Here is a 57,671-nt window from a genome sequence, read left to right as displayed (position 1 = left end):
GAGATCACCAGCAGCTCTTTCACGCCGCCCTTCACCAGGCGCTCGGCTTCCAGCAGCACTTCATCCACCGGGCGCGACACCAGGTCGCCGCGCATCGACGGAATGATGCAGAAGCTGCAACGGTGATTGCAGCCCTCGGAAATCTTCAGATACGCATAGTGCTTCGGCGTGAGCTTGATGCCGGTGTCCGGGATGATGTCGAGCAGCGGATTGCGCTGCGGCGGCAAGGCCGAATGCACCGCCTGCATCACGCTCGCATAGTCCTGCGGGCCGGTGATGGCGAGTACGTCCGGATAGGCTTCGCGGATCAGCTCCGAGCGCTTGCCCAGGCAGCCGGTAACGATCACCTTGCCATTCTCATGCAGGGCTTCGCCAATCGCGTCGAGCGATTCCTGCACGGCCGCATCGATGAAGCCGCAGGTATTGACCACCACGGCATCCGCCGCGCCGTAGCTCGGCACGATTTCGTAACCCTCGACCTTCAACTGGGTGAGGATGCGCTCGGAATCGACCAGCGCCTTGGGACAACCCAGGCTGACGAAGCCCACCTTGGGCGCCTGGTCGGCCGCAGGTGCCGATGTTTGAATGCTTTTTTGAACGCCCACAAAGGCACCACTGGTCGAGAGACTGAAGGAAACAAACCGGAGATTGTACAGTCCCTCCCGCAAATAAGCGGAACGAGCCGCGCCGGTTCAGCCAGGTCTTGGAAGTCTCGCGAGATTCCGAGACTCGCAAGGACTCGATCCAGGCGCACCACGCCGACCACCCCACGCCGCTGGAGACGGGTCAAATCCCCTGCGCGCCCGCAAGGCCCGGCCCCACGCCTTGGGTCAACAGCGCCACCGCATGGCGTGCGATGACCTGCGCATCGATATGCGCCACCAGGGGATCCCCCTGCCATCGCCGTACCGCCACCATCGGCAGCGTGGTCAGGCCCAGCAGCGAGACGAACAGCAAGGCCGGCTCGATCTGCGGATTGAGCTTGCCCTCCCTCTGCCAGCGACGCACGGCATCGAACTTGGCTGCCTGCTGCTCGGCGCCGAAGCGCTTGCGCATGTGCTGCTTGAAGATGTCGTTGTCGCTGATCATCTCGCGGATCCACAGGGCGCCGAACCAGGGCAGCCGCACATGGGTGGCCACCAGCCGCTCCACGAACAAGGTGAGTGCGCGCATCGGATCGGCGGCATGTTCCTTGAAAATGGCCTCGATGTCCGTGCGCGCCGGCATGATGCGTTCGTCGATCAGCACGTCGAACAATTGCTCACGCGTCTTGAAGTAGTAGTGCGCCATCGCCGGCGTCATGCCCGCCTTGCGCGCAATCGCGCTCAGCGTGGTATCGGCCACGCCCTGCCGCGCAAACAATTCCAGCGCGATATCGAGCAGGCGCTCGCGCTGGTCCTTGCTGGCGGCCTGTTTGGCGGGTCGGCCGGGGCGGCGGGCCGACTGGATGGTTTCGCTAGGCACGAGGAACTCCGTCGATGAGGCCATGCTGGCAACGGCCACACGGGTTGACTGGCAGCCCGATCAGGCTCAATATTAATAAACTCATTAATTAATTCCAAGCACATTCGCCATGACTGTCCAACCTCCGTCCCAGGCAGCCATCCTGCAGGCGGCCATGCCGGCCGAGCCGGCCGCGCACGCGCACCCGCCGATCCATCTGCTGTTCGGGGCGCTGATGCTGGTCCTGCTGCTTGCCGCGCTGGACCAGACCATCGTCTCGACCGCCCTGCCCACCATCGTGAGCGAGCTGGGCGGCTTCGATTCGCTGTCCTGGGTGGTGACGGCTTATCTGCTGTCCTCGACCGTGGTGGTGCCGCTATACGGCAAGTTCGGCGACCTGTTCGGACGCAAGATCGTGCTGCAGACGGCGATCGTGATCTTCCTGGCCGGCTCGGTGCTGTGCGGGCTGGCCCAGAGCATGACCCAGCTGATCCTCACCCGCGCCCTGCAGGGGCTGGGCGGGGGCGGGCTGATGGTGGTCACCATGGCTGCGATCGGCGACGTGATCCCGCCCTCGGAACGCGGGCGCTACCAGGGCTTGCTGGGTGGCGTCTATGGCCTGGCCACGGTGATCGGGCCCCTGCTCGGCGGCGCCATCGTCGAGCACCTGAGCTGGCGCTGGATCTTCTACATCAACCTGCCGCTCGGCGTGCTGGCGCTGTCGGTGATCGCTGCGGTGTTCCGCCCGCACACCAGGCATATCAAGCACGAGATCGACTACTTCGGCGCGATCTTCCTGGCCGTCGCCCTGACCTCGGCGATCCTGTTCACTACCCAGGGCGGCACCGTGCTGCCATGGTCGTCGAGCCAGCTGTGGTTCACCCTGCTGATTGCCGTGACAGCGCTGATCGGCTTCGTGATGGAAGAACGCCAGGCCAAGGAGCCGATCATCCCGCTGCAGCTGTTCAAGGAGCGCACGTTCCTGTTGTGCAGCCTGATCGCCTTCCTGGTCGGCGCGGCGCTGTTCGGTTCCATCACCTATCTGCCGCTCTACCTGCAAGTGGTCAAGGGCGCCTCGCCGACGGGCGCGGGCACGCAGCTGATTCCGCTGATGGGCGGCCTGTTGACCACCTCGATCATCAGCGGCCGCATCATCAGCAAGATCGGCCGCTATCGATGGTTTCCCATCGTCGGCATGGCGATCGCCACGCTTGGCCTGGGCCTGCTGAGCACGCTCGAAGACAACACACCGGTGGCCCGGCTCTACCTGTATGCAGGCGTGCTGGGCGCCGGCCTGGGCATGGTGATGCAAGTGCTGATCCTGGCCGCGCAGAACAGCGTGGACTTCAAGCACCTGGGCGTGGCGACCTCGGGCGTGACGCTGTTTCGATCGATCGGCGGCTCCATCGGCGTGGCGGCTTTCGGCGCCATGTTCACGCTAAGGCTCAACCATCGCCTGGCGGACTTCATGCCCGAAGCATCCTCGGGCACGCATGCCTTGCGGCCGGACATGATCAGGCAGCTGCCGCCGGAGCTGCACCAGAAGTTCCTGAGCGCGTTCGACCAGTCGCTGCACGGAGTGTTCGTGGTCGCCGCGTGTGTGGCGGCACTCGGCTTTCTGATGGCGTGGCGCTTGCGCGACATCCCGTTGCGCTCGAGCTCGAAGCCTCACTAAGCACGACTGCCGGCAGACGCGACTAGAATCCTCGTTCCTGCTGATGGGAGTCGCGCAGACATGGGCCAGACCATTCATCTCAACACCTCGGGGATCCAGTGCATTGGCGCCTACCTGGCCCAGCCGGTTGGCAAGCCCAAGGGCGGCATCGTGGTGATCCAGGAGATCTTCGGCGTGAATGCCCACATGCGCAGCGTCGCCGACCGCTACGCCGAAGCTGGCTACACCGCCATCGCGCCCAGCTTCTTCGACCACCTCGAGACGGGTGTGGAGCTGGGCTACGACGAGGCCGGCTACACGCGTGGCAAGGCCCTGGTGGCGGAGTTGGGCCTGGAGAGGGCTGTGGAAGACGTGGCCAGCGCCGCGGAAGCCATTGCGTCCGCAGGCCGCATCGGCACCGTCGGCTATTGCTGGGGCGGTACGGTGGCCCTGCTCGCGGCGATCCGCCTGGGCCTGCCTTCGGTGAGCTACTACGGTGCGCGCAATGTGCCGTTCCTGGGCGAGAAGCCGCAGGCGCCGGTGATGTTCCATTTCGGCGAACTCGACCAGTCGATTCCTCCCGCCATGGTGCAGAAGCATCGCGAGTTGCTGCCGCAGATGGAACTGTTCACCTACCCGGCCGACCATGCCTTCAATCGCGACGTGGGCGATCACTACGACGAAGCCAGTGCGAAACTCGCCTATCAGCGCACGCTGGCGTTCTTCGACAGACAGCTGGCGCAGGGCGCATGAGCGAACCCGACTTCGTGCTCGACCCTCGGCTTGAGGCCGACACGCAGCATGTCGTATCGCTCGAACTCTGCGACGTGCGGCTGATGAATGACGCGCGCTTTCCATGGCTGGTGCTGGTGCCGCGTCGGGTTGGCCTGGTCGAGATCTGCGACCTGCCCGCCACGGGGCAGGCGTTGCTATGGCAGGAGGCGAGCCGCGCCGCGCAGGTTCTGCGAGAAATCGCTCCGTTCGACAAACTCAACCTGGGCGCACTCGGCAATATCGTGCGCCAGTTGCATGTGCATGTTGTCGGCCGCCGCGAAGGCGATGCAGCCTGGCCGGGACCGGTCTGGGGTAGTGGCCGTGCCCAGCCTTATGACGAAGATTCACTTGGACAGTTGAAGCTGCGATTGCGCGGCATGCTGCAGCGGTGAGGCGCCTATCGCGCACAGGGTGCGCTCCTACAAACACGGCGCGTCTTCTTGTGTAGGAGCGCACCCTGTGCGCGATCCAAACTCGCCAAAAACCAACCAAGAAAAAAGCCCGCGGATCGCTCCGCGGGCTTTTTGTTACACGCTAAGGCATCAATGGTGCTGCTGCGGCGGCGGTGCGTCGGCAGCCTTCGGCGGCGCCTTGTAGTCCTCGAGATCACGTGCCTTGGTATCGACAACGCTGATCTTCTTCAGCTCGCCACCGTCGTCGTAATACACGGTAAAACCATAGTCGAGCTGCAGGCGCGCCATGTACTGCAGGTGCTGCTTGCGGATCTTGGAGTCGTCGCTGGGCTCAAGCAGGATGGTCTTGGGCAGCTTGCCCTGGTCCTTGAGGTAGGCGAAATGGCTGCCCGTATCTAGTGCCGACAGCACGGCACCATCGACCACGAACTGGCCGCTCTTGTAGGCCTGGATCACCGTGTCGAACTGGCTCTTCATGTCAGCCGTGCGCACTTTGTCCTTGGTGCTGCCACTGTGGCAACCGGCCAGCACCAGCATGCTGCCCAGCAGGATGGCTGCAGCCGCACGGGACAGCAGCGTGGAAAAACGGATCATGCGGATCTCCTGCAAAGAATCGTGGTGAACGATGGAAGTGTAGCGCCGGGACCGATCATCGCAGCCGATCCGGACGGCATCCATTCAGCTGTGTGACGGATTGATGGGTAAAGCGGCCAGGCGCCATCAGGTACGCGGCAGGGTCACGCCCTGCTGGCCCTGGTACTTGCCGCCGCGGTCCTTGTAGCTGGTCTCGCATTCCTCATCGGACTCGAGGAACAACATCTGCGCCACGCCTTCGTTGGCGTAAATTTTTGCCGGCAGCGGCGTGGTGTTGGAAAACTCCAGCGTCACGTGGCCTTCCCACTCCGGCTCCAGCGGCGTCACGTTGACGATGATGCCGCAGCGCGCGTAGGTACTCTTGCCCAGGCAGATGGTCAGCACTTTGCGCGGGATGCGGAAGTATTCGACCGTGCGCGCCAGCGCAAACGAATTGGGCGGAATGATGCACACGTCCGCCTCGACGTCGACGAAGCTGGAAGGATCGAACGCTTTCGGGTCCACGATCGTCGAGTTGATATTGGTGAAGATCTTGAACTCGCGCGCGCAACGCACGTCATAGCCATAGCTGGACGTGCCGTACGACACCAACTTGGTGTTGTCGCGCACCTTGATCTGCCCGGGCTCGTACGGCTCGATCATGCCTTGTTGCTCCGCCATACGGCGGATCCACTTGTCGGATTTGATGCTCACTCGAACTCCCGGAGGGGGTGGCCGCCGTGGCGGCCGGCATAAAGACTCGGAAAATAGCGGAAATGGCGGTGGGACCGCCAGTCGTTCGATGTGAGACTGGGTCATTGGTCATGTCGGGCGTCGCCTCCTGCCCTCTCGCCTCACCGCCATCCCAGCGAAACGGTCTTCCTCTGCCCATCCCCGTGAACGCGGAACTGTCTCGCAGCGCGCCCGCCTCCCTCACCGTCATCCCCGCGAAAGCGGGAGGCGCTTTACAACAGCGAAGCTGGTCATCCAGTGCCTTTCGCTCTGTTGTGATGTGACCGCGACCTGGCTCGCCTGCGGCGGGCTTCCGAGCCGCTGCCGCGGCCCGGGTTACTTCTCTTTGCGTGGCCACGCGCGTGCAGGAGCACGCGTGAACGGCGAAGCCGGCCCGCAGGGCGGAGGGCAGGATGCCCGGAGTAAAGAGAAGTAACCAAGAGAAAGGCCGCCCCGATGGCGCGCCTTCCGGGCTACGCCCTCCAGGTGCGCGGGTGGGTTACGGAGGTTTGTCGACAGGGCCTCCTGCCCTGACGACAAACTGGCTCGCATCCCTGCGAGCCACCCTGCGGGCTTTTCCTCCACCCACCCGCCGCGCCATAGGGGACCGGGAGAGCGGCAGAGCAACCCCCCAAAGCCAAATCCTAAAGCGAAAACCAAAGCGACAGCCAAGCAACCGCGACGAGCTGCGCAACGCGCTGCTCGAGCTTGGTGCTTTTGACGTGTGGACCCCTGTGCGGCGGTGAGGGGCGGACGATCAGGCCCCGTCAGGGGGCATCGGCAGGGATGCCGATGCCTTTTCGTCAGGGCAGGAGCCCTGTCGAAAAGCCCGGCCGACCCTCACGGACTTGCCGAGCTGAAAGCTCGGCAAGCGCCAAGCGGGGTGCCTTTTCTCTTGGTTACTTCTCTTTGGGCAAGCAAAGAGAAGTGACCCGGCCTCCGGCAGGAGGTCGGAAGCCCGCCGCAGGCGAGCCCGGTCGCGGTAACGTCAATACTAGAGCGAAAGGCACTGGATGACTCGCTGCGCTCGCCCCTTCGGGGCCGCCCTACGGGCGTTCTGCGCGCTTCGCGCTTGTCCCGCTTTCGCGGGGATGACGGTGAGGGAGATTGGGGGCGTGCTGCACGCTGCACGCTGCACGCAACGCGATACGCGCTTGTCGCAAGTTCGCGGGGAGGACAGTGAGGGTACACGCGCTGCGCGACCAAAAGTCGCTGCAACGAGCGCCCCCTTACGGCGCCCCCTGCACCAGAATCTTGCCCAAGCCCAGCGACTTGTTACGCGGCAGCCGCGACAACCGCCCCGTCGCATTGCGGGCGATTTCGCGGTAGCGGGCGGCCAGATCCGAATCCGGCATGGCCGCCACGGTCGGGGTGCCGCCATCCGCCTGCTCGCGGATGCGGATATCCAGCGGCAAGGATCCCAGATAGGCCACCTGGTACTGCTCGGCCATGCGCGCACCGCCACCCTCGCCGAAGATGTGTTCCTCGTGGCCGCAGTTCGAGCACACGTGGGTGGCCATGTTCTCCACCACGCCGAGCACCGGGACCTCGACCTTTTCGAACATCTTCAGCGCCTTGCGTGCATCCAGCAGGGCGATGTCCTGCGGCGTGGTGACGATGACCGCGCCGGCGACCGGGACTTTCTGCGACAGGGTGAGCTGGATGTCGCCGGTGCCCGGAGGCAGATCGACGATGAGGTAATCCAGTTGCTCCCAGCGGCTGTCGTTGATCAGCTGCATCATGGCCTGGGTGACCATCGGGCCACGCCAGATCATCGGCGTTTCTTCGTCCACCAGGAAACCGATCGACATGGCCTGCAGGCCGTGCGCCTGCATCGGGATGATGGTCTTGCCGTCCGGTGATTGCGGCTTGCCGCTGATGCCGAGCATGCGTGGCTGGCTGGGGCCGTAGATGTCCGCGTCGAGCACGCCCACCTTGGCGCCCTCCGCGACCAGGGCCAGCGCCAGGTTGGCCGAGACGGTGGATTTGCCCACCCCGCCCTTGCCGGAGGCGACCACGATGATGTTCTTCACCCCCGGCAGCGGCGCCAGCGTGCCCTGCACCTTGTGGGCATGCACGCGCGTGCCGATCGACACCGACGCGGACGCGATGGCCGGGTCGGCCTCGAGCGCCTGCTTGACGCGCGTGGCCAGGGCGTCGATGGCCCCGGCGGCGGGATAACCCAGCTGGATATCCACCGAAACGCGCTCGCCATCCACGCCGATCGCGCGCACGGCATCGGCCAGCGGAGCGCCGGTGTGGGGATCGTCAAGAGCGCCGAGAATGTGGCGGACCAGGGCTTCGCTCGCCTGCGTCATAAAGAATATGGGTCGTCATGGGGGGGAACGCCATTATGCCAGTCCAGACCGCCAAGCCGTCTTCGCCAGCCTTGCGCAATGCAGCTTGACGGCTTCGCGCGGCGTCGGTCAGGCTCCCATCCATACTCTTTCGTACGGGAGATCGCTCATGAAGTCATTGCTCCGCCTTGCTGTAGCTACAGGTCTGTTGTTGGGCACCGGCGCCGTGTTTGCCGCAGAAAACACGCCGGTGGGTACCTGGAAGACGATTGACGACGTCACCGGCAAGCCCAAATCCATCGTGCAGATCACCAACGACAACGGTGAGTTGAAGGCCACGGTGCTGCAGGTGTTGCAGTCTGACGAAGGCCCGCACCCGATCTGCAAGGCCTGCGACGGCGAGCGCAAGGACAAGCCGGTCGAAGGCATGAACATCATGTGGGGCGTGCACCAGGACGGCGATATCTGGGACGGCGGCAAGATCCTCGACCCGAAGACCGGCAAGGTCTACAAGGTCAAGCTGCAGACCGAGGACAACGGTACCAAGCTCACCGTACGCGGCTATATCGGCTTCTCGCTGCTCGGCCGCAGCCAGGTGTGGGAACGCCAGCAGTAATCGTTACTGACTTGTCTGTTGGGCTTTCCCTGCTCGTTCGGGAGCAGGGAAAGCGTGCCGCAACGAAGCTCAGGCTTGCGTACTGACCATCGAACCAGCAGCGGAAGCGCCACCCAGGTCGCTCGACAACGTCTGCAGGAAGCTGCTCAGCGAGGCGCCGCTGCCAGAGCCGCCCAGGGAACTGACCAGATTCTGGAAATTCTGCTGCAGCGAAGCCAGCGTGTCGCTGGAGGCACCCGTCGTCGATGAACTCGAGTTGGAGCTGGAGCTCGTGGACGAGAGCTGACTGATCAGGCTCTGGACATCGCTCTGCATGTGGCCACCATGATGATGGCCACCGCCATGGCGGAGCCCCGCCGAGCTGCCGCCGGTGGCCCCACCGGTCGCAGGTGCGGCAGCAGTCGTCGCGCTCGTGCTGGCTACGGCGCTGCTGGCGGTGGCCGAGGACGAGCCATCCGTGGTCGCCGGGCTGACCGTCTGCGCATTCTGCGCCTGCAGCGCAGCCATCAGGCTCTGCATGAAGGCAGACATCGCTTGTGCGGGATCCTGCGTCGGGGAGCTGCTACCCGAAGATGTAGCCGTAGCCGCCGAGCCAGTGGCCGTGCTCGCGCCAGACGCCGTCGTGGCGTCCCCTACGCCGAGCTGGGTCAGTGCCTGAAAGATCGCGCCGAACAGGCCATTGCCCGACGACGGGCTGCCGCTCGCCTGACTGGCGCTGGCACCAGCGTTGGCCTGGCTGGTGCTGTTGGGCTGGGTCAATGCATTGGGCCAGTAGTTGTTGTTTGAAATGGCGCTGATCGTCATGGGTTTTCCGCAAGAGGTGGGATGGTCGTCATGTCACCGGGGCCCCATGAACCCGCATCGCTTTAAAGCTCGTGGCGACGCGAGTGACGGATGAAGGCCCGGATCGGGGTCACGCAAATCCATCACCAGCAAGATGTCGACCATCGGCTGGAAAACCTCAGGGCCTTCCTGTGTAAAGAAAAGTAATGCCTGCCAAGCCCATGTCCTACGGGCATATCTTCCGTCCATCGATCCTCGTGGAGGCCGTCGAAGACGATGGTGATAGCCGTCCAAACGACGCCGGGCGCCAATGAAAGCGCCATTTTTCCGGCATGGACGTCCATTTATCGACGCAAATAAATGGTGCCTGGCGCAAATAATCTCGCCCGCGCCACGCGAGCGACGCCCGACGGGCGTGGCCTCCCCGGATGGCGAGCCTCATCGAGCTCAGGAAGGCACCGAGTCCGCGCGATGCACGGCCATGCCGCGCGACGCGAAGGCGGAGCGCGTGGCGCGGTCCGCCGAGTGCTCCACGACCAGATGCTGCACACGCGACAATTCAGCCACCTGGTGCGTGGCGACGGCACCCAGCTTGTCGTCCGTGGCAACCACTACCGTCTCGTCGCTCGCCTCGATCATCGCGCGCTTGAACAAGGCCTCTTCGCTATCGAAACCCCACAGGCCGTGTGCCGCATCGATGGCGCATGCCCCGGGAAAGCACAGGTCGGCACGCGTCCGGCGTACCTGCTCCACCGCCTGCGCGCCTACCGTGCCGCCGATCGCAGCGTCGATACGCCCGCCGATCAGCAGCACCTCAAAGCCTTCGCGATCCAATAGCAGCTGGGCGATATGCGGAGCATTGGTAATCACGACGAGCCTGGCATCGGCAGGCAGCACCGTAGCAATAGCTGCATTGGTGCTGCCCGCATCGATCAACAGGGTCTGCCCTGCGCTTACCAGACTCGCGGCCTTGCGCGCGAGCATCAGCTTGCGCGCCGAATGCTCGCCTCGCCGCTGCTTCAAAGGTGTCGGCGTCGCCGCGGGAAGCAAGGCACCGCCATAGACGCGCTTGCACAGCCCCTGCGCCGCCAGCTCGCGAAGATCGCGACGAATCGAGTCCTCGGATACTTCGAATGCTGCCGCCAGCTCGGCGGCCACGACCCTGCCGTCATGCCGCAATTTCGCAAGAATGCGTTGCTGCCGCTCCTGTGGCAGCACGCCGCTGTCGGGCACGGGGATGGGCGGCTTAACCATGGCGACGCCCACCAGGGGCGCCTTCCAGCAGCCCGAGTTCCGCCAATCGCTGCCGCAAGCCACCCGCATCGCGGAACCACCAGCCCTGCATGCCAAGCGCTTCCGCGGCCGCCACATTGCGTGCCGAATCGTCAATGTACAGCGCGCGGACCGGATCCACCGCGTAGCGTTCCAGCAGGCGTTGATAGATGCGTGGATCGGGCTTGACCAGGCGTTCCTCTCCGGAAACCACGATGCCCTCGAACCACTGCAGGAAATCAAAGCGCTGCCGCGCGATCGGAAACGTCTCCTGCGACCAGTTGGTCAAGGCCAGCAAGCGCACGCCACGTGCATTGAGCGAGGCCAGGATAGCCACGCTCTCGTCCATCGCACCGACCAGCGTCTCTTCCCATCGCTCATGGTAGGCGTCGATCAAGGCAGCATGCTGCGGAAACTCCCCACGCAGCAAGGCGGTGGCTTCGCTCCACGGGCGACCGGCATCCTGCTGCTCGTTCCAGGCGCTATTGCACACTTCGCGCAGGAACCACTCCATCTGCGCCTCGTCGTCGAACAGCTGACGATAGAGTCGGCGCGGATCCCAGCCGATCAGGACATTGCCCAGGTCGAATATCACGGTGTCGACAGCTGCATGCATCGTTGCACGATCCTCGTAGTAACCCGACCAGTGCCAGCCAGCCCGCCACGGCGACGCTCGCCAACCGCGCGACCCTTCGCTGAGCATCGTCCTGATCTGATCGCATCGCCGTCTTGCGGGCGGATAGCGACGGGCATGACCGCTGGCGATGGCGCCTTCGGGGATGGCGCTCAGCTGTACCGGGGCATTAAGTAACGGGAAAGAATGTAATAAATCGTGCATAAACATGCAAACAGCCAACGACCGGGGCCATCCCAGGTCCCCTGCCGATTGCCGGATGCCGTTTTGCGTGCTGGAGCCGCGGGCGCCAGGGCGTGCCTGCGCTGTGCACATGCCATAATGTCCGGCCCCCTGCAGCCGTCGCCGCCCATGAGCCGTCGCCTACTCGTTACGAATGCCCTGCCCTATGCCAATGGCCCCCTGCACATGGGCCATCTGCTGGGCTACATCCAGGCCGACATCTGGGTGCGTGCGCAGCGGATGCAGGGCAACGAGGCCGTCTATGTCTGCGCCGACGATGCCCACGGCACACCGATCATGCTGGCCGCCGAAAAGGCCGGCCTCTCGCCGGAAACCTATATCGAAGGCATCCGCGTCGGTCACGAGGCTGACTTTGCCGCGTTTGGCGTGGCGTTCGACCACTACCACTCGACCCATTCGGACGAGAACCGCGAGCTGGCCTCGCTGATCTATACGCGCCTGCGCGATCGCGGCTTTATCGCCCGCCGCGACATCCAGCAGCTGTTCGATCCGGAAAAGCAGATGTTCCTGCCGGATCGCTATATCAAGGGCACCTGCCCGAACTGCGGTACCGCCGACCAATACGGCGACAACTGCGAGAACTGCGGCGCCACCTACGCCCCCACCGACCTGATCAACCCGTACTCGGTGATGTCGGGTGCCACGCCGGTGCTGCGCGCTTCGGAACATTACTTTTTCGAGCTGGGCAAGTTCGAACCCCTGTTGCGTGACTGGTTCGGCGGCAAGCTCACCGACGGCCAGCCGGTCGCCAACAGCGGCGTGGTGGCGAAGCTGCGCGAGTGGCTCGATGGCGGCCTGAAGGACTGGGACATCTCGCGCGATGCGCCCTACTTCGGCTTCCCGATACCTGACGCGCCCGGCAAGTATTTCTATGTGTGGCTGGATGCGCCGGTCGGCTATCTCGCCAGCTTCAAGGCGCTATGCGATCGCACCGACCTGAAGTTCGAGGATTTCCTGGCACCGGGCAGCCACGCCGAGCTGCACCACTTCATCGGCAAGGACATCATCAACTTCCACGGCCTGTTCTGGCCGGCGATGCTGCACGGCGCGAACTTCCGCACGCCGACGGCGCTGCACGTCAACGGCTACCTCACCGTCAACGGCGCGAAGATGTCCAAGTCGCGCGGCACCTTCATCAAGGCGCGCACCTATCTGGATGCCCAGCTGCATCCGGAATTCCTGCGCTATTACTTCGCCAGCATGCTGAGCGATACGCCGGTGGACGTGGACCTGGACTTGAAGACCTTCGAGGAGCGCGTGAACTCGCACCTGGTAGGCAAGTGGGTCAACATCGCCAGCCGTACGGCAGGCTTCATCCACAAGTATTTCGACGGTCGCCTCGCACCCGCCTTCAGTCATGAGGAGCAGGAGCTGTGGCAGGAGCTGCTGTCCTCGTATGGCGACGTACCGGCGCTCTATGGCAGCGGCGAATTCGCCGAAGTGACGCGCCGCTTCGTGACCATGGCCGACATGGTCAACGGCTATATCGCCGCCAAGGCGCCGTGGGCCATCGCCAAGGACGATTCGCGCCGCGACGAACTGCAGCAGGTGTGCTCGTTTGCCCTGGCGGCGTTCCGCCTGCTGTCAGGCCTGCTCAAGCCGGTACTGCCGGCAACGGTCGAAGCCGCCGAGCGTTTCCTCGCGGCGCCGATCAGCGGCTTCGACGACGCCCGCGCCGAACTACACAATCACACGGTCAACGCGTTCGAGCCCCTGCTCGGCCGCATCGATCCCAAGCACGTCGAGGCCATGGTGGAAGCGTCCAAGGAATCCCTTGGCGTCTCCGAAGCCAAGCCCGCCCCGGCCAAGAAATTCAAGGAAGCCAGCAAGACCATGAGCGACGCCAGCACCGCACCCGCAGCCCCTTCCGTCGACGGCGCCGCCATCATCGGCATCGACGATTTCGCCAAGCTAGACCTGCGCATCGGCAAGGTCACCGTATGCGAATTCGTCGATGGCTCGGACAAGCTGCTGCGCTTCGAACTGGATGCCGGCCCGCTCGGTACGCGCCAGATCTTCTCGGGCATCCGTGCCGCCTATGGCGAGCCGGAAAAGCTGGTCGGTCGCAACGTCGTGTTCATCGCCAACCTCGCGCCGCGCAAGATGCGTTTCGGCCTGTCCGAAGGCATGATCCTGTCGGCTGGCGAAGGCGGTGGCGACCTGTTCCTGCTCGACGCCGACCAGGGCGCCAAGCCGGGTGCCACCGTTCGCTGAGCCCGTCACCTACATGTCGCTAGCCGATCGCATCGACGCCCTGCTGCCGCAGACCCAGTGCGAGCAGTGCGGCTATCACGGCTGCCGCCCCTACGCGGAAGCGATCGCGCGCGGCGAAGCGGGGATCAATCAATGCCCGCCCGGCGGTGCCGCCGGCATCGCCCGGCTCGCGGCGCTGCTCGACGTGCCGGTGTTGCCGCTCGACCCCGCGCATGGGGTGGAAAAGCCACGCAGCCTGGCCCGCGTCGTCGAGGCCGATTGCATTGGCTGCACCAAATGCATCCAGGCCTGTCCGGTCGATGCCATCGTGGGCTCGGCCAAGCTGATCCACACGGTCATCGCCGACGACTGCACCGGCTGCGAGCTGTGCGTGCCGGCCTGCCCGGTCGACTGCATCGTGCTCGAACCCATGCCGCTCGCCCAGGTGAACGACCCGGTACACGCAGATGCCGCGCGCTTGCACTTTCAGCAACGCGAAGCACGCCTGGCGCGCGAACAGGCCCAGCGGGATTCGGAACTGGCGGCCCGCAAGGCGGCCGTGGATGCCGCAGCCACCCAGAGCAACCCCGTGCTGGCTGCCCTTGCGCGAGCACGCGCCAAACAGCAAGGAAAGCCTACGTGAAACGTGCGGATATCGTCGAATTGTTCACCCGTTTGCGCGAAATCGATCCACACCCGACGACCGAGCTGGCCTACACCACACCTTTCGAGCTGCTGATCGCCGTGGTGCTGTCCGCGCAGGCCACCGATGTCGGCGTGAACAAGGCGACAAAAAAGCTTTATCCCGTTGCTAATACGCCGCAGGCGATCCTCGATCTCGGCGAAGATGAGCTCAAGCGCTATATCAGCACGATCGGCCTGTTCAACAGCAAGGCCAAGAACGTGATCGCGCTCTGTCGCATTCTCGTCGAGCAGTACGACAGCGAAGTGCCCGATACGCGCGAAGCGCTGGAAGCTCTGCCCGGGGTCGGGCGCAAGACCGCCAACGTCGTGCTGAACACCGCCTTCGGCCATCCGACCATCGCCGTCGACACGCATATCTTCCGCGTATCCAATCGCACCGGGCTTGCGCCGGGCAAGGATGTGCGTGCCGTCGAAGACAAGCTCGAGAAGGTGATACCAGCCGAATTCAAGCAGGACGCACACCACTGGCTGATCCTGCACGGTCGTTACGTCTGCAAGGCACGAAAGCCCGATTGTCCTCAATGCGTCATTCGCGACTTGTGCCGTTACAAGGACAAGACAACTGCCGCTTGAAAATGCATGACTAGTGGCATAGATCACGCCTTACTAGCCACCAAACCTCACGAATCCCTCAAACTTTCACGCAGCTTCATCAAGCTTGAAAGGGCGCGGAAGCCTAAGGTTAAGCCTCCCCCGGAAGCTCCCCGTCAGAGAGGTGAACACCATGAAACGCTTGATCATCCCCACCGTCATTGCATTCGGTGTTGCCTGCGCCGCCCAGGCGCAGGCCTCTGCTGTTGAGACCTACACAGTCGACATGTCCGGTGGCTACGCCGTCGTCGGCTTCGTTGGAACCACCCCTGAGGACTTCGCGATCGCCAAGCGGGAGGCTGCCGCCTGGGAGGCGCAACGTCAACTCACGCTGAAACCGCAGTCGATGAAGGCCGTAGCCATCGATGAGTCGCAAGGCGTGGCCTTGAGCCCGACCGATCTTCGTAACGCCATCGTCGCTGCCGCGCAGTCGAAGCCGCACTGAGGACCACCCGCAGCAGCACAGCGTTTCCAGCGGCGCCCCGCTTAGGCGCCATCACAGGGCGAAAGGCGGCGAGTTGCAGCTCGCCGCCTTTCTTTTTGGGTCAGGCCCAGTCGCAGCCAAGATTGACGGAATGCATCTCAGGCGCCAACGTGACGGCACCCGGCGCCGGTAACGTCGGGAAAAGATCCACAAAAGGATGGATGCGGATCATGGCACCGGGCGGTGGCATGAGCCGCGCCCTCTCGAGGCCGCGATGGGCGTAATGGTATGCATATCCTGCTGGTCGAAGACGACGCCGAACTGGGTGCCGCCATCAAGCATGCGCTGGAGCACCAGTCCTATGCGGTGACCTGGCTGCGCGACGGGCGCGAGGCCACGGAAGCGCTGCGCGGCGAGCCGCTCGACCTCGTGCTGCTGGACCTGGGGCTTCCCGGCAAGGACGGCCTGGAAGTGCTCGCCGAGGCCCGTCGCTCCGGCGTGAAGACGCCGGTGCTGGTCATGACCGCGCGCGATGCGTTGGAAATGCGCATACGCGGATTGGACCTGGGCGCCGACGACTACCTGGTGAAGCCGTTCCATCTCGGTGAGCTGGCCGCGCGCATCCGCTCGCTCACGCGGCGCACCCAGGGACTGGCCGACAACCTCGTCGAAGTGGGCGGCTTGCGCCTCAACCTGGCCACCGCCGAAGTGGAATTTCGCGGCGAACGCGTGAGCCTGACCCGCCGTGAATTCGGCGTGCTGCGCGTGCTGATGGAGCGCGCGGGACGTATCGTGCGCCGGGAGACGCTGGAAAACTCGGTCTATGGCCTGGACACCGTGGTCGAGCGCAATGCCATCGAAGTCCAGGTGCATTGGCTGAGACGCAAACTGAGCACCGACGTGATCCATACCGTACGCGGTATCGGCTACATGATTCCGCGCGAACCGAAATGACGCCTCACACTGCCAGCCTGCGCACGCGCCTGACCCTGCTGATCATCGCGGTGATGGTGGCCGTGCTGATCCCGCTCGGCTGGATCAGCTATCGCCGCGAACTGCGCGAGATGAACGAGTTGCTGGACGGGCGCCTGGCCCAGGCTGGCCGCACTCTCGGCACCCTGATCGCGCATGGCCAGCTGCCGCTGCATGAGGCCGACCTGCCCGGCATTCCACAAAGCAGCGATGGCCACCGTCACGGCGTCGTGGTCTCGGTGCACCCTCACAATTACGAACCCGAAGTGGGTTTCCAGGCGTATGACCCGCAGGGCGAGCTGATCGCCGCCACCTCGAACCTGGCCGACCTGCCACCGCCCACCAGCGACGAACGCGGCTTCCGCGACATCCAGCACGATGGCGGCCTGTGGCGCATGTTTACCCTGCAGAACCGCGCCAACCTGGTCATCCGCATCGGCGAACGTGCCGACAACCGCATGGATATCGCGCGCGGCCTGGTGATCGAACACACCCTGCCCCTCTTGATCGGTCTGCCGCTGCTGGCCTTGCTGGTGAGCTTTGCGGTCAAGCGCGGTTTGCGCCCGGTGGCCTTGTTGACCCAGTTGCTGGACCGGCGCACCCCGGGCAGCCGCAAGCCGATGCCGCTCAACTACGCGCCGCAGGAGATCAAGCCCTTGATCGCGGCGCTGAACCAGCAGCTGGAACGCCTGGAAGACGCTCTGGAACGCGAGCATCGCTTCGCTACCGACGTGGCCCACGAACTTCGGACCCCCCTGGCCGCCACCATGATCCATCTGGAAAGCGCCATGATCAGCGACGATCAGGCCGAGATCGAATTCACGGTACGCCACGCGCAACAGAGCATGGCGCGCCTGGGGCGGCGCATTGAACAAATCCTGGCGATGGCGAGACTCGAGGCTGGCGCCGCTTCCCAGCAGCGGGTCCGGCTGGACCTGTCGCGCATTGCCATTGAGGTCATCGAGGAACTGGCGCCGCTGATCGCCGAGAAAGACATCGCTTTCGCTCTCAACCATGACGACACGCCGCTGATGGTGCTGGGCCATGAGGTGGCCTTGACTGCCATGTTCCGCAACCTGATCGAGAACGCGCTGCGCTATACCGAGGATGGAGGCCAGGTCGAGGTGGCGATCCGTCGCGAGGGCCAGCAGGCGGTGATCGACATCTGCGACAACGGTCCCGGCATACCCGAGGGGCGTCGGCAGGCGGTGTTCCAGCGCTTCCATCGCGAAGTGGAAAGCGCCACCCGGGGGTTTGGCCTGGGCCTGAGCATCGTGCAGCGCGCGATCGAGCTGCATGAGGCCTCGATCGAGTTGCTGGAATCGCCGCTGGGGCGGGGGTTGCTGGTGCGCATTCGCATGGGGGCTGAGCCGGGTTGATGATCTCTTTGCTTTTTTGGCGGGTGCTGGCGATAGCGCGATAGCTCAGGGTTGTTGATTACGCAGCGGGCGTATCGATCGTTCGTTCGAGCGCCGAGCACCTAACTCCTTCTCCCCTCTGGGGAGAAGGTTGGGATGAGGGGCGGGTGCTCGCGAACACGCTACAACCGAGTGTTTTGGCCAGGTTGCCGCTTACGCAGCGGGCGTTTCGATCGCCTGCCGGCGCTCGAGTCACTTTTCTTTTGCTGGCCCAAAAGAAAAGTAACCCAAAGAAAATGGCCTGAAGAGCTCATAGCATTGCGTGGGATACGAGCCTGACGGGCGTGGCCAGCCGGACAGGTGGCGGCCCACGGCCGACACACAGCGGCTACACCGCAACGCGCCAAAGCGAAGAGGGCTTAAGGCGTGGGTGGTGTCGTGCTTATCTGAGCAGCGGGACGCTGCAAGCGGTTCGGTCGCCGGCTGGACCTGCTTTAAGTCCTCACCGCTATGGCGCGTTGCGGTGTAGCCGCTGTGTAGCGGCCTTGGGCCGCCACCGATCTGGCTGGCCACGCGCTCCAGGCTCGTATCCAACGAAATGCTACGAGCTCTTCAGGCCGTTTTCTTTGGGTTACTTTTCTTTTGGGCCAGCAAAAGAAAAGTGACTCGGCTGCCGGCAGGCAGTCGAAACGCCCGCTGCGTAAGCGGCAAGCTGGCGATATCGCACAGTCATCGCGTCATCGCGAGCACCCGCCCCTCATCCCAACCTTCTCCCCGGCGGGGAGAAGGAGCAGGAAGCTCGGCGCTCAAACGGGCATCGAAACACCCGCTGCGTAAGCGGCACCCTTGCAGCCACGCTAAGTTGTCGCGCTGCCGCAAGCACCCGCCCCTCATCCCAGCCTTCTCCCCGGGGGGAGAAGGAACCCATGCCTGAGCCACCCGGGTTCAGAAACCTTCAGCTCCCCAAAAGGTTTCCACAAGATTGGCTTGCGATCATGGCCATATCGGCCTCACGCCCAGCATCGAGCCATGACATGACGATTTGCCGCAGCGACTCAACACGTTACGGGCCACCCTGCTAGCGCCTGTTTTCCCGCTCAGCACTTTCGATGTGACGGCATGGCCGTCACGCCGCGGCGCCATGGTGCCGACGTATAGCCGGAACCGTCCCATGCTTGGTCTTGTTCGCATCGCCCTGTCTCGACCGCTCACCTTCATCGTGCTGGCGGTGCTGATTCTTATCGCCGGCCCGCTGGCCGCGTTTCGTACGCCCACCGATATCTTTCCCAATATCGGCATCCCGGTCATCAGCGTGGTGTGGTCGTACAACGGCCTGCCGCCCGATCAGATGTCGGGTCGCGTCGTGTACTACTACGAGCGCCAGCTGAGCACCTCGGTCAACAACATCGAGCACATCGAATCGCAGTCGCTGCCCGGCATGGGCATCGTCAAGATCTTCTTCCAGCCCGGCGTGGATATCCGCACCGCGACCGCCCAGGTCACCTCGATCTCGCAGACCGTGCTGAAGCAGATGCCGCCGGGCATCACGCCGCCGCTGATCCTGAACTACAACGCGTCCACCGTGCCCATCCTGCAGATGGCGCTGTCGAGCAAGGCGCTGTCGGAGTCGAAGATCCTCGACCTCGGCCTGAACCTGATGCGCCCGACGCTGACCTCGGTACCTGGCGTGGCGGTGCCCACCCCGTATGGCGGCGCCCAGCGCCAGGTCACCCTGGACCTGGATCCCCAGGCGCTCGCTGCGAAGGGCTTGTCGGCACAGGACGTGAGCAATGCGCTGGCCGCGCAAAACCAGATCATTCCGGTGGGCACGGCCAAGATCGGCACCTACGAGTATCACGTCCAGCTCAACAACAGTCCCGAGGCGATCAACGAGCTAAACCAGCTGCCGGTGAAGACGGTCCACGGCGCCACCATCAGCATGGGCGAGGTGGCCCACGTGCGCGACGGCGCCGCGCCGCAGACCAATGTGGTGCGCGTCGATGGCCACCGCGCGGTGCTGATGCCGGCATTGAAAGTCGGCGATGCATCCACGCTCGCCGTGGTGGCCGGCATCAAGCAACTGCTGCCGCTGCTGAAGGAATCCTTGCCGAATACGCTGAAGATCTCCCTGCTCGGCGACCAGTCCATCTTCGTCAAGGCCGCCATCAGCTCGGTGGCGCGCGAAGGCATCATTGCCGCCCTGCTCACCTCGGTGATGATCCTGGTCTTCCTGGGCAGCTGGCGCTCGACGGTGATCATTGCGGTTTCGATTCCGCTGTCGATCCTGTCGGCGCTCGCCCTGCTCTCGGCCACCGGTCAAACGTTGAACGTGATGACGCTGGGCGGCCTGGCCCTGGCCGTCGGCATCCTGGTCGACGATGCCACGGTGACCATCGAGAACATCAACTGGCATCTGGAACAGGGCAAGGATGTGCATACCGCCATCATGGATGGCGCCAAACAGATCGTGACGCCTGCCTTCGTCTCGCTGCTGTGCATCTGCATCGTGTTCGTGCCGATGTTCATGCTCGACGGCATCGCCGGCTTCCTGTTCCGGCCAATGGCGCTGGCGGTGATCTTCGCCATGGTGTCGTCCTTCATCCTGTCGCGCACCCTGGTGCCGACCCTGGCGATGTATCTGCTGAAGCCGCATCACCTCGAAACAGGCGCCGGCGACCATCCGGAAGACGCCTACATCAACCACCACGAGGGCGATCAACACCCGCCGCGCCGCCGCAATGCGCTGGTCGCCGCCATGGTGTCGTTCCAGCAGCGCTTCGAACACCGCTTCGCCCAGGTCCGTGACCTCTACCACGCCACGCTGACCATCGCGCTCGTCCATCGCCGTCGCTTCATCCTCGGCTTCCTGGGCTTCGTGCTGGCCTCGTTCGCCCTGGTACCGCTGCTGGGACGCGACTTCTTTCCCGACGTGGATGCCGGCTCGATTGCCCTGCATGTGCGTGCGCCCATGGGTACGCGGGTGGAAGAAACCGCGGCCGAGTTCGATCACATCGAGGCGGCCATCCGCAAGGTCATCCCGCCGGATCAGCTGGCTACGGTGATCGACAACATCGGCTTGCCGCTCAGCGGCGTGAACATGGTCTACAACAGCAGCGGCACCATCGGCCCGCAGGATGGCGACATCCAGGTGGCGCTGAAGGAGGATCACGCGCCGACGGCCGACTTCGTCAAGCAATTGCGTGCACGCCTGCCGCGCGAATTCCCCGGCACCCAGTTCGCCTTCCTGCCGGCCGACATGAGCTCGCAGATCCTCAACTTCGGCGCACCGGCACCGCTGGACGTCTCCATCGCCGGTCGCGACCTCCCCGCCAACCAGGCCTATGCGATGGAGATCATGAAGCGCCTGCGTTCCGTGCCCGGCATCGCCGACGTGCGCCTGCAGCAGAGCACCAGCTATCCGCAGCTCAACGTGCAGGTCAATCGCACGCGTGCCGACGAACTGGGCATTACCGAGCGCGATGTCACCAACAGCATGGTCGCCTCGCTGGCCGGCAGCTCGCAGGTGGCGCCAGCCTTCTGGCTGAATCCCAAGAGCGGCGTGTCGTATCCGATCGTCGCCGCCACGCCGCAATACAAGATGGACAGCATGGCCGACGTGGCCAGCCTGCCGGTGACGCCGGACGGCAAGGGCGCCAGCCAGATCCTCGGCGGCATCGCCACGTTTACCCGCGTGCCCAGTGCTGCGGTGGTATCGCACTACAACATCATGCCGTCCTACGACATCTACGCCTCGGTGCAGGACCGCGACCTCGGCGCGGTCGCCAGCGATGTGCAAAAGGTACTCGCGCAGTTCGCGGCGAGTCGTCCGAAGGGTACGGTGGTGAGCCTGCACGGACAGGTCGGCACCATGAACGAAGCGTTCGGCGGCCTGATCTTCGGCCTGGTCGGCGCGATCGTGCTGATCTATCTGTTGATCGTGGTGAACTTCCAGTCCTGGCTCGATCCCTTCGTGATCATTACCGCCCTGCCCGCGGCGCTGGCCGGCATCGTGTGGATGCTGTTCCTTACGCACACGACGTTGTCAGTACCCGCACTGACCGGCGCGATCATGTGTATGGGCGTGGCCACCGCCAACTCGATCCTGGTGGTCAGTTTCTGCCGCGAACGCCTCGCCGAACATGGCGATGCGATGAAAGCCGCGCTCGAAGCGGGCTTCACGCGTTTCCGTCCGGTCTGCATGACCGCGCTGGCGATGATCATCGGCATGCTGCCGATGGCCCTGAGCCAGGAACAGAACTCGCCGCTGGGCCGCGCCGTGATCGGCGGCCTGCTGTTCGCCACCTTCGCCACCCTGCTGTTCGTGCCGGTGATCTTCAGCCTCGTGCACGGCCGCGAGCAGGCCCAGGCATCCACCGATTCCCTGCTTGGAGAACCCGTCCATGTCGCATGACGCCCCCGTTGCCACGCCGCAGCGACCGCCGAAACTGGGCCGTGCCGTGCGCTTCGGCCTGGGCGCAGCCTTGCTCGCCACCATCGCCGGCATTTCGGTACGCGCGTACGACTACCACCGCGTGGTCAAGTGGACCGACGAGCAGGTGATGCCCAGCGTGCAATTGATCGAACCCGATGTCGGCGCGGGCCAACAGGCCACCACCTTGCCTGGCCATCTGGATGCCTGGATCAGCGCTCCCATCCACGCGCGTGTCGGCGGCTATGTGAAGAGCTGGGCCCGCGACATCGGCAGCCAGGTCAACGCGGGCGAAACCCTGGCGGAGATCGACACGCCCGAACTCGACCAACAGTTCGAACAGGCCAAGGCCGGCCTCGCGCGCGCCAGGGCCAATGCGCGTCTCGCCGCCTTGACCGACAAGCGCTGGAAAAACCTGCTCACCTCCAACTCCGTCTCCAAGCAGGAGGCGGACGAAAAGGCCGGCGAAGCCGAAGCAGCCCAGGCCAACGTGCTGGCGGCGCAAGCCGATGTCGATCGCATTGCCGCCATGGAAGCGTTCAAACACATCACCGCGCCGTTTGCCGGCACCGTGACGGCGCGTAATACGGACATCGGCGATCTGATCAGCGCCACCAACGACAACAGCGCGCCCTTGTTCACCATCTCCGACACGCGTCGCATGCGCCTGTATGTGGAAGTGCCGCAGGGTTATGCCGATTCGATCAAGCCGGGCATGAGCGTGCAGCTGGACGTTCCCGATCATCCGGGCGAACACTTCAGCGGCCAGCTGATCGGCAACTCGGGCGCGGTCAACCAGGCCTCGGGTACGTTGCTGGCGCAATTCGAGGTGGACAACAGCAAGGGCGGCTTGCTGCCCGGCGCCTATGCCGAGGTGCATCTGCCTTTGGGCAACCACAGCCACACCATGACGGTGCCCGCCACGGTACTGATCTTCCGCGCGCAAGGACCGCAGGTCGCCGTGCTCGGGCAGGACGGCAGGGTGCAGCTGCGCGATGTGCATATCGCCATGGACCTGGGTGATCGCCTGCAGATCGACCAGGGGCTACACCCCGGCGACCGCATCATCAACCATCCGTCGGATTCGCTGATGCAGGGCGACCGTGTACAGGTGGCATCCAGCGCCGATGCGACTGGCGCCAAGGCCAAGGTGGAGTGAGTCCATGACACGCATGAACCCAACCTTGGCCCTGGCGCTGCGGCGCTTGCTGCCGCTTGCTGCCGTGGCTGCGCTACCCGCCTGCTCGCTGGCGCCCATCTATCAAAAGCCGGACCTTGGCCCCTTGCCCGCCGCGTATGCGGGCCAGACCCAGGATGGCCTGTGGTCGCCAGCGCAACCCGCCGACACCGCCTCGCGCGGCCCATGGTGGTCGGTCTACGACAATCCCGAACTGGATCGGCTGGAACGTCAGCTCGATGCAACCAACCCCAGTCTGTCGGTGGCGCTGGCCCGCTATGACGCCGCCCGCGCGGTAGTCGGCGAAGTGCGCTCGGACCTCTATCCCCACCTCGGCGTGGAGGCCAGCACGCTGCGCAACCGCCAGTCCGACAATCGTCCCCTGCGCGGCAGCAACCAGCCGAACGAGTACAGCGCGAATACGCTGGGTTTTGGCGCCAGCTACGAGTTGGACCTGTGGGGGCGCGTGCGCAACGAAGTTGCCGCCGGCAAGGCGGACGAGGCAGCGGCGGCCGGCGATCTTGCCTCGGTCAAGCTGAGCCTGGAGGCGCAACTGGCCGACCAGTACGTACGCCTGCGTGGCTACGACGTGCAGGCACGCATCCTCAAGGACACGCTGGACGCGTATCGCCAGGGTCTCGATCTCACCCAGCGCCGCTTCGAAGGCGGCGTCGCTTCCGGCCTCGACGTCAGCCGCGCCAAGACCCAGTTGTCCGACGCCATGGCGCAGGTGTCCGAGGTCGATGCGCAGCGCGCGCTCACCGAGCACGCCATCGCCAGCCTGGTCGGTGAACCCGCCTCAAAGTTCTCGCTGCCGCCGTCCACAACCCCCATGGCGGTGCCGGCGATACCGCTGGGCGTGCCTTCGCTGTTGCTGCAACGACGCCCTGACATCGCCGCCTCTGAGCGACGCGTGTTCGCCGCCAACGCGGAGATCGGCGTGGCGCGCGCGGCGTTCTTCCCAAGGTTGAGTCTGTCCGCCGTGTTTGGCTGGCAAAACACCGGCATGGGCAGCCTGCTCAGCGCGGGCAACCGCTACTGGGCGCTGGGCCCGGACCTGGCCATGAGTCTGTTCGACGGTGGCCTAAGGCACGCCAAGGTCCAGGCAGCACAAGCCAATCTCGACGCGGCGGCGGGGCAATATCGGGAAACCGTGCTGGGTGCATTTCAGCAGGTGGAAGACAACCTCACCCTGCTGCAAGAACTCGGCAAGGAAGCGCAGGAACAGGATGATGCGGCCAGCTCGGCCCATGACTCGCAGACGATAGCCACCAACCGCTATCGCGAAGGTGCAGTGAACTATCTCGATGTGGTGAGTGCGCAGACCGCCACGCTGCAGGCCGAACGCAGCGCCGAGCAGGTGCGCACGCGCCGCCTGCAGGCCAGTGTGGATCTGATCCGTGCGCTGGGCGGTGGCTGGGACCGCAGCGACTTGCCCAACGGCGACACGACCATGACGGCAAGCGCAGCCTCGGCCCGTTGACGGTCACGTCACGAGAGAGCCTGGCGGCAAAAACAGAAACGGCGGGCATCTTGCCCGCCGTTTCTCCATCCTTGGGTCGAACTCCCTTGCGATAGCCGTACCGCTTAGAACGGGTAGTAGCGGAAGCTGGTGAAGAACATGTTTTCCTTGGCAGAAGGCGTCGCGGCACCGTTGACCAGCACGCCGTTGACGTAGCCCTGACCAGCGAAGGCTTCGCGATCGGTATGCGAGTACTGCGCACCGAACTGCATCTTGCCGAACTTGCCCTGGTAGAACTTCCACCAGAAGCCCAGCGTGCCCTGCCAGATCTGCCGGCTGTTGCCTACGCAGGTACCGCCTTCGATTTCGCAACCGCTGTTGTTGTACAACGGGCTGCCCAGGCCGAGCGCGGTGCCCTTGTACAGGAAGTCCTTCTTGAACTGCGCTTCGCGGCCACCGAACAGATAGACGTCGACGTCGGAGTTGGCGTGCCAGGTCAGACCGGTCAGCAGCATGTTCTGCTTGATCGGAGCGAGGTTGCCATTCGGGCTGAAGGTCACGTCCGGCATCTGCGAGCTGCCGTAACGGCCAATGCCCTTGCCGGTCATGCCCGAGAACTGCCAGTCGAGCTGCTTGTCGATCAGCGGCAGGACCATGCCGATGCCGACGCCGCCGCCGTAGGTGTCCTGGTTCGAACCGTTGTAACGGTTATAGAACGCACGGCCGAGGCCGAACAGTTCGTAATGACCGAAGCCAGGATCCACGGCCAGCTTCACGACCACATCGGGGATGTGGTTGAGCGACAGCGTGTTGGCCGAGTTGAAGCCCGAGCCAGCTGCGATGTTGTAGATCGACTGCACCGGCGCCTTGGCCTGGTTCGGGCTGGTGTAGAACGTGGTCTGCGGGTTCTCGAGCGAGATACCCAGCCACCACTCCTTGTTCCAATCCTTGACCAGGCGGATCTGCGGCTGGCGCGTCCAGGTGAAGCCCGGGATGTACTGTGCGTCGATCTGCGGCGGGGTCAGCTCGGTGCGCGGGGTGATGCCCTTGCTGTTGAGCGTGACCAGCGACCAGTTCTGACCAGCCAGCAGGTGCCAGCCGCCATTGTCCCAATCCGAGGTCATGTAGACGTTGCGGATACGCGGGTTGTACGAGTTGCTCTCGTTCGAGTTCGCGGTCTGCGCAGCGCCCAGGAAGTCGAGTTCGATGTAGCCGGCCAGATGCGTCTGCGGATCCACGTCACCCTGCGCCAAGGCCGAGATACGGCTCTGGCGGGCGGTCAGGCGGAGTTCGTTGGTATGCGCCGTCGAGACGTTGTTGAACGGAATAGCGTTGAAGTTCGACGCGATATCCGCACCCTGGTTGGCCGAGCGGTAGACCGACTCAGCTGCCAGGAAGCCGCCCAGCGTGATGTTCACGCCCTTGTAGGCGATCTTGTCAGCCGACTTCTTGATCTGCTCGTTCGTGGCAGCCTGGGTCTTCTGCACCTGCTCCACGGCCTGGCCGGTGGAGACATTGATGTCGGACTGCGCGTCGGTGCGCTGCTCCAACTCGACCACCTTGGCCTGAAGGGCCTGCAACTGGGCCTTCAGCGCCTCGATTTCTGCGTTCTGCGCAGAAGCCGAGCTGGTCTTGGAAGACTGGCTAGCCGGTGCCGGATCGGCACTGGCGTAGAAACTGGTAACGCCCAAACCGGCAGCAATCGCTACCGCGAGCAACTTGGAACGCATGGAATGTCTCCGCATGTTGGTAAGAATCACCTCGACCGCCCCCCTCGATCACATGGCCGGTCAGTTAAGGTTCGGTTAGGGAGGATGAGGTCCGTGCTTTACCGTTCCATGCACGTTATGTGACAGAACGAAGACACTCGTCTTAGCGACGGCTAAGCCGGCGTGGCGGCGGCGGCTGATATGCTTGCTGGATGGAGAGACTCAGCAACAGCATGGCCGACCGCATGGCCGAACGATTCCGCGGCTTCCTGCCGGTGATCGTGGATGTGGAGACGGGCGGTTTCGACGCCGAGCGCGACGCGCTGCTGGAAATTGCCGCCGTGGTCCTGCGCATGACCCCCGAGGGCTATTTGCAGCCGCTGCCGGCGGTGTCAGCCCACGTGCACCCCTTTCCCGGCGCCAATATCGATCCCCGCGCACTGGAGATCACCGGCATCGATCCGGAAAATCCGCTGCGCGGCGCGCTCGACGAGCGCCTGGCGCTGGATCACGTGTTCAAGCCGATCCGCGATGCCATGCGCGATGCCGATTGCCAGCGCGCCGTGCTGGTGGGCCACAACGCGGCCTTCGACCTTGGCTTCCTCAACGCCGCCGTGCGCCGGTGCGCGCACAAGCGCAATCCGTTCCATCCGTTCAGCTGTTTCGATACGGCGACGTTAAGCGGACTGGCCTTTGGGCAGACCGTCTTGAGCAAGGCGGTGCAGGCCGCCGGCATTCCTTTTGATACTCGCGAAGCCCATTCGGCCATCTACGATGCCGAGCGGACGGCGGAGTTGTTCTGCACGATCATCAATCGCTGGCGCCGGCTGGAGACGATCGAACGCGAGTTCGTTGGCGTCGATACGCCCTGAGGCCACCCAGCAATGGATCCCGAGGGCCGGCGGGCGCGCAGAAAGCGCACTGGCGGCCCGCCGCCCCGGCCCTTGCCGAAGGCCAAGATGACAGTCGATGACGGATTGTCATCTTGCTGAAACATTCAGCTAATCTCATTGCAACACGTAGCGCATGAAATTGAGGGCGGGCGGGAATCCCCGTAACCCTTCGCCAAGGAGCCACCGTGTTGACCTCAACCAAGTCCCTATCTCGCATCGGCGTGACCGCCGTTTTTGCTGCCGCCTCGCTGTTCGGCATGGCCGCCCAGGCCACTGACATCACCGGCGCCGGTTCGAGCTTCGTCTATCCGGTGCTCTCGAAGTGGTCCGCCGGTTACGCCGAAAAGACCGGCAACAAGCTGAACTACCAGTCGGTGGGTTCGGGCGCCGGCGTCGCGCAGATCAAGGAAGGCACCATCGACTTCGGCGCCACCGATGCACCGGTCAAGGCGGAAGACCTCGCCCAGTTTGGCCTGGGCCAGTTCCCGGTCGTGGTCGGCGGCATCGTGCCGGTGGTCAATATCGCCGGTATCGACGCGGGCAAGATCAAGCTGGATGGCGCCACCCTCGCCGACATCTTCCTCGGCAAGATCACCAACTGGAACGACCCGCGCATCTCGGCGCTGAACGCCGGCCTGAACCTGCCGGCGGGCAAGATCACCGTCGTGCACCGCTCGGACGGCTCGGGCACCACCTTCAATTTCACCAACTACCTGTCCAAGGTCAGCCCGGATTGGGCGGCCAAGGTCAAGTACGGCACCGCCGTTGAATGGCCGACCGGCGTGGGCGGCAAGGGCAATGAAGGCGTGTCGCAGTACGTCAAGCAGATCAAGGGTTCGATCGGCTACGTCGAATACGCCTATGCGGTCAAGAACAAGATCAGCTGGATCAACCTGAAGAATGCCGCCGGCCAGTTCGTGGCTCCCAGCGCCGAGGGCTTTGCCGCCGCCGCCGCCACCGCCGACTGGGCCAGCGCCAAGGACTTCAACCTGATCATGACCAACGCCCCGGGAGCCAACGCCTGGCCGATCACGGCAACCACCTGGGCCGTGATGTACAAGAAGCCGAAGAACGCCGAGCACACCAAGGTCGCCTTCGACTTCTTCAAGTGGGCCCTGGAGAACGGCCAGAAGGACGCGGCTTCACTCGACTATGTCGCCCTGCCGGATACCCTCGTCAAGAAGATCGAGGCTTACTGGGCCAGCGAATACAAGCACTGAGACCCGCTCGCGCCGGTCATGCTACGGCAACCGGTACGATCTAACGTCTAGGCTTGATGGCACCACACCGGGCCGCCCGACCAACGTCGGGCGGCTTGCTGCTGGAAAGGCCCCCTGGCCCTGGCGCACGCTTACCGACCGGGCGGCCCTGGTGCCAGCCGGACCTCGAGAAACCTGAGGGATCGACATTACATGCAAGCGAACGTAGGCGCCGTCTCCACGGCCATCGCACAGGAAGCGCGCTCGCACCGCGACGCACGGCACGATCGCCTGTTCGGCTGGTTGCTCAAGGCCTGCGCCCTGCTGGTCCTGGCCTGCCTGCTCGGCGCCGCGGGCGCCACGCTGTGGGGCGGCCGCCACGCCTTCGGCGCGTTCGGCTGGCACTTCCTGATCAGCGATGCCTGGGACCCGAGCAGCGACACCTTCGGCGCCCTCGTGCCCGTCTACGGCACCATCGCCACCTCGCTGATCGCCCTGCTCATCGCCGTGCCGGTGAGCTTCGGCATCGCGCTCTATCTTTCCGAAGTGGCGCCGCCGTGGCTGCGCACCCCGGTCGCCTCGGCGATCGAGCTGCTGGCCGGCATCCCTTCGATCATCTACGGCATGTGGGGCCTGTTTATCTTTGCGCCCTTCTTCGCCGACCACATCAAGCCCTGGCTGACCAACTACCTGGGCAACAAGCCCGACGACGGCAAACTGTCGTGGGTGGCCGAACACGTACCGTTCGTGGGCAGCCTGTTCGGCAGCGACTATCCGTTTGGCGCTAGTGTGCTGACCGCCGGTATCGTGCTGGCGGTGATGATCATCCCGTTCATTTCCTCGGTGATGCGCGAGGTCTTCCAGACCGTACCGACGCGCCTGAAGGAATCGGCCTATGCGCTGGGTTCCAGCACCTGGGAGGTTTCCTGGGACATCGTGCTGCCCTACACCCGCTCGGCGGTGATTGGCGGCATCTTCCTGGGCCTGGGCCGTGCGCTTGGCGAGACCATGGCGGTGACCTTCGTGTTGGGCAATGCGATGAAGCTGTCGCCGTCCATCCTTGACCCGGGTGCCTCGATCGCCTCCACCATCGCGAACCAGTTCAGCGAGGCCGCCGGCCTGCAGAAATCCACCCTGATGGCCTTGGCCTTCCTGCTGTTCGTGGTCACCTTCATCGTGCTGCTGATCGCGCGCTGGATGCTGCGGCAGCTGGCCCATAAGGAGGGTCGCTGATGAGCAGCTCGTTCCTCTACACCCGTCGCCGCATCACCAATGCGCTGGCCTTGACCTTGAGCATGTTCGCCACCCTGATCGGCCTGATCTTCCTGGCCTGGATCCTGTGGGAAACCCTGCGCCAGGGCATCGGCGCGCTCGATGTGAAGCTGTTCACCAAGATCACCGCCTATGGCGAGGATGGTGGCCTGCTCAATGCGATGGTCGGCAGCCTGATCATCAACTTCATCGGCATCGCCCTGGCCACGCCGATCGGCGTGCTGGCAGGCGCCTGGCTGGCCGAATACGCGAATCGCACCCGCCTGGGCGAGTCGATCCGCTTCCTCAACGACATCCTGCTGTCCGCACCGTCCATCGTGCTGGGCCTGTTCGTCTACACCATCATCGTGCTGCCCACCACGGCGCTGACCAGCGGCAATACCACGTTCTCCGGCCTGGCCGGCGGCGTGGCGCTGGCCTTGATCGCACTGCCGGTGATCGTGCGCACCACCGACGAGATGCTGCGGCTGGTGCCGTCCACGCTGCGCGAAGCCTCGCTGTCACTGGGCATTCCGCAATGGAAGCTCACCACGCAGATCCTGATGCGCTCGGCGCGCTCGGGCATCATCACCGGCGTGCTGCTGGCGTTGGCCCGCATCAGCGGCGAGACGGCGCCGTTGCTGTTCACCGCGTTCGGCAACAACTACCTGACCTTCAACCCGATGGACAAGATGTCCAGCCTGCCGCAGATGATCTACCAGTACGCCAATGATCCGGGCGAAGGCCTGCATGCCATCGCCTGGGCCGGTGCGTTCGTGATCACCATGTTCGTGCTGCTGCTTAGCCTTGCTTCCCGTCTGGTCCTTTCACGCAACAAGGTGTCCCATGACTGAGTCCGCCGCCGCCGGCATCCACCCGCAGTCTGCGGCTACGCCCACCCCGATCGCGCCGACCAAGCTGAAGGTGCGCGACCTGCACTTCTACTACAACGGCTTCCATGCGCTGAAAGGCATCAACATGGACATCCCGGAGAAGAAGGTCACCGCCATCATCGGCCCGTCGGGTTGCGGCAAGTCCACCCTGCTTCGCATCTTCAACCGCATCTACGCGATCTATCCCAAGCTCGAGGCCAAGGGCGAAATCGTCCTGGATGACGAGAACATCCTCGATTCGGGCTATTCGATGAACCGCCTGCGCAGCAAGGTCGGCATGGTGTTCCAGAAGCCGGTGCCGTTCCCGATGACCATTTTCGAGAACGTCGCCTACGGCATCCGCCACCACGAAAAGCTTTCGCGCGCCGACATGGACATCCGCGTGGAGCAGGCCCTGCGTAGCGCGGCGCTGTGGGACGAGGTGAAGGACAAGCTCAAGCAGAACGCCCTGGGCCTCTCCGGCGGCCAGCAGCAGCGCCTGTGCATCGCCCGTGGCATTGCGCTGAAGCCGGAAGTGCTGCTGCTCGACGAGCCCACCTCCGCCCTCGATCCGATCGCCACTGGCCGCATCGAGCAGCTGGTGGAAGAGCTCAAGAGCGAGTACACCATCGTCATCGTCACGCATAACATGCAGCAGGCGGCACGCTGCTCCGATCTCACCGCCTTCATGTACCTGGGCGAGCTGATCGAGTTCGACCGCACCGAACAGATCTTCACCAAGCCGACCAAGAAACAGACCGAGGACTACATCACCGGTCGTTTCGGCTAAACATGGCGTTATCCCCTCTCCCCTCCGGGGAGAGGGTTAGGGTGAGGGGACACCCCGCGACACCCTTCCCTATCCAACGAATTGTGGAACCACACCATGAGCGGCAGCAGCAAAGAACACATCATCAAGAGCTACGACGACGAGCTGACCCGCCTCACCGGCGAAATCGTCCGCATGGGCGAGCTCGCGGTCGGCCAGCTGGAATCGGCCATCGACGTGATCGAGCGCCGCGACGAACGCGCCGCCCAGCACGTGGTCGGCAACGACGACGCGATCGACCTGCTCGAGCAGGAAATCAGCCACGACGTGGTGCGCCTGCTGGCGCTGCGCGCGCCGATCGCCGGCGACCTGCGCAATGTATTCGCCGCGCTGCGCATCGCTGCCGACATCGAACGCATCGGCGACTACGCCGCCAACGTAGCCAAGCGCTCGATCCCGCTGTCGATGGTCGCTCCCGTCGCCCCCACCAGCGGCCTGGGTTACCTGGCCGAACTGGCCGCCGCCGAAGTGCGCGACGTCCTGATGGCCTACCGCGACCGCGATGCAGAACGCGCCTACCAGGTATGGAAGGACGACGCCGAGCTGGACGAGGCCTATACCGGCTACTTCCGCCAGCTGCTTACGTACATGATGGAAGATCCGCGCAACATCACGCCGTGCACTCATTTGTTGTTCATGGCCAAGAACATCGAGCGCATCGGCGACCACGCCACCAATATCGCCGAGAACATCTGGTACCAGGTGAACGGCGAACCGCTGACGGCGCAGCGCGCGAAGCGCGACTTCACCTCCAGCCCGGAGTTCACCAAGCTCGGCGACAAGCCGGACTGACCGCCTCCCGACGCCATCAGCGGGAACGCATCGCATGCGTTCCCGCTTGTTCGCAGATCACGAATCAGTGCGAACCGCTGGTGACTTTCAGACCCACCATGCCAAGCAGCACCAGCCCCACGCAGGCGAGCCTGAGCGGCGACGCGGGATCGCCAAACAGCAGCATCCCAAGCATCACGGCACCTACCGCGCCCATGCCGGTCCAGATCGCGTAAGCCGTACCGATCGGCAGCGTTTTCACGGCCATCGCGAGCAATACGATACTGACAATGATCGCCGCTACGGTCGCGACGCTTGGCCACAGCCGTGTAAAGCCTTCGGTGTATTTGAGTCCAATCGCCCAGGCCACTTCGAACAAACCGGCGAGCGCAAGATAGATCCAGGGCATGACGCCACTCCTCTGGATGAAGAGCAAGGTCGTCCCCGCCAAAGAAAGAAGCCTGCGGCGTCGTCGCCACAGCCCGGCCTCATTGCGAGGCCGGACTTCATTTTACACGCGCGAGCTGAATGCCCCACGACCCCTTCGGAGCCGCTCACCCGCTACAAGCTCAACGCAGGCGTCGATTCAGGCGTGCGGAATGCACGATGCCGTAGATCCCAATGGCGATCCACGCCACCTGCATCAGAAAGGCCGGCCAATTCATGGACGCGACGCCAAAGATCAGCGACAGCACCACGCCAACGGCGCCCAGCACGTTCATCACCTGGTAAATGATCCCGTTGCCATGCAGCTTGCGCAGCTGCAGCAAGAGGAACGCGCACAACACCAGCAATACGCCGATATAGCCAGCCCAGTCGTGCCAGAAGAACGTCATCGCTTCTCACTCCTTTGCCGCAATGCCTCGAACAGAACGACGCCGGTTGCCACGGAGACGTTGAGGCTCTCCATCGAACCAGGCATGGGAATCTTCGCCACGAAATCGCAGGTCTCGCGCGTGAGCCGGCGCATGCCCTCGCCCTCGCTCCCCAGCACCAGGGCCAGCGGCCCCTTCATGTCAATACTGTAAATCGAGGTGTCGGTGTCGCCAGCCAGGCCGGTAATCCACACGCCAGCGTCCTTCAGCGTACGCAGCGCCCGGGCGAGATTGGTGGCGGCAATCAGGGGCACGCGGTCGGCGCCACCTGCCGAGGCACGACGCACGACCGGCGTCAGGCCCACGGCGCGATCCTTCGGCACGATCACCGCCGTCACGCGCGCCGCGGCCGCACTGCGCAGGCAGGCGCCGAGATTGTGCGGATCGGTGACCCCGTCCAGCACCAGCACGAGCGCATCCTGACCCGCTTGCTCAAGCAAGCCGAGAATGTCGTTCTCGTTGCCCATCGGCGGCGCTTCGTAGAGCGCCACCACACCCTGGTGCCGTGCCTCGCCAGCGATCTTGTCCAGCTGCTCGCGCGGCCGATGATGCACGGGAATATTCAATGCCTTGGCCCGGGTGGCCAGTTCCTGCACGCGCGCATTGCGCTGCCCCTGTTCCACCAGCAGTTCGCGCACGCGCGCAGCGTCGTTGCTCAACGCACCTTCGACTGGGTTGATTCCGACGATCCAGCTGTCACTCATTGCTTAACCTTTTTTCTTGCCGCCCTTGCGGGCTCTTGAGGTTGCCTTGGACGCAGCAGCCTTGACTGCCTTGAACTTGCCCTGGGCCGCCGACTTGACCTTGGAGAACATGCTCTTTCCGGCGGCCGGGCTCTTTTCAGCCGTCGTGTGCTTGTCTGCCGCGGTGTCCTTCCTTCCCGTTGACGCCGCTCGCGGCGCAGCAGTCCCCACATTATCGCGCGAGCCTGGCCGTGCCGTCGCCTTGCGCCCTGCGGGCAGCGAGTAGCGCTCACCGGCAGCGGCATAGTCATAGCGTCGTTCGGTGCCGCTCGGCTTCGCCTCAGCACGCGGTGCGACCAGGCGGAAGTCGATCTTGCGATCCTCCAGGCTGGCGCGCAGCACCTGGATGCGCACGTGATCGCCAAGGCGATGTTGCGCGCCGGTACGCTCGCCCTTCAGCAAGTGGCGGACCGGATCGAAGTGGTAGTAATCGTTGGAAAGCTGGCTGATATGCACCAGCCCCGACACCTTCGATTCGTCCAGCTCCACGAACAGGCCGAACGAGGTGACGCCGGTGACGGTGCCTTCGAATTCGCTGCCCACGTGCTTGGACATCCACGCACACTTGAAGCGCTCGTCGACATCGCGCTCGGCCTCTTCGGCACGTCGCTCGCGCTGGGAGCAATGCACGGCCATGTTCGCCATCTCGGTCGGCGTATAGCTATAGCCCGAGGGTTTGCCGCCGCTGATGGCGTAGCGGATCGCGCGATGCACCAGCAGATCGGGATAGCGACGGATCGGCGAGGTGAAGTGCGCGTATGCCTCCAGCGCGAGGCCGAAATGTCCGCGATTGTCGGGCTGATACGCGGCCATGCTCTGCGCGCGCAACAGTACCGACTGGATCAGCTCGCGCTCGGGGCGATCCTGCACCAGCCGCAGCACGTCGGCGAAATCGCCCGGCGTCACCTCCTCGACCGGCGGCATCCGCAACTTGAACTCACGCAGGAACTGCTGCAGGTCCTCGTACTTCTCGGCCGGCGGCGGCTCGTGCGCGCGGAACAGCGCGGGAATCTTCTTCTTCTCGAGGAACAGCGCCGCCTGCACATTCGCGGCGATCATGCATTCCTCGATCAGCTTGTGCGCATCATTGCGCTGGGTGGCGCCCATGGCAGCCACTTCACCGGTCTGGTCGAGACGGAACTTCACTTCCGGCGTCTCGAAATCGATGGCGCCGCGACGCTTGCGCTGCGCGGCCATCAGCTTGTAGAGCCCATGCAGGTGCTCCAGCTGCGGCATCACATCGGTCAGCTCGTGGCGCGCATCGGCATCATTGAGGCCAATGGCTTGCCACACGCGGTCATAGGTGAGACGCGCATGCGAGCGCATCACCGCGTCGTAGAACTTCGAACGGATCACCACGCCTTCGGCATCGATCTGCATGTCGCAGACCATGCACAGGCGCTCGACCTTGGGGTTGAGCGAGCAGATGCCGTTGGACAGCGTCTCCGGCAGCATCGGCACCACGAAACCCGGGAAATAGGTCGACGTGCTGCGCTCGTAGGCCTCGCGATCCAGGGCGGCGCCCACCTGCACATAGTGCGATACGTCAGCGATGGCTACGACCAACCGGTAACCGCCACCACGACGCGGCTCGGCGAACACGGCGTCGTCGAAATCACGCGCGTCGGCGCCGTCGATGGTGACCAGCGGCAACGCACGCAGATCCATCCTGCCCTCGCGCTCCGCCGCGCTTACCTCGGGCTCGACCTGCGCCGCTTCGCGCATCACCGGATCCGGCCATTCGTGCGGCAGGTCGTGGCTGGCAATCGCCATCTCCACCAGCAGCGATGGCTGCAGCCGCTCGCCCAGTACCGCGCGAATCGCACCGAGCGGGCCACGATGCGGCGTCGGCGGCTCGGTGATCTCCGCCACCACGATCTGGCCGGAGCGTGCGCCCAGGTCCTGGCCGGGCACGATCATGATGTCCTGATGCAGGCGCCGATCATCGGGCGCCACCAGCATCACGCCGTTTTCGATCACCACGCGGCCTACCAGTCGCGGCGAGCGACGCTGCAGCACCTCGACGATGGCGCCCTGCTTGCGACCGCGACGGTCGATACCGACCACGCTGGCCAGCACGCGATCGCCATGCAGCACCATGCGCATCTGTTGCGGCGAGAGATAAAGGTCATCGCCGCCGTCATCCGGCCTGAGGAAGCCATAGCCTTCGGCATTGGCCAGCACGACGCCGGGAATCAGGTCCAGCTTGTTGGTCGGTGCATAGCCGCCGCGGCGGCCGAGCAGCAACTGACCATCACGCACCATGGCGCCGAGGCGCTTACGCAGTGCATTGATGTCGTATTCGTCGTGCAGCGACAGCGTTTCGGCGATGCGCGCCTCGGTCAACAGTTCGCCCCGCTCGGCCAGCAGGGCGAGGATCGCCTCACGACTGGGGATGGGACGCTCATAGCGTTGCGCCTCGCGCTCCGCATGCGGGTCGCTCACTTCGCCCACCCGCTTGCGCGGGCTCGGATCGAGCGCCGAGCGCTTGGCGCGGGGCGCGGCTTTCTTCGGCGCAGCGGGGCCTTGCTTGGCTCCCTGCTTGCTGCTGCGCGGTTCCTTTTTTCTGGTCACATCCTTGCCTTTGTCTGGGGTGTCGAACCGCGAACACCGCGGCTCGATGAAGAATCAGTGAAAGAATAGTTGACAACCTACCGACACATGCCTAATCTACGCGGCTCACGCAGCCCATAAAGCAGCGGGACACCTGCCCAGGTGGCGGAATTGGTAGACGCACTAGTTTCAGGTACTAGCGGGTAAAACCGTGGAGGTTCGAGTCCTCTCCTGGGCACCAATTGTAGACGAAGCCCGCCGCAAGGCGGGCTTCTTCGTTTCCGGGCCTGGCTGGAAATTGAATCGCTCCGCACTAGCCGACCTTGCTCAGGATGGCTTGCATTTCTTCTGGCGGGAACGCACGCAAGGTTTGCGTGCGCGTATTGCCGGCGGCACCGATGGTCAGTGCAAATGCCGTCGCCGCGAGTTCGTCGGACGCCTCGATCACGACCACCATGTCGTATTGCCCGAGCGTCCAATAGACATCCTTGATCCTCGCGCCGAATTTTCCAGCCGCCGACTTCACAGCCTCGGACCGTTTGACGGTGTCCTTGACCGTCCGCATGCCCTGGTCCGTGAAGTGCGTAAGGGAGACAAAGGTCGCCATGTTCGTACTCCTCAGCAAGATCGACTATCGGGATGGGACCGTGGGCGGCACCTGAGCCGGCGCCGGTCCCGTGGCGTCAGCCTGAGGCTTTGGGTTGGGCAGCGGCGCGAGGTGAGACCTGGCCACGCCTGCGCTCCGGCGGAGCATTCGCCGGAATGTAGCCGCGCAAACGGGTGCGTCAGGTGAAGGCTGGCCCAGTGTTCAGGCGCTACCGCTCAAGCGGCCGGCGGACCTTTCAGCTCCACCATGTTGCCTTGGGGGTCGTAAAGATAGATTGACGGACCCTCGCCCTTGGCGCCATAGCGCGAGCCGATCTCGCCGACACGCACGCCGTGGGCTGTCAGGTGCGCGACGATGGCCGTTTCATCGTAGTTCTCCACCCGCAGGCACAGGTGGTCCATGTTGTGCCCTTCCGCGCCGGGTCCGGCGCCGCCGAGCCGGCCGAGCTTGCCGTCGAGCGATACCAGGTCGATCAGCGAATCACCGGCGCGCAACTGCACCAAGCCGATGTCGTCCTGCCGACGCTCCTCCCGGCAACCCAACACATCGCAATAGAAACGTTGCATGACGAGCAGATCGCGCACGCGCAACACGACATGATCGATCTGGGCCAGTTGGAACGGGGTTTGTTTCATCGAGGGCTCCGGGGGCGACAGGACTTTCATCTTAAGCCTCCTGAGACGCGCTGCCGCACGCGACAGGCCACCCACGGGCACCGTCCGTGGAGACGCCGCTCAAGAGGGAGGCAAACTGCCCCGCCGCGTTCTATAATTAGGGGCTAGCGCGTGGTGGGAGAAGCGGTGAAAGCCGCTGCCGAAGGCGCAACGCCCGTAATCGCTCAGGCCCCATACCATCACGCGCAACAACACTCTGGAGAGACCGGTTGAATCCGGCGCCGAAGGGGCACGAAGCGCAAGCTTCCAAACTCTCAGGCAAAAGGACAGAGGGGCGCTCCACGTGCGGCTTGCACGTCCGGCCTTTATCGGCCACTTCCGGACGCCCCTGTGATGAGTCAGAACGCTACCCCCTCCCTGCGCGACCTCGAGCACCACGACGCTTTCATCGAGCGTCATATCGGCCCCAACGACGCCGAAATCGCCACCATGTTGCGCCTGCTCGGTTACGACTCGCTGGAAGCGATGACCGACGCCATCGTGCCGGGCAAGATCAAGTCGCCGGCCCCGCTGGCCCTGCCCTCGCCGATCACCGAAGTGGAAGCGCTGGCCAAGATCCGCGCCATCGCCGACAAGAACCAGGTGTTCCGCAGCTTCATTGGCCAGGGTTACTACGGCACCCTCACGCCGAACGTCATCCTGCGCAACATCCTCGAGAACCCGGCGTGGTACACGGCCTATACGCCGTACCAGGCCGAAATCTCGCAAGGCCGCATGGAAGCCCTGATCAACTTCCAGACCATGTGCGCCGACCTCACCGGCATGGAGATCGCCAACGCGTCCCTGCTGGACGAAGGCACCGCCGCTGCCGAAGCAATGACCCTGGCCAAGCGCTCGGCGAAGTCGAAGTCGAACGTGTTCTTTGTCTCCAACGCCGTGCATCCGCAGACGCTGGAAGTGCTGAAGACCCGTGCCGAGGCGATGAGCATCGAGCTGCACATCGGCAACGATAGCGATGCCAGCCACGTCGAGTGCTACGGTGTGCTGCTGCAATACCCCAACACGTTTGGCCAGATCGGTGACTACAAGGCGCTGGCGGACCACGTGCATGCGCGCCACGGCGTGGTCTGCGTCGCCACCGACCTGCTCGCGCTGACCCTGATCGCCTCGCCCGGCGAATGGGGCGCCGATATCGTGGTGGGCAACACCCAGCGCTTCGGCGTGCCGTTCGGCTTCGGCGGCCCGCACGCCGCCTTCATGGCCTGCCGCGACTCCTACAAGCGTTCGATGCCGGGCCGCCTGATCGGCGTCTCCATCGATGCCGAAGGTAAGCCGGCCTACCGCCTCACGCTGCAGACGCGCGAACAGCACATCCGCCGCGAGAAGGCCACGTCCAACATCTGCACCGCCCAAGTGCTGCTGGCCGTGATGGCCAGCATGTATGCCGTTTACCACGGACCGGAAGGCCTGACCCGCATTGCCCGCCGCGTGCATCGCCTCACCGCCATCCTGGCCGGTGCGCTGCGCCAGTCCGGTGTTGCGGTGGGCATGGGCTTCTTTGACACCCTGCATGTGACCGGCATCGATGCCGCCGCGATCCACGCCAAGGCCCGTGCTGCCGGCATCAACCTGCGCCCGATCGATGGCAGCAGCCTGAGCATCAGCTTCGACGAAACCACCACGCGTGCCGATGTGGTTGCCGTGGCTGCCTTGTTCGGAGCCGCCATTGCCGATATCGATGCACTTGATGCCAGCACCCAGGACGCCCTGCCCCGGGATCTGCTGCGCAAGACCAAGTTCCTCACCCACCCGGCCTTCAACACGCACCACAGCGAGCACGAGCTGCTGCGCTATATGCGTTCGCTGGCCGACAAGGACCTGGCGATGGATCGCACCATGATCCCGCTCGGCAGCTGCACCATGAAGCTCAATGCCACCGCCGAGATGATCCCGGTGACGTGGCCCGAGTTCGGCAATATCCACCCGCTGGCACCGGCCGACCAGGCCACGGGCTACAAGCAGCTGATCGACGAGCTCGAAGCGATGCTGGTCGAATGTACCGGCTACGACGCGGTGAGCCTGCAGCCGAACTCCGGCGCGCAAGGCGAATACGCCGGCCTGCTGGCGATCCGCGCGTACCACCGCTCGCGCGGCGAAGCGCATCGCGACATCTGCCTGATTCCGGAATCGGCTCACGGCACTAACCCGGCTTCCGCGCAGATGTGCGGCATGCAGGTGGTGGTGACCAAGTGCGACGCAAACGGCAACGTCGATGTGGACGACATCAAGCGTGCTGCCGAGAAGTTCAGCAATCGCCTTGCCGCCCTGATGATCACCTACCCGTCCACGCACGGCGTGTTCGAGGAAGACATCGTCAAGATCTGCGAGATCGTGCATGAGCACGGTGGCCAGGTGTATACCGACGGCGCCAATATGAATGCACTGGTCGGCGTGGCCAAGCCCGGCAAGTGGGGCTCGGACGTGTCGCACCTCAACCTGCACAAGACCTTCTGCATCCCGCATGGCGGCGGTGGCCCGGGCGTCGGTCCGTGCGCAGTGAAGTCGCATCTAGCGCCCTTCCTCCCCCGCACGTTTGGCGGTGAAGGTGAAGTGGGCATGGTCAGTGCCGCCAGCTTCGGCTCGGCCTCGATCCTGCCGATCAGCTGGATGTACATCACCATGATGGGCGCCAGCGGCCTGCGTCGTGCCACCCAGGTGGCCCTGCTCAATGCCAACTACATCGCCAAGCGCCTGGCACCGCATTACGAGACGCTCTACACCGGCCGTAACGGCCTGGTCGCGCACGAGTGCATCCTCGACCTGCGCCCGCTCAAGGACGCCACCGGCATCGGTGCCGAGGACGTGGCCAAGCGCCTGATCGACTTCGGTTTCCACGCCCCGACGCTGAGCTTCCCGGTGGCCGGCACGCTGATGGTCGAGCCGACCGAGAGCGAGAGCCAGTACGAGCTGGATCGCTTTATCGACGCGATGATCCAGATCCGCGACGAAATCCGCGCCGTGGACGAAGGCAAGCTCGATCGCGAGGACAACCCGCTCAAGCACGCGCCGCACACCGCCGTCATGGTGTCGGCCACCGAATGGACCCACGCCTATCCGCGCGAGCTGGCCGCCTTCCCGCTGCCCAGCCTGAAGTTCCAGAAGTACTGGTCGCCGGTGGCGCGCGTGGACAATGTCTACGGCGACAAGAACGTGTTCTGCAGCTGCGTGCCGGTGGAAGCGTTCAAGGGCGAGATCGAGGCTTTCAGCGAGCCGAACGTGGCGTAACGCTGCCAAGCCTTGCCAATGACAAAAAGGGCTCCGCATGCGGAGCCCTTTTTCTTTGCCCATCAGCACGCCTGTCCTGTAGGAGCGCACCCTGTGCGCGATAAACCTAGGTAGCGGTGAAGCTGATGCGCCGCGATCGCGCACAGGGTGCGCTCCTACACAGACGGACAACGTTGTCAGGCGGTGCCGGTGAAGAGACAGCGAGTGATTCAAGCAGCAGCGCCCGCACTATTGCGACGCATCATCCGTCGACGCCAAGTACCAGCCTGAACACCCGCTACGTACGCCGCAACGCGCCATAAACGTGCTGCATTGCGGGACATAACCGTCTCGCCATATGCACGTGTCACCTCTTTGCAATTTCCGGGCAGCCGTCACAGTTTGGCGGCAACGATGGAGACAACGTTGTCATTGGGGACTCATGACGACATCGATCCGACCACGGAGCGCCGTGGCGCGCGCAAGGACGCTTTCGGGACGAACAACCCAGATGACCGCGCGGAATGCGGCCATTCGTCCAGCAACGTTTCTTCCTAGCGATGCAACATCACCTGGAGATAACCCATGCGTGTGAAGCAATCGGTTGTGTGGTTACGTACAGCCATCCATGCCCTCGGCACCACGGCGGGCGGCGCGATGGCCATGAGCTTGATGACGATGGCGCCCGTGCAGTCCGTGCAGGCGCAGAGCCTGCCGGCCTGTGCGACCGCCTGGAGTGCTTCGGCCGTCTATACGGCCGGCAATACCGCCAGCGAAAACGGCGTCAACTACAAGGCCAACTGGTGGACCCAGGGCAACGACCCCGCCACCAACAACGGCGGCGCGGGCTCCGGCCAGCCATGGACGTCGCAAGGTGCCTGCGGCACCAGCAGCGGCGGCGGAAGCAGCGGTGGCGGCTCCGGCGGTGGCTCAGGTGGCGGCACTTCCCCGCCGCCTCCGGCGCCGGGCACCGGAAAGAATCTTGTGTTCAGTCCGTACAAGGACATCACGGTCAGCCTCAACTGGAACACCAATGTGATGCAGACGGCAGCCGCCACCGGTTCGGCGATTCCGGTCGTCGGCAGCGGCAGCCTGAAGTCGAACTACGTGACGAATCTCAGCGGAATCACGCTCGCCTTCGCTACCGGTGAATGTGGCAGCGAAAACTGGGGTGGCGTGCCTGGCGCCAGTTTCGCCAGTGCCAACGTTTCGGCGCTGTCCAGCGCCGGCCTGCCCTACATCGTCTCCACCGGCGGCCAGGCGGGCACCTTCACCTGCGGCAGCACGGCGAACTTCGCCGCGTTCCTGTCGCGCTACATGTCGTCGCAGCTGATTGGCGTCGACTTCGATATCGAAGGCGGCCAGAGCTCGGCCCAGATCAATGCCCTGGTCGCGGCCGCCGTCTACGGCCAGAGCCTGTATCCGAACCTGCGCTTCTCGTTCACGCTGGCCACGCTCGGCGCATCGGATGGCAGCTACGGCGGCCTCAACAGTCTCGGCGACTCGGTGGTGAAGGCGATCAAGGCTTCGACGCTGACCAACTACACCATCAACCTGATGGTCATGGACTACGGCGGCCCGAGCAGCGGCGTCTGCGTGGTATCGGGCAGCGTGTGCGATATGGGCCAGTCCGCGATCCAGGCGGTGACGAACCTGGAGCACACCTACGGCATCCCGGCCAGCAAGATCGAGCTGACCCCGATGATCGGTGTCAACGATACCTCGAACGAGAACTTCTCGATCGCCAACACCGACACCATCACCACGTACGCGGTGAACAACGGCCTGGCCGGCCTGCACTTCTGGTCGCTGGACCGCGACACGCCGTGCAACCAGACCACCGCCTCGTCGACCTGCAATTCGGTCCCGAGCACGACGCCGCTGCAGTACACCAAGCGTTTCTTGAGCGATCTGGGCAGGTAAGGGAAACAGCCCCCGGCCATGCCAGGGGACTTGCCCGGAGATTTGTCACTCCCAGTGGGCGCCGTGATGTTTGCGGCGCCTTTTTTTGGTTGTTCACCCAAGTCCGGAGAACATCGACATGCTCGCGAAAACGAAGAACGTCCTTGAGCGCTCCCTGCTGGCCATCGTCGTGTGCACCGCGTGTATCACTGGGGCTGTGCCCTCCCAGGCGAAGGCGGCCACCGCACCAGCTTCCCTGTTGTTCAGCCCCTACAAAGACATCACCGTCGACATGAACTGGCGCACGAACACGCTGCAGACCGCAGCATCAGGAACCTCGCTGCCCCTGGTCGGCAGCGGCAGCTTCTTTGCCACGCAAGAACCGCATCTCGGCGCAGTGACCTTGTCGTTCGCGACCGGCGCCTGCGGCAGCGAGAGCTGGGCGGGACTTGCCGCAGCAGCATTCACCTCGGCCAATATCGGCGCGCTGTCCACTGCCGGCCTGAACTACGTGATTTCCACCGGCGGCGCCGGCGGCATCTTCACCTGCGCCACGCCGGGTGCCTTCGCCAGTTTCATCGCCAGCTATTACACGCCACAGATGGTGGGCGTGGATTTCGATATCGAGAGTAGCCAGACCCAGGCCGAAATCCAGCAGCTGGTCGCCGATGTCGCGGCCGTGCAGACGCAATACCCCAACCTGCGCTTCTCCTTCACGCTCGCCACGCTGGCGGCGTCGGACGGAAGCCATGCGGGCATCAATCTGCTGGGCCAGGAAGTCGTGCAAGCCATCCAGGCTTCCAGTCCGGCCATCACCAACTACACCATCAACCTGATGGCGATGGATTACGGCAAGGCGTCGACCGCCAGCTGCGTGATCGTGGGCAGCGTGTGCGCCATGGGACAATCAGCCGTCCAGGCGGTGGAGAACCTGGAATACACCTATGGCGTTCCAGCCTCGCATATCGAAGTCACGCCGATGATCGGCCAGAACAACACGTCCGGCGAAATCACCACGCTCGGCGATGTGGATACCGTTACCAGCTATGCCATCGCGAACGGCCTGGCCGGCCTGCACTATTGGTCGCTTGATCGCGATACGCCCTGCGCCAAGAAGGGTTCCGTATCGTCGTCATGCAATTCGGTTAGCGGCAGCACGCCGCTGCAATACACCAACGAGTTCCTGCTGGATCTGGGCAGGTAAACGGCGACGATGAGCGGCCGTGGATGCCATGCGCGCACTCGTCCAGGCCGCACACGCGCGCCACGGGCTGATCCTCGACGGCCCAGCCGCATGAGCAGGACCATGCCCGGACACGGGCAGGCGTAGAAACAGAAAGGCCCCGCATGCGGGGCCTTTTTGCGCAACTCACCGACCGCCGATTCAGGCGAACGGATCGTCCAGCACGATGGTGTCGTCGCGGTCCGCGCCGGTGGCGACCAGGGCCAGGCGGCAGCCGGAGAGTTCTTCGACGGCGCGCAGGTAGGCGCGTGCCGCGGCGGGGAGCTTGTTCCAGTCGCGGATGCCCGCGGTGGACTCTTCCCAGCCCGGGAACTCGAGGTAGACCGGCTTGCACTCGTCCCAGCCGTCCGCATCGAGCGGAGCCAGTTCGCGGCGTTTGCCGCGGTATTCGTAGGCGATGCAAACCTTGATGGTCGGCAGGCCGTCGAGCACGTCGAGCTTGGTGATGGCCAGGCCATTGATGCCGTTGATCTGCACGGCGCGCTTCAGCGCGACCAGGTCGATCCAGCCGCAGCGGCGCGGACGGCCGGTGCTGGCGCCGAATTCGTTGCCGACCTTGCGCAGGCGCTCGCCCATCTCGTCATTGAGTTCGGTGGGGAACGGACCGCCGCCGACGCGGGTGGCGTAGGCCTTGCAGATGCCGAGCACGTAGTCGATGTCGCCCGCGCCCACGCCGGTGCCGGCGAGCGCGCCGCCCACGGTGGTGTTGGACGAGGTGACGTACGGATAGGTACCGTGGTCGATGTCGAGCAGCGCGCCCTGCGCACCTTCGAACAGGATGTTGCCGCCTTCCTTGCGCACGTCGTGCAGGATGGTGGCGACGTCGTCGACCATCGGGCGGATGAATTCGCCATAGGCCAGCGCGTCATCCAGCACGGTCTGGAAGTCGACCGGCTCGGCCTTCAGCCACTGGGTGAGGATGAAGTTGTGGTACTCGACCGCGCACTTGATCTTCTCGGGCAGCTCGTGCGGATACATCAGGTCGGCCACGCGGACGCTGCGACGGGCCACCTTGTCTTCATAGGCCGGGCCGATGCCGCGGCCGGTGGTGCCGATGGCCTTGCCGCCGGCGGCGATCTCGCGCGCCTTATCCACGGCAATGTGGTACGGCATGATCAGCGGGGTGGCCGGGCTGATCTTCAGGCGCGAACGCACTTCCACGCCCTGCGCTTCCAGCTCTTCGATTTCCTGCTTCAGCGCGGCGGGCGACAACACCACGCCATTGCCGATCAGGCACAGCGCATCGTCGCGCAGGATGCCCGAGGGGATCAGGTGCAGCACGGTCTTCTTGCCGCCGATCACCAGCGTGTGGCCGGCGTTATGGCCGCCCTGGAAACGTGCCACGGCGCCGACGCGCTCGGTCAACAGGTCGACGATCTTGCCCTTGCCTTCGTCGCCCCACTGAGCACCAAGGATGACTACTGACTTGCCCATGATGTTGCTCTCGCTAATTTGAGTTCGGATGCCCCAGGCGGGGCGATTTGTTTCGATGAAGCAGGCCTGCTCGTCACGGCAGCGCCTTGAGGATCACAGTGCCCCAGCGCCTGCCGGGACGACGGTTAGCGGCGATGGATGAACGGCCCATCCACCGCCTTCATTCAATGCATCAACTGCAGCGTCACCAGGCCTATGCCGATGGCAGCCGCACCAAACAGACGCAGCGTCCGCGGACTGAGTTTCACTGCCTCGCGCATGGTGGCTTGCCAGCCACGCGGCGCGGCGAACAACACCAAGCCTTCGATCACCAGCATCAGGCATAACGCAGCCAACAGCTCATGCGACATCGACCGCTACCACTCAGTGCCTGGACGATGCGCCGTCGTTGAAATACTTCAGGAACTCCGAGTCCGGCTTCAGCACCAGCACGCCCTTGCCGTCCTCGAACGACTTACGGTACGCCGCCAGGCTTCGATAAAACGCGAAGAATTCGGGATCCTGGCCATAAGCCTGCGCGTAGATCGCCGCCGCCTGCGCATCGCCCTCGCCGCGCACCTTGGCCGCGTCACGCTCGGCCTCGGCCTTGATCACCTGGGCCTGGCGGTCGGCGTCGGCCTTGATCGTCTCCGCCGCCTGCTGGCCGGTGAAACGCAACTCGTTGGCCAGCTGGGTGCGTTCGGCGCGCATGCGCTTGTAGACCGACTCGCTCACTTCGTCCGGCAGGTCGATGCGCTTGATGCGCACGTCGACCACGGTGATGCCGAGGCTCTTGCCGGCCGCCGCATCGGTCTGCTTGCGCACGCGCTCGGTCACGTCCTTGCGACCGGCCGCGACCAGCTCCTGCAGGGTGCGTCCGTTGAACTCGAAGCGCAGCGCATCCTTGACGATGGGCGTCAGGCGATTGGCCGCCTGCAGCTCGTCGCCGGCGGTGGCGCGGTAATACGTGGCGGTGTCGGCAATGCGCCACTTCACGAAGAAGTCGACGTTGACGCTCTTCTTCTCCGAAGTGAAGTAGCGTTCCGGCGGCGCTTCCAGCGTGAGGATGCGGTTGTCGAACGTCATCACCTGTTGCACGAAGGGCAGCTTGAAGTGCAGCCCGGGCTGGTCGCCCGTGCGCACGATGCGGCCGAATTGCAGCACGAGCGCCGTCTCGCCTTCGCTCACGATGAACAGGCTGTTGAAACCGATCAGCACGATCAGCACAGCAATGATGCCGGAGATGAACTTCATGGCTGCTTCTCCTTGCCAACCAGGGCATCGCTGCCGGCGGATTGCATCACCGCACCCACGCCCGGCACATCCTTGCCGGTCACGCGATCGAGCGGCAGATAAATCATGTTGCGGCCGCCGGAGCCGTCCAGCACCTTCGGGTTCTTGGACATGACGTCCTCGACCGTCTCCAGCCACAGGCGCCGGCGCGTCACGTCCGACGCCGCCTTGTATTCCTTCAGGATCAGGTTGAAGCGCGCTGCATCGCCGGTGGCAATGGCCACGCGCTGGGCGGAGTAGCCCTGCGCCTCGGCGGAAATGCGCGCGGCATCGCCGCGAGCCACCGGCACCACCTGGCTGGCGTAGGCACGGGCATTGTTCTCGGTACCCTGCTTGTCTTCGCGCGCGGCATTGACGTCGTCGAAGGCGTCCTTCACTTCCTGCGGCGGCGCCACGTTCTGGAAGCTGACGTCGGTAACCAGCAGGCCGGCGTCATATTCGTTCAGCGTGGCCTGCAGGATTTCGCGCGTCTGCTGCTGCAAGGTGTCGCGGGTCTGCGCCACCGCCGGCGCCACGGGCGCTACCGGGGCAGGCGCGGCGGAGGCAGCCGCGGCGACGCTGCTGGCCGGTGCAGCTGCGGGCGCAACGGTCGGCTCGGAGCCCTGGCTGGTGAGGATGTTGTCCATCACATTGGCGCCAACTACGGTACGCACGGCCGCCTCGGCCGCCTGGCGCAAGGTGTCTTCCGGCGGGCCGCTCAGCGAAAACAGGTATTTGCGCGCATCGGAAACCTGGTACTGCACGTTGAAGTCGACCGAGATGATGTTCTCGTCGCTGGTCAGCATGCGCACCTTGTCCGATACCGAACGGATCTCGGTCGTGCCGACCTTGGTGACGGTCTCGATCGGCGCCGGCAGCTTGAGATGGAAGCCCGGCGGCAGGGTGCGCGAGTACTGGCCAAAACGCAGCACCACGCCAGCCTGGCGCGCATCGACGATGGTGTAGCTGCTGATCAGCAACCACGCCAGCACCAGCGCCAGCAGAATGGTGAAAATGCCGCCGACGCCACCGCCCAGGTTGCCCAGACGGTTGCGAAGCTGCTTGAGCATGTCCTCCAGGCCCGGCTTGTTGCCGGACTGGCGGTTCTTGCCCCAGGGATCACGCTGCCCGTTACCGGGTTCGTTCCAGGCCATGGTCAGTCTCCTTGAGGCCGCTGGGAGGCCGGCAACTTTGGCCGGAAAGCAGGTTGAACGGGTTTAGACATGGTGGCGAGGGCGCGTCGTGGCAAGTGTGCCGCCGAGGCACGGAATGGCCGCACAAACGCCGCTCATTCTATCAGAGCCGGACGGGGATTCCTCCCCCGGCTGAACGCGCCCTCGATCTGCTGCCGCAGCACGCCCGGCCCCTCGATCACCCACCGAGCTCTGCGGCCCTGGACGATCCGGCCCGGCCTGGGCACTACAGGGGTTCCTCGACCTCCCCCAGCAAATCCTGCAGCAAGGCAGCCTCGGCGGCGCTGCCACCGCTCAGGGGCGCAATCACGCTGCGCGGCGCGTCGATGGCCAGGCGCCAGCCGCCTTCGTCCACCACTTCGCCGGCAATCGCGCCGGCCGCCTTGAGGCGGGCATGCAGGCGGCCGGCGGACAACGGCAGATGCAGCTCCGACTGCACGCGTTCGCCACCGAGGAGTTCGCCCAGCGCCTGGCGCAGCAGGTCCAGGCCCTCGCCGGTTGCGGCGGAAAGCCACACCGTCTGCGGCCGACCCTCACCATTGCGGTCGATGCGTGGCTCGACGCCAGCCAGGTCGATCTTGTTCATCACCCGCAATTGCGGCAGCTCACCCGCGTCGATTTCGTCGAGCACGCGATCGACCACGCGCGACAGCCGCTCGCGCTCCTCGTCGGCGGCATCGCTGACATGCAACAGCAGGTCGGCATCGCGCGCTTCGGCCAGGGTGCCGCGGAAAGCGGCCACCAAGTCATGCGGCAACTCACGGATGAAGCCCACGGTATCGGCCAGCACGGCCGGACCACAGGACAGACCATCGAGCTTGCGCACGGTCGGGTCGAGCGTGGCGAACAGCAGGTCGGCGGCGAACACCTCGCCCTCGGTCAATACATTGAACAAGGTCGACTTGCCGGCATTGGTGTAGCCCACCAGGGCCACCCGCGGCACCGTATTGCGCAAGCGCGCACGGCGCTGCTGGCCACGCTGCGTCTGCACCTTCTCCAGCCGCTTGGTGAGCATTTTCACGCGTTCGGCCAACAGGCGGCGGTCGGTTTCCAGCTGGGTTTCGCCCGGGCCGCGGTTGCCGATGGCACCGCCGCGCTGGGTATCCAGATGGGTCCAGCCACGCACCAGGCGGGTGGCCAGGTGCTTGAGCTGGGCCAGTTCCACCTCGAGCTTGCCTTCATGCGAACGGGCACGCTGGGCGAAGATGTCCAGGATCAGGCCCGCACGGTCGACCACGCGGATATTGAGCAGCTTCTCGAGGTTGCGCTCCTGCACCGGCGACAGGATGTGGTCGATCAGCACCACGTCCGCGTCGACCGCGCGCACGGCTTCGGCAACCTCATCGGCCTTGCCGGTACCGATGTAATAACGGGGATTGGGCACATCGATGCGGGCGGCGATGCTGGCCAGGATCTCGGCGCCAGCCGACTTCACCAGCTCGGCGAATTCTTCGGCACGCCGCCCCGCATCACCCTCGCCGCGCGAATGCGGGAGAACAAGGACGGCGCGGTCGCCTTTCTTTTGACGATCAAACACGAGGTTGGGATGACCTATATGGACGGGCCGCCCCGCGAGCCACGGGCCCGCGGAGCCATGCCGGAATGGTGAAGTGTATGTCGATACACGACCAACGGAGGACGCCGCACCGCGTCTAAGCGACTCGGCGCCCTATCCACATGGGTTGTCCGGCCGGCTGAATCAACCGTCCGCGTCGGCGGCTCCGGCTGGCGCGTCACCGTGTCCGTCGTGTCCATCATGGCCGTTGCCCATGCGCACGTTGCGGCTCGGTACCACGGTGGAAATGGCGTGCTTGTAGACCATCTGGCTCACCTGGTTGCGCAGCAGCACCACGAACTGATCGAAGGACTCGATCGTGCCCTGAAGCTTGATGCCGTTGACCAGGTAGATGGCGACCGGGACGCGCTCGCGGCGCAATGCGTTCAAAAATGGATCTTGCAATGATTGCCCTTTGGACATTTTTTGTTCTCCCCTCGCAACGGACAGGCCGGAGAAAAGACGCACACGGCGCCCCGACCCAATGCCTCGAATATTAACCACTTTTAAATCGTTGATGAAAGAGAAAATGCAGCTTTTCGGCAGGTGTGAAAAAGACGTTTAGACGCCGCGCCGCCAAAGCCTTCGCCAGGCCCTAATCGGGCGACCCGAGGAACAGCGACAGTGCCTGTTGCGCACGCTCCACCAGGCCGGGCCGCTCCGGATCGAACACGCGTGCATCGAGCTCGCTGCGCAACCAGGTGATCTGCCGCTTGGCGAGTTGCCGTGTGGCGAAAATGCCGCGGTCGCGAAATTCGGCGGCATCCGTCTGGCCATCCAGATGCTCCCAGGCCTGGCGATAGCCGACGGCGCGGATCGCCGGCAGATCCGCATGCAGGTCGCCGCGTGCCCGCAGCGCGCGCACCTCATCGAGAAAGCCATGCGCGAGCATGGCGTCGAAGCGTTCGGCAATGCGCGCATGCAGCGGCCCGCGATCAGCCGGCAGCAAGGCCAGCTTTAGCACGCGCCAGGGGAATCGCTCGCCGCTTCCACCACGCTGTTGTTCGGACAGCGGCCGACCGGTGAGCTCGATCACCTCGAGCGCGCGCTGCACGCGCTGCGCATCGTTCGGCCCGATCCTGGCCGCGGCAGCGGGATCGAGCGTGGCCAGGCGCTCATGCATGGCCGGCCAGCCAAGCCTTGCCGCCTCCGCCGCCAGACGCTCGCGGATCGCAGCATCGGCCTCGGGCAGCTGTGACAGGCCCTGCTGCAATGCGCGGAAGTAGAGCCCGGTGCCACCCACCAGCAGGGGCACCCTGCCCTGCGCGGTGATCTGCTGCATCGCTGCGACGGCGTCGGCGCGAAAATCCGCCGCCGAATACGGCTCGGCTGGATCGCGGATGTCAATCAAGCGATGGGGATAGCGCGCCAGCGTGGCCGCGTCCGGCTTGGCCGTGCCGATATCCATGCCGCGATAAACCAGGGCCGAGTCGACGCTGACCAGGTCCACGGGAAAGCGCTCGCTGAGCGCACAGGCGAGCGCCGTTTTCCCCGAGGCGGTTGGCCCCATGAGAAAGATCGCTGGTGGACGGTGTTCGAACGCAACAGAGGAAACAGACATGGCCATCAGTGTAACGGGCGAAGCAGGCTGCGCCCTTGCCCATGGTCGAGTCACGCGCACCGTCTCCCCACGCCTGTCCAGGTTGAGGCCAGCCAGATCGTGCCGCGCCCGGCCACCCGGCCGGGGTGTCGGTCAGGAGTCGGTTTTCCCGTCACATCAACGGCTTCCCCACGGGAGGCCGCATGAACTTGCGCACATTCTGGCGCTGGATAACGACGGCAACGCTGCAGTGCAGGAAAGCGATATGGCGTCCCGCCTCCTATAATTGTCGTTTTCCCGCCCTCCCCACGGAAATCCCATGCCGCAGATGATGAAAGCCCTGGTCAAGGTCAAGCCCGAACAGGGCATCTGGATGGAAGAAGTGCCCGTTCCCGAGGTCGGCCCCAACGAGGTGCTGATCAAGATGGAGAAGACCGCGATCTGCGGTACCGATCTGCACATCTATAAGTGGGACGACTGGTCGCAGCGCACCATCAAGCCCGGCCTGACCATCGGCCATGAGTTCGTCGGCCGTGTCGTGGAGATCGGCCCCGGCGTCACCGGCTACAAGATCGGCGACCGCGTCTCGGCCGAAGGCCACATCGTCTGTGGTCACTGCCGCAATTGCCGCGCCGGCCGCCAGCACCTGTGCCCGAACACCGTCGGCATCGGCGTGAACCGCAACGGTGCGTTTGCCGAGTACATGACCATGCCGGCCTCGAACCTGTGGCCGATTCCGGACCAGATCCCGTCCGAGCTGGCCGCGTTCTTCGATCCTTATGGCAATGCCGCGCACTGTGCGCTCGAGTTCGACCTGATCGGCGAGGACGTGCTGATCACCGGCGCAGGCCCGATCGGCATCATTGCCGCCGGCATCGCCAAGCATGTGGGCGCGCGCAACGTGGTGGTCACCGACGTCAACGACTACCGCCTGAAGCTGGCGGCCGACATGGGCGCCACCCGCGTGGTGAACGTGGCGAACCAGTCGCTGAAGGACGTGATGAAGGACCTGCACATGGAAGGCTTCGACGTGGGTCTGGAAATGAGCGGCAACCCGCGCGCCTTCAACGACATGCTCGACTGCATGTATCACGGCGGCAAGATCGCCCTGCTCGGCATCCTGCCCAAGGGCGCCGGCATCGACTGGGACAAGGTGATCTTCAAGGGCCTCACCATGCAGGGCATCTACGGCCGTCGCATGTACGAGACCTGGTACAAGATGACCCAGATGGTGCTGACCGGCTTCCCGCTGCAGAAGGTACTCACCCACCAGATCGCCATCGACGACTTCCAGAAGGGTTTCGACCTGATGGATGCCGGCAAGTGCGGCAAGGTCGTGTGCTCCTGGACGTAAGAGCCGGTCTACAGTCTCTTACGCAGCCTGAACGTCCATCACAAAAGGCCTTTTCCGTTGTGCTAAATGACGGAAAAGGCCCACTTGATTCACAGCCTCCCGGGTAAACTTCGCGCAGAACGCGCCGACAGAATCGCCGGAATGCGAAGGTGTTGGACCAGGTGGTCCCCGCCGTCGGCGCGATGACATGGGAGCATCGTCGGATGGCTGATCTGTTCAGCAACCCCCGCCTGGCCGCCGGACGCGACTGGGCCCTTGCCGTCTACCGGTCGCATCGGGTCCGTAAATGGACCGCGATCACCGCCATCGCGGTGGTCGTGTTCGGCCTGCTCGGCTTCTTCGTCGCGCCGCCCATCATCCACAGCCAGATCGAGAAGCGCGCCAGCGCCGCGCTGTCGCGACCGGTGACCATCGGCGCGGTGCACCTCAATCCGTATACCTTGCGCCTGCGTCTGGATCAGTTGCACATTGGCGATCGCGACGGCAAATCGCCGTTCGTCGATGTCGACGAGGCGGTGATCGACAGCTCGTGGACCGCGCTGTTCCGCATGGCGCCCGTGCTGGATGAGTTCAGCCTGCAGCATCCGCGCATCCGCATCGTGCGCACGCCCGACCAGCGCTTCAATTTCACCGACCTGATCGAGCGCTACGCGTCCAAGCCGACCGACCCGAAGACGCCGCCGACCCGTTTTGCGCTGTCCAACATCAGCGTGCACAACGGCGACGTTCAGTTCGACGACCAGCTGATGAAGGCACTGCACCACGTCGAGCAGCTAGAGGTCGGCATCCCCTTCATCGCCAACCTGCCCAACGATACCGATGTGTTCGTGCAGCCGCTGCTGTCGATGAAGGTGGACGGCAGCCCGCTGCACATCGAAGGTCATACCAAACCGTTCGCCGACAGCCGCGAATCCACGATCAACTTCCAGCTCGACCGCCTGGACCTGCCGCGTTACCTGGCCTACGCCCCCACCCCGCTGCCGGTGGCCATTCCCAAGGGACTGGCCAGCGGCAAGCTGGACCTGCACTTCGTCCAAGCCAAGCCCACGCCTCTGGTGGAGCTGACCGGCAATCTTGAGCTGGACGACTTCGTGCTCAACAGCAACCATGAGCAGCCCATCCTCACGCTCGGCCACGCCAGTGTGGATCTGCAGGATGTACAGCCGCTGGTCTCGCGCTATCACCTGGGCACGCTCAAGCTCACCCAGGCGCAGCTGCACTATGCGCTGGACGAGGCAGGCCATAGCAACCTGGACACGCTGACCGCGCCGTCCGCACCTACCGACTCGTCCTCACCCCCGATGGACCTGCGCATCGCCGCGATGCTGCTTGACGATAGCGCCGTGCATTACACCAGCCCGAGCAAGGACAAGCTCGACCTGGTCCGCCTGCACGGTAGCCTGGAGGGCCTGAGCAAGCTGCCCGCGCCTGCCGGCAAGCTCGATCTCGCCGGCCAGTTGTTCGGCGGCGAGGTTGTCGCCAAGGGCACGCTGGATCTGGCCGCCGCGCGGCTGGCCGGCACGCTGGAGATGAAGCAGGTCGACCTGGTGCCGCTGCAGGCGGTCGCCTATCAAGGCCTGGCTGCGCGCGTCACCAAGGGCAAGCTCGACGCTAACGGCAAGCTTCAGCTCGACTGGAGCAAGGCGGTCAACGTGCATCTCGCCGATGCGCACACCACCGTCACCGACTTCGCGCTGGAACCCCAGGTCAAAGGTCACGGCGCGCCCGTGGCCTGGAACAAGGCCGATACCGAGATCAACCTGATCGATCTGGCCGATCGCCAGGCGCAGCTGGGCACGGTGACGGCCGATGGTTTTGCCGTGGACGTGGTGCGCGATTCGCATAAGCGCATCACCTTGCTGGATCTGTTCGCGGCGAAGGGGCCGGCCGGCAAGGCGGCAGCGGACGCTACGCCACCGTGGCACTGGAGCGTGGCCCACCTGGGCATGGACAACGCCAGCGTCAATTTCACTGACCAGGCCTCGGGCGAGAAGCCAGTGAACATCCAGGTGACCGCGCTCAAGGGCGGTATCGACGATCTGACCGACAAGCTGGATCAGCCGCGCACGATGAAGCTGGAAGGCAGCATCGGCAAGGGCAGCTTTTCGGTCAACGGCAAGGTGCAGCCCACGCCGGCCATGGCCGATGTGCAGCTGACCTCCAAGCAGATCGACCTCGCCAGTTTCACGTCCTACATCAGCGTGCCGCTCAATGTGACCATCGCCAGCGCGCGCGTGAGCGGCAACGGCAAGCTGCACTACGACGGCCGCGGCAAGGACCCCAAGATCAATTACCAGGGCAGTGCCGCACTCGAGCAGGTACGCGTGCAGGACAAGCTCACCGGCGATGACTTCCTGCGCTGGCGCACGCTCAGCGCCTCCAACCTCGACGCCGCGTATGGCACCGGCGCCCCGCGCATGCACGCGGGCAACCTGGTGCTCAGCTCGTTCTACGCGCGCGTGATCGTCAATGCCAACGGCACGCTGAACTTGTCCGAGGTGGTGGCCAACCCGGAGCAGGCGCCGGTCTCGGTGACCCGCGCCGAAGGTGGTGTGCCGCTCTCGCCGGTGGCCCCGGCGGCACCGAAGCCATCGGCTCCGGTCGCCGTCGCCACCGCACCCGCCACGGCCGCGCCGGCAGCGCCCGCCTCGCCGCCGGCCGACATCCATATCGGCGGCCTCACCCTGCTCAACGGCCAGCTCAACTACACCGACAACTTCATCAAGCCGAATTACACCGCCAACCTGACCAAGCTCACCGGCAAGATCGGGGCCTTTGGCACCACGCCCGGCGACCCGCCCGCCGACCTGTCGGTGCAGGCGGCGCTGGACGACAACTCGCCGGTGGATATCGACGGCACCATCAATCCGCTGCAGCCGGTGGCCTTCCTCGATATCAAGGGCAAGGCCAACGAGGTCGAGTTGACCCGGCTTACCGCCTACTCCACCAAGTACACCGGTTACCCGATCACCGCCGGCAAGCTGACCATGGATGTCCACTACATGCTGGACAACCGCAAGCTCAATGCCGACAACCACATCTTCATTACCCAGCTGACCTTCGGCGACCGCGATGAGAGTCCCGGCATCAAGCACCTTCCGGTGAAGCTGGCGGTGGCCCTGCTGAAGGACTCGCAAGGCAATATCGACGTGAACGTGCCGGTGTCCGGTTCGCTGGACGATCCGCAGTTCAGCATGGGCGGCCTGATCTGGCGCGCCATCGGCAACCTGATCGCCAAGGCGGTCACGGCACCGTTTCATCTGCTCGGCGCAGCCTTTGGCGGCGGCAGCCATGAAGACCTGGGCTACGTGGAATTCGAGCCGGGTTCGGACGTGCTGGACAGTGCCGCACAGGAGCGACTGGGCAAGGTGGTCGGCATGCTCAACCAGAAAACCGCGCTGAATCTCGACATCATCGGCCGTGTCGACCCGGCCAAGGACCAGGACGGACTGCGCAAGTTCACCGTGGACACCATGGTTCGCCGGGAGAAGGCGCAGGACAAGTCGGGCAAGAACGCCGACACCTCGAACGCCGCGCTGGCCTCGGTCGATGTCACCCCGGACGAGTACGAGAAGTACCTCAGGCGCGCCTACAAGGACGACGACTTCAAGGGCAAGCCCAAGAATGTCATCGGCCTGAAGAAGTCACTTGAGCCCGACGAGATGCGCAGCCTGATGGAAACCAATGTCGCGGTGGACGACCAGGCCATGCGCGACCTCGCCAATCGACGCGCCGCCGCCGTCCAGACCTGGCTGCACGGCAAACTGGACGACAAGCGCATGGCGCTGAAGGATCCGAAGCTCACTGCCGAAGGCATCGACGACAAGGGCAAGACGACGCGCACGGAGTTTGGCCTGCATCAGGGGTGAGGCGGGAGCTTGGGGGATTGGGGTGGGTAGCGGGCGCAAGAAGCGCGCGTCGGGGCGTCTTGCTCATCTAGAGTGCTGCATGGTCGAAGCGGCGTAACTCATTCATGCGCCCCCACGACCCACCCCCAGGCCCCTTCCTTCCCAGCGCCGCCGCAAGGGCTCAAAATAGCGCTTTGCCCCCAGCTGGAATCCCCTCATGAGCTACCCCGGCCAGTCGCGCTTTGCCAGCGAACTCGAATCGATCCGTGAGCAAGGCCTGTTCAAGGCCGAGCGCATCATCACTTCTCCGCAGTCGGCGAAGATCCGCCTGGACAGCGGCAAGGAAGTCCTCAATTTCTGCGCGAACAACTATCTGGGGCTGGCCGATCACCCCGAAGTGATCCAGGCCGCGAAGGACGCGTTGGATACGCACGGCTTCGGCATGGCGTCGGTGCGCTTCATCTGCGGCACGCAGGACCTGCACAAGCAGCTGGAAAAAGACATCGCCGACTTCTTCGGCACCGAGGACACCATCCTCTACGCCGCCTGCTTCGACGCGAACGGCGGCTTGTTCGAGCCGCTGCTCGGTGAGGAAGACGCGATCATCTCCGACGCGCTCAACCATGCCTCGATCATTGACGGCATCCGCCTGTGCAAGGCCAAGCGCTTCCGCTACGGCAACTGCGACATGGCCGACCTGGAGAAGCAGCTGCAGGCCGCCGATGCAGCCGGTGCGCGCACCAAGCTGATCACCACCGATGGTGCGTTCTCGATGGACGGCTTCATCGCCCCGCTCGACCAGATCACCGCGCTGGCGGAGAAATACGGTGCGCTGGTGCATATCGACGAATGCCATTGCACCGGCTTCCTCGGCGACACCGGTCGCGGCTCGGCCGAAGTGAACGGCGTGCTGAGCAAGATCAACATCATCACCGGCACCCTGGGCAAGGCTCTCGGCGGCGCGCTGGGTGGTTTCACCACCGGCCCGCGCGAAATCATCGAGATGCTGCGCCAGCGCTCGCGCCCCTACCTGTTCTCCAACTCGTTGCCGCCGCACGTGGTGGCCGCCGGCATCAAGGTGTTCGAGATGCTCGCCGCCGCCGGCGACCTGCGCGATCAAGTGAAGGAAAACACGCGCTACTTCCGCGAGCAGATGACCAAGGCCGGCTTCGACATCAAGCCGGGCGTGCACCCGATCGTGCCCGTGATGATCTACGACGCCAAGAAGGCCCAGGCCATGGCGGCCGAACTGCTCGACGAAGGCATCTACGTCACCGGCTTCTTCTACCCCGTGGTACCGCAGGGCCAGGCGCGCATCCGCACCCAGATGAGCGCCGCGCATACGCGCGAGCACCTCGACCAGGCGATTGCGGCCTTCACCAAGGTCGGCAGGAAGCTGGGCGTGATTTGATCTCTTGCTCCCTCT

The 57,671-nt window shown here is 64.5% G+C and carries 47 protein-coding genes, 1 tRNA gene and 1 riboswitch (1 of these 49 only partly in view); of the genes, 26 read left to right on the top strand and 22 right to left on the bottom strand.

The features are described from left to right. Together rimO and OUZ49_RS03785 are read right to left on the bottom strand one after the other, a co-directional pair. Positions 1-605, bottom strand: the 5' end (the start) of a protein-coding gene (gene rimO / locus OUZ49_RS03790; RefSeq protein WP_380004686.1) for a 30S ribosomal protein S12 methylthiotransferase RimO. It extends 751 nt beyond the left edge of the window; 605 of the gene's 1,356 nt are visible here — the first part of the coding sequence; the start codon lies at positions 603-605; its stop codon lies off the left edge, out of view. A gap of 181 nt (positions 606-786) precedes the next feature. Further along, positions 787-1,464: a TetR/AcrR family transcriptional regulator gene (locus OUZ49_RS03785; RefSeq protein ID WP_266148604.1), complete on the bottom strand. Its 678-nt coding sequence runs from the start codon at positions 1,462-1,464 to the stop codon at positions 787-789. 109 nt (positions 1,465-1,573) lie between these two features. Between OUZ49_RS03785 and OUZ49_RS03780 the strand changes: the two genes are divergently transcribed. Genes OUZ49_RS03780 through OUZ49_RS03770 form a run of 3 tightly spaced genes read left to right on the top strand, consistent with a single transcriptional unit; the run spans position 1,574 to position 4,263 of the window. Beyond that, positions 1,574-3,118 carry an MDR family MFS transporter gene (locus tag OUZ49_RS03780; protein WP_266148603.1) on the top strand — a complete coding sequence of 515 codons (1,545 nt, stop codon included), beginning with the start codon at positions 1,574-1,576 and terminating at the stop codon, positions 3,116-3,118. 60 nt (positions 3,119-3,178) lie between these two features. After that, a complete protein-coding gene (locus OUZ49_RS03775; protein ID WP_266148602.1) occupies positions 3,179-3,850 on the top strand; it encodes a dienelactone hydrolase family protein in 672 nt (223 codons plus the stop codon). After that, entirely contained in the window at positions 3,847-4,263 is a 417-nt protein-coding gene (locus OUZ49_RS03770) for an HIT domain-containing protein (protein ID WP_266148601.1), read from the top strand. The genes OUZ49_RS03775 and OUZ49_RS03770 overlap by 4 nt, the downstream gene beginning before the upstream one ends. 150 nt (positions 4,264-4,413) lie before the next feature. On the opposite strand, the gene OUZ49_RS03765 is transcribed toward OUZ49_RS03770, so the two are convergent. From OUZ49_RS03765 to apbC, 3 genes are all read right to left on the bottom strand, one after another. Further along, positions 4,414-4,878, bottom strand: a complete 465-nt coding sequence (locus OUZ49_RS03765; RefSeq protein WP_266148600.1) for a hypothetical protein — start codon at positions 4,876-4,878, stop codon at positions 4,414-4,416. A 126-nt stretch (positions 4,879-5,004) separates the two neighbouring features. Further along, on the bottom strand, positions 5,005-5,571 hold the full coding sequence (gene dcd / locus OUZ49_RS03760) for a dCTP deaminase (RefSeq protein ID WP_266148599.1): 567 nt from the start codon (positions 5,569-5,571) through the stop codon (positions 5,005-5,007). Between the two features lie 1,247 nt (positions 5,572-6,818). Beyond that, positions 6,819-7,907 (bottom strand): iron-sulfur cluster carrier protein ApbC, encoded by a 1,089-nt coding sequence (gene apbC / locus OUZ49_RS03755; RefSeq protein ID WP_266148598.1) that lies wholly within the window; start codon positions 7,905-7,907, stop codon positions 6,819-6,821. A gap of 148 nt (positions 7,908-8,055) precedes the next feature. Between apbC and OUZ49_RS03750 the strand changes: the two genes are divergently transcribed. Next, on the top strand, positions 8,056-8,502 hold the full coding sequence (locus OUZ49_RS03750; protein WP_266148597.1) for a DUF2147 domain-containing protein: 447 nt from the start codon (positions 8,056-8,058) through the stop codon (positions 8,500-8,502). Positions 8,503-8,571: 69 nt separating this feature from the next. Here the strand turns inward: OUZ49_RS03750 and OUZ49_RS03745 are convergent, their stop codons facing one another. The 3 genes from OUZ49_RS03745 to OUZ49_RS03735 form a co-directional block, all read right to left on the bottom strand. Continuing rightward, complete coding sequence (locus tag OUZ49_RS03745; RefSeq protein ID WP_266148596.1) at positions 8,572-9,306, bottom strand: hypothetical protein; 735 nt, start codon at positions 9,304-9,306, stop codon at positions 8,572-8,574. A gap of 426 nt (positions 9,307-9,732) precedes the next feature. Continuing rightward, positions 9,733-10,539 (bottom strand): DeoR/GlpR family DNA-binding transcription regulator, encoded by an 807-nt coding sequence (locus tag OUZ49_RS03740; RefSeq protein WP_266148595.1) that lies wholly within the window; start codon positions 10,537-10,539, stop codon positions 9,733-9,735. Beyond that, positions 10,532-11,173: an HAD family hydrolase gene (locus tag OUZ49_RS03735; RefSeq protein ID WP_266148594.1), complete on the bottom strand. Its 642-nt coding sequence runs from the start codon at positions 11,171-11,173 to the stop codon at positions 10,532-10,534. The genes OUZ49_RS03740 and OUZ49_RS03735 overlap by 8 nt, the downstream gene beginning before the upstream one ends. 369 nt (positions 11,174-11,542) lie before the next feature. Here OUZ49_RS03735 and metG point away from each other — a divergent pair, with 369 nt between their 5' ends. The 9 genes from metG to OUZ49_RS03690 all read left to right on the top strand — a co-directional run bounded on the left by metG (position 11,543) and on the right by OUZ49_RS03690 (position 24,766). Further along, complete coding sequence (gene metG / locus OUZ49_RS03730; protein ID WP_266148593.1) at positions 11,543-13,648, top strand: methionine--tRNA ligase; 2,106 nt, start codon at positions 11,543-11,545, stop codon at positions 13,646-13,648. A 13-nt stretch (positions 13,649-13,661) separates the two neighbouring features. Next, positions 13,662-14,270 (top strand): RnfABCDGE type electron transport complex subunit B, encoded by a 609-nt coding sequence (locus tag OUZ49_RS03725; protein ID WP_266148592.1) that lies wholly within the window; start codon positions 13,662-13,664, stop codon positions 14,268-14,270. Then, a complete protein-coding gene (nth, locus tag OUZ49_RS03720; protein WP_266148590.1) occupies positions 14,267-14,905 on the top strand; it encodes an endonuclease III in 639 nt (212 codons plus the stop codon). The genes OUZ49_RS03725 and nth overlap by 4 nt, the downstream gene beginning before the upstream one ends. A 151-nt stretch (positions 14,906-15,056) precedes the next feature. Next, positions 15,057-15,368 (top strand): hypothetical protein, encoded by a 312-nt coding sequence (locus OUZ49_RS03715; RefSeq protein WP_266148589.1) that lies wholly within the window; start codon positions 15,057-15,059, stop codon positions 15,366-15,368. A gap of 267 nt (positions 15,369-15,635) precedes the next feature. Further along, a complete protein-coding gene (locus tag OUZ49_RS03710; RefSeq protein WP_266148587.1) occupies positions 15,636-16,301 on the top strand; it encodes a response regulator in 666 nt (221 codons plus the stop codon). Further along, positions 16,298-17,698 (top strand): sensor histidine kinase, encoded by a 1,401-nt coding sequence (locus OUZ49_RS03705; RefSeq protein WP_266148586.1) that lies wholly within the window; start codon positions 16,298-16,300, stop codon positions 17,696-17,698. The genes OUZ49_RS03710 and OUZ49_RS03705 overlap by 4 nt, the downstream gene beginning before the upstream one ends. A gap of 1,150 nt (positions 17,699-18,848) precedes the next feature. Continuing rightward, a complete protein-coding gene (locus tag OUZ49_RS03700) occupies positions 18,849-22,088 on the top strand; it encodes an efflux RND transporter permease subunit (protein ID WP_266148585.1) in 3,240 nt (1,079 codons plus the stop codon). After that, complete coding sequence (locus OUZ49_RS03695; RefSeq protein WP_266148584.1) at positions 22,078-23,265, top strand: efflux RND transporter periplasmic adaptor subunit; 1,188 nt, start codon at positions 22,078-22,080, stop codon at positions 23,263-23,265. Before OUZ49_RS03700 ends, OUZ49_RS03695 begins: the two co-directional genes overlap by 11 nt. Before the next feature lie 4 nt (positions 23,266-23,269). Beyond that, a complete protein-coding gene (locus OUZ49_RS03690) occupies positions 23,270-24,766 on the top strand; it encodes an efflux transporter outer membrane subunit (protein ID WP_266148583.1) in 1,497 nt (498 codons plus the stop codon). 104 nt (positions 24,767-24,870) lie between these two features. Here OUZ49_RS03690 and OUZ49_RS03685 read toward each other — a convergent pair whose 3' ends face one another. After that, positions 24,871-26,475, bottom strand: a complete 1,605-nt coding sequence (locus OUZ49_RS03685) for a hypothetical protein (RefSeq protein ID WP_266148582.1) — start codon at positions 26,473-26,475, stop codon at positions 24,871-24,873. Positions 26,476-26,666: 191 nt separating this feature from the next. Between OUZ49_RS03685 and rnt the strand changes: the two genes are divergently transcribed. The 6 genes from rnt (at position 26,667) to phoU (ending at position 32,290) form a co-directional block, all read left to right on the top strand. After that, positions 26,667-27,326, top strand: coding sequence for a ribonuclease T (rnt, locus tag OUZ49_RS03680; RefSeq protein WP_266148581.1), 660 nt, complete (start codon positions 26,667-26,669; stop codon positions 27,324-27,326). A gap of 206 nt (positions 27,327-27,532) precedes the next feature. Next, positions 27,533-28,567, top strand: a complete 1,035-nt coding sequence (pstS, locus tag OUZ49_RS03675) for a phosphate ABC transporter substrate-binding protein PstS (protein WP_266148580.1) — start codon at positions 27,533-27,535, stop codon at positions 28,565-28,567. A gap of 192 nt (positions 28,568-28,759) precedes the next feature. After that, positions 28,760-29,779: a phosphate ABC transporter permease subunit PstC gene (gene pstC / locus OUZ49_RS03670; RefSeq protein ID WP_266148579.1), complete on the top strand. Its 1,020-nt coding sequence runs from the start codon at positions 28,760-28,762 to the stop codon at positions 29,777-29,779. Further along, positions 29,779-30,651, top strand: a complete 873-nt coding sequence (pstA, locus tag OUZ49_RS03665) for a phosphate ABC transporter permease PstA (RefSeq protein WP_266148578.1) — start codon at positions 29,779-29,781, stop codon at positions 30,649-30,651. Before pstC ends, pstA begins: the two co-directional genes overlap by 1 nt. Further along, on the top strand, positions 30,644-31,459 hold the full coding sequence (gene pstB / locus OUZ49_RS03660; RefSeq protein ID WP_266148577.1) for a phosphate ABC transporter ATP-binding protein PstB: 816 nt from the start codon (positions 30,644-30,646) through the stop codon (positions 31,457-31,459). Before pstA ends, pstB begins: the two co-directional genes overlap by 8 nt. A 96-nt stretch (positions 31,460-31,555) precedes the next feature. Next, on the top strand, positions 31,556-32,290 hold the full coding sequence (gene phoU / locus OUZ49_RS03655) for a phosphate signaling complex protein PhoU (RefSeq protein WP_266148576.1): 735 nt from the start codon (positions 31,556-31,558) through the stop codon (positions 32,288-32,290). Between the two features lie 64 nt (positions 32,291-32,354). Here the strand turns inward: phoU and sugE are convergent, their stop codons facing one another. From sugE to rnr, 4 genes are all read right to left on the bottom strand, one after another. Then, on the bottom strand, positions 32,355-32,678 hold the full coding sequence (sugE, locus tag OUZ49_RS03650; protein ID WP_266148575.1) for a quaternary ammonium compound efflux SMR transporter SugE: 324 nt from the start codon (positions 32,676-32,678) through the stop codon (positions 32,355-32,357). Positions 32,679-32,838: 160 nt separating this feature from the next. After that, positions 32,839-33,105, bottom strand: coding sequence for a CBU_0592 family membrane protein (locus OUZ49_RS03645; RefSeq protein WP_266148574.1), 267 nt, complete (start codon positions 33,103-33,105; stop codon positions 32,839-32,841). Beyond that, entirely contained in the window at positions 33,102-33,848 is a 747-nt protein-coding gene (rlmB, locus tag OUZ49_RS03640) for a 23S rRNA (guanosine(2251)-2'-O)-methyltransferase RlmB (protein WP_266148573.1), read from the bottom strand. Before rlmB ends, OUZ49_RS03645 begins: the two co-directional genes overlap by 4 nt. A gap of 3 nt (positions 33,849-33,851) precedes the next feature. Next, on the bottom strand, positions 33,852-36,461 hold the full coding sequence (rnr, locus tag OUZ49_RS03635) for a ribonuclease R (protein WP_380004707.1): 2,610 nt from the start codon (positions 36,459-36,461) through the stop codon (positions 33,852-33,854). Positions 36,462-36,596: 135 nt separating this feature from the next. Between rnr and OUZ49_RS03630 the strand changes: the two genes are divergently transcribed. After that, positions 36,597-36,681 (top strand) — tRNA-Leu (locus tag OUZ49_RS03630). 72 nt (positions 36,682-36,753) lie between these two features. Here OUZ49_RS03630 and OUZ49_RS03625 read toward each other — a convergent pair. Further along, positions 36,754-37,047, bottom strand: a complete 294-nt coding sequence (locus OUZ49_RS03625; RefSeq protein ID WP_266148572.1) for a GYD domain-containing protein — start codon at positions 37,045-37,047, stop codon at positions 36,754-36,756. 215 nt (positions 37,048-37,262) lie between these two features. Continuing rightward, on the bottom strand, positions 37,263-37,712 hold the full coding sequence (locus tag OUZ49_RS03620; RefSeq protein ID WP_266148571.1) for a VOC family protein: 450 nt from the start codon (positions 37,710-37,712) through the stop codon (positions 37,263-37,265). A gap of 195 nt (positions 37,713-37,907) precedes the next feature. Further along, a riboswitch (glycine riboswitch) is annotated at positions 37,908-38,001 on the top strand. Positions 38,002-38,054: 53 nt separating this feature from the next. Between OUZ49_RS03620 and gcvP the strand changes: the two genes are divergently transcribed. From gcvP to OUZ49_RS03605, 3 genes are all read left to right on the top strand, one after another. Beyond that, on the top strand, positions 38,055-40,946 hold the full coding sequence (gene gcvP, locus OUZ49_RS03615; RefSeq protein ID WP_266148570.1) for an aminomethyl-transferring glycine dehydrogenase: 2,892 nt from the start codon (positions 38,055-38,057) through the stop codon (positions 40,944-40,946). Positions 40,947-41,510: 564 nt separating this feature from the next. Beyond that, the gene (locus tag OUZ49_RS03610; RefSeq protein WP_266148569.1) at positions 41,511-42,848 is read left to right on the top strand and encodes a carbohydrate-binding protein; all 1,338 of its coding nucleotides are present in this window, start codon (positions 41,511-41,513) and stop codon (positions 42,846-42,848) included. Between the two features lie 118 nt (positions 42,849-42,966). Beyond that, complete coding sequence (locus OUZ49_RS03605) at positions 42,967-44,031, top strand: glycoside hydrolase family 18 protein (RefSeq protein WP_266148568.1); 1,065 nt, start codon at positions 42,967-42,969, stop codon at positions 44,029-44,031. 180 nt (positions 44,032-44,211) lie between these two features. Here OUZ49_RS03605 and OUZ49_RS03600 read toward each other — a convergent pair whose 3' ends face one another. The 7 genes from OUZ49_RS03600 to miaA all read right to left on the bottom strand — a co-directional run bounded on the left by OUZ49_RS03600 (position 44,212) and on the right by miaA (position 51,013). Then, positions 44,212-45,504 (bottom strand): adenylosuccinate synthase, encoded by a 1,293-nt coding sequence (locus OUZ49_RS03600; protein ID WP_266148567.1) that lies wholly within the window; start codon positions 45,502-45,504, stop codon positions 44,212-44,214. A 164-nt stretch (positions 45,505-45,668) separates the two neighbouring features. After that, positions 45,669-45,854 (bottom strand): DUF2065 domain-containing protein, encoded by a 186-nt coding sequence (locus OUZ49_RS03595; protein WP_266148566.1) that lies wholly within the window; start codon positions 45,852-45,854, stop codon positions 45,669-45,671. 13 nt (positions 45,855-45,867) lie between these two features. Further along, positions 45,868-46,737: a protease modulator HflC gene (hflC, locus tag OUZ49_RS03590; protein WP_266148565.1), complete on the bottom strand. Its 870-nt coding sequence runs from the start codon at positions 46,735-46,737 to the stop codon at positions 45,868-45,870. Then, complete coding sequence (gene hflK / locus OUZ49_RS03585; protein ID WP_266148564.1) at positions 46,734-47,909, bottom strand: FtsH protease activity modulator HflK; 1,176 nt, start codon at positions 47,907-47,909, stop codon at positions 46,734-46,736. Before hflK ends, hflC begins: the two co-directional genes overlap by 4 nt. Positions 47,910-48,174: 265 nt before the next feature. Then, positions 48,175-49,485 (bottom strand): ribosome rescue GTPase HflX, encoded by a 1,311-nt coding sequence (hflX, locus tag OUZ49_RS03580; protein WP_266148563.1) that lies wholly within the window; start codon positions 49,483-49,485, stop codon positions 48,175-48,177. Positions 49,486-49,647: 162 nt separating this feature from the next. Further along, a complete protein-coding gene (gene hfq / locus OUZ49_RS03575; protein ID WP_266148652.1) occupies positions 49,648-49,926 on the bottom strand; it encodes an RNA chaperone Hfq in 279 nt (92 codons plus the stop codon). Between the two features lie 172 nt (positions 49,927-50,098). Continuing rightward, complete coding sequence (gene miaA, locus OUZ49_RS03570; RefSeq protein WP_266148562.1) at positions 50,099-51,013, bottom strand: tRNA (adenosine(37)-N6)-dimethylallyltransferase MiaA; 915 nt, start codon at positions 51,011-51,013, stop codon at positions 50,099-50,101. A gap of 349 nt (positions 51,014-51,362) precedes the next feature. Here miaA and tdh point away from each other — a divergent pair, with 349 nt between their 5' ends. From tdh to kbl, 3 genes are all read left to right on the top strand, one after another. After that, positions 51,363-52,397, top strand: a complete 1,035-nt coding sequence (tdh, locus tag OUZ49_RS03565; RefSeq protein ID WP_266148561.1) for an L-threonine 3-dehydrogenase — start codon at positions 51,363-51,365, stop codon at positions 52,395-52,397. Positions 52,398-52,600: 203 nt separating this feature from the next. After that, a complete protein-coding gene (locus tag OUZ49_RS03560) occupies positions 52,601-56,266 on the top strand; it encodes a DUF748 domain-containing protein (protein WP_266148560.1) in 3,666 nt (1,221 codons plus the stop codon). A 196-nt stretch (positions 56,267-56,462) separates the two neighbouring features. Further along, entirely contained in the window at positions 56,463-57,656 is a 1,194-nt protein-coding gene (gene kbl, locus OUZ49_RS03555) for a glycine C-acetyltransferase (protein WP_266148559.1), read from the top strand. Positions 57,657-57,671 lie beyond the last annotated feature (15 nt).

Source organism: Dyella halodurans, assembly GCF_026283925.1.
Classification (GTDB): domain Bacteria; phylum Pseudomonadota; class Gammaproteobacteria; order Xanthomonadales; family Rhodanobacteraceae; genus Dyella; species Dyella halodurans.
Note: the sequence above shows the minus strand (reverse complement) of the source record. Positions and strands in the feature narration are given on the sequence as shown.

Excerpts from the sequence above, each read along its gene's own strand:
- rlmB (WP_266148573.1), bottom strand. The coding sequence starts at position 33,848 with ATGAGTGACAGCTGGATCGTCGGAATCAACCCAGTCGAAGGTGCGTTG.
- hflC (WP_266148565.1), bottom strand. The coding sequence starts at position 46,737 with ATGAAGTTCATCTCCGGCATCATTGCTGTGCTGATCGTGCTGATCGGT.
- apbC (WP_266148598.1), bottom strand. The coding sequence starts at position 7,907 with ATGACGCAGGCGAGCGAAGCCCTGGTCCGCCACATTCTCGGCGCTCTT.
- OUZ49_RS03765 (WP_266148600.1), bottom strand. The coding sequence starts at position 4,878 with ATGATCCGTTTTTCCACGCTGCTGTCCCGTGCGGCTGCAGCCATCCTG.
- tdh (WP_266148561.1), top strand. The coding sequence starts at position 51,363 with ATGCCGCAGATGATGAAAGCCCTGGTCAAGGTCAAGCCCGAACAGGGC.
- OUZ49_RS03605 (WP_266148568.1), top strand. The coding sequence starts at position 42,967 with ATGCTCGCGAAAACGAAGAACGTCCTTGAGCGCTCCCTGCTGGCCATC.
- phoU (WP_266148576.1), top strand. The coding sequence starts at position 31,556 with ATGAGCGGCAGCAGCAAAGAACACATCATCAAGAGCTACGACGACGAG.
- OUZ49_RS03780 (WP_266148603.1), top strand. The coding sequence starts at position 1,574 with ATGACTGTCCAACCTCCGTCCCAGGCAGCCATCCTGCAGGCGGCCATG.
- metG (WP_266148593.1), top strand. The coding sequence starts at position 11,543 with ATGAGCCGTCGCCTACTCGTTACGAATGCCCTGCCCTATGCCAATGGC.
- sugE (WP_266148575.1), bottom strand. The coding sequence starts at position 32,678 with ATGCCCTGGATCTATCTTGCGCTCGCCGGTTTGTTCGAAGTGGCCTGG.
- OUZ49_RS03645 (WP_266148574.1), bottom strand. The coding sequence starts at position 33,105 with ATGACGTTCTTCTGGCACGACTGGGCTGGCTATATCGGCGTATTGCTG.
- OUZ49_RS03620 (WP_266148571.1), bottom strand. The coding sequence starts at position 37,712 with ATGAAAGTCCTGTCGCCCCCGGAGCCCTCGATGAAACAAACCCCGTTC.
- pstA (WP_266148578.1), top strand. The coding sequence starts at position 29,779 with ATGAGCAGCTCGTTCCTCTACACCCGTCGCCGCATCACCAATGCGCTG.
- OUZ49_RS03725 (WP_266148592.1), top strand. The coding sequence starts at position 13,662 with ATGTCGCTAGCCGATCGCATCGACGCCCTGCTGCCGCAGACCCAGTGC.
- kbl (WP_266148559.1), top strand. The coding sequence starts at position 56,463 with ATGAGCTACCCCGGCCAGTCGCGCTTTGCCAGCGAACTCGAATCGATC.
- OUZ49_RS03715 (WP_266148589.1), top strand. The coding sequence starts at position 15,057 with ATGAAACGCTTGATCATCCCCACCGTCATTGCATTCGGTGTTGCCTGC.
- hflK (WP_266148564.1), bottom strand. The coding sequence starts at position 47,909 with ATGGCCTGGAACGAACCCGGTAACGGGCAGCGTGATCCCTGGGGCAAG.
- OUZ49_RS03700 (WP_266148585.1), top strand. The coding sequence starts at position 18,849 with ATGCTTGGTCTTGTTCGCATCGCCCTGTCTCGACCGCTCACCTTCATC.
- OUZ49_RS03625 (WP_266148572.1), bottom strand. The coding sequence starts at position 37,047 with ATGGCGACCTTTGTCTCCCTTACGCACTTCACGGACCAGGGCATGCGG.
- OUZ49_RS03685 (WP_266148582.1), bottom strand. The coding sequence starts at position 26,475 with ATGCGTTCCAAGTTGCTCGCGGTAGCGATTGCTGCCGGTTTGGGCGTT.
- hfq (WP_266148652.1), bottom strand. The coding sequence starts at position 49,926 with ATGTCCAAAGGGCAATCATTGCAAGATCCATTTTTGAACGCATTGCGC.
- pstC (WP_266148579.1), top strand. The coding sequence starts at position 28,760 with ATGCAAGCGAACGTAGGCGCCGTCTCCACGGCCATCGCACAGGAAGCG.
- miaA (WP_266148562.1), bottom strand. The coding sequence starts at position 51,013 with ATGGGGCCAACCGCCTCGGGGAAAACGGCGCTCGCCTGTGCGCTCAGC.
- OUZ49_RS03735 (WP_266148594.1), bottom strand. The coding sequence starts at position 11,173 with ATGCATGCAGCTGTCGACACCGTGATATTCGACCTGGGCAATGTCCTG.
- OUZ49_RS03745 (WP_266148596.1), bottom strand. The coding sequence starts at position 9,306 with ATGACGATCAGCGCCATTTCAAACAACAACTACTGGCCCAATGCATTG.
- OUZ49_RS03740 (WP_266148595.1), bottom strand. The coding sequence starts at position 10,539 with ATGGTTAAGCCGCCCATCCCCGTGCCCGACAGCGGCGTGCTGCCACAG.
- OUZ49_RS03695 (WP_266148584.1), top strand. The coding sequence starts at position 22,078 with ATGTCGCATGACGCCCCCGTTGCCACGCCGCAGCGACCGCCGAAACTG.
- OUZ49_RS03775 (WP_266148602.1), top strand. The coding sequence starts at position 3,179 with ATGGGCCAGACCATTCATCTCAACACCTCGGGGATCCAGTGCATTGGC.
- rnt (WP_266148581.1), top strand. The coding sequence starts at position 26,667 with ATGGAGAGACTCAGCAACAGCATGGCCGACCGCATGGCCGAACGATTC.
- OUZ49_RS03610 (WP_266148569.1), top strand. The coding sequence starts at position 41,511 with ATGCGTGTGAAGCAATCGGTTGTGTGGTTACGTACAGCCATCCATGCC.
- OUZ49_RS03705 (WP_266148586.1), top strand. The coding sequence starts at position 16,298 with ATGACGCCTCACACTGCCAGCCTGCGCACGCGCCTGACCCTGCTGATC.
- OUZ49_RS03710 (WP_266148587.1), top strand. The coding sequence starts at position 15,636 with ATGCATATCCTGCTGGTCGAAGACGACGCCGAACTGGGTGCCGCCATC.
- OUZ49_RS03750 (WP_266148597.1), top strand. The coding sequence starts at position 8,056 with ATGAAGTCATTGCTCCGCCTTGCTGTAGCTACAGGTCTGTTGTTGGGC.
- OUZ49_RS03560 (WP_266148560.1), top strand. The coding sequence starts at position 52,601 with ATGGCTGATCTGTTCAGCAACCCCCGCCTGGCCGCCGGACGCGACTGG.
- gcvP (WP_266148570.1), top strand. The coding sequence starts at position 38,055 with ATGAGTCAGAACGCTACCCCCTCCCTGCGCGACCTCGAGCACCACGAC.
- OUZ49_RS03600 (WP_266148567.1), bottom strand. The coding sequence starts at position 45,504 with ATGGGCAAGTCAGTAGTCATCCTTGGTGCTCAGTGGGGCGACGAAGGC.
- OUZ49_RS03595 (WP_266148566.1), bottom strand. The coding sequence starts at position 45,854 with ATGTCGCATGAGCTGTTGGCTGCGTTATGCCTGATGCTGGTGATCGAA.
- OUZ49_RS03690 (WP_266148583.1), top strand. The coding sequence starts at position 23,270 with ATGACACGCATGAACCCAACCTTGGCCCTGGCGCTGCGGCGCTTGCTG.
- OUZ49_RS03770 (WP_266148601.1), top strand. The coding sequence starts at position 3,847 with ATGAGCGAACCCGACTTCGTGCTCGACCCTCGGCTTGAGGCCGACACG.
- pstB (WP_266148577.1), top strand. The coding sequence starts at position 30,644 with ATGACTGAGTCCGCCGCCGCCGGCATCCACCCGCAGTCTGCGGCTACG.